We start from the raw sequence: 55,648 nt of genomic DNA, 5'->3' as shown, positions 1-55,648 counted from the left end.
TCAGCCAGGCGGGCAACGCGGTCCTGGACCCCTATGTCGCCCGGACGATCCGCGACCTGCCCGCCGATCTGATCAGCCTCAAGACCGGCATCAACATCGTGAGCCTGGCTGCCTTCCGGCGGCGGACCTTCGGCCCGGCGGTCCACGGCTTCCTCGACACGATCCGGGACGGACACCCCGACACCCCGCTGCTGATGGTGTCCCCGGTGAGCTGCCCGGCACTCGAAGAGACTCCCGGCCCGACCACGATGGGCACGGACGGCAAGGTCAGAGCTCTGGGCACACCGGCCGATGTGGCCGATGGCGCCCTGTCGCTGACGGTGATCCGCGCCGAGCTGGCCCGCATCGTCGCGGACCGGCAGACCCACGATCCGCACCTCCACTACCTCGACGGGCGCGACCTGCTCGGTCCGGACGAGGTCGACGACCTGCCCGACGGCCTCCACCCCACCGCCGCCGCATACCGCCGGATGGGCCGGCGCTTCGCGGACCACGCCTTCGCGGACGGCGGTCCTTTCCGCTGAAGGAGCCGGGCGTCTCACGACGGTTCCCTCATCGGACCCCGCACCGTGAGACGCCCGCGCTCAGCGCACCGAAGACCGAAGTGCCCCGCTGCCGCTCAGCGTCCGCGGCCCGCCCGGAACGCCTGCCGTACCCGGGGGCGGTCGACCCACATCGTCAGCAGCGTGGTCACCAGGGCGATCCAGAAGACCGTCCGCGGGATCTCCCGGCCGGTCCACGGAACCATCACCGTGACCAGCGCGCACGCCGTCACCGTCACGGCCTGGCCGAAGGCCAGCCGCGCCCAGCCGTCGCGGCGCAGGAGCGACCGCACATTCAGCCGGACCCCCTTGCGCCGCTTGCGGTATCGCAGCAGTGCCCCCAAGGCCCATACCGCGGCGAGCAACAGCACGTCCCACAGCCGCTGTCCGAGGGGCAGTGGCAGCGGTCGCGGGGCCTCGTCCGGCCACAGGTCGAGGCCGACCGCGGTGACGAGCAGGCACAGCAGGGCGAGCCAGCGGGTGCCGCGGAGCAGCCGGTAGGTGGCGGCATCCAGGTCCGCCGCCATCGCCGCCGAGTCCGGGGTGACACCGAGGGCGTCGGCGAGCGCGTCCGCGGCCTCGGACGCCCGTACCCCAGGGGCCTTCGCGGCTTCCCGGGTGTGGCTGCTCAGCGCCTCGCTGTGCGTGGGGTCGATGCGCAGGATGGCGCGGTTCATCTCCTGGAGCGCCGCGTCGTCCCCGGACAGCTCGGCGATGAACCGGCGGACCTCGTACGGACGCACCTCTTCGGGCGCGAGCCGTATCGCCTCCTCCACCAGTTCGACGGCCTCGTCGGCCACGGCGGCGACGTCCTCATGGGTGAGGTCGCTCTGCCCGTTGGTCCGCACCCGGCGGATGATGGCCTGCCGCAGAACGAAGTCGGCGAGCATCGACCAGCAGCCCCAGAACTGCGGTCGCACCCGCACCGCCTCGCGCAGCGTCTCCACCGCCTTGTCGATGCCCTCGCCGCCGGCGATCAGCAACTGCGCGTGCAGCAGCAGCGCGTTGACGTTCTCGGGGTCCCGGCGCAGGGCCTCCCCGGTCGCCGCGAGGCCTTCCTGGGGACGGTCCGACCTATGGCAGCAGCGGGCGAGTTCGGTCCATGCCGTCACGTCGTCGGGTGCCTCGGCGACGCGGCGTGCGAGGAGTTCGCGTGCCTCCTCGTACCGCTGGAACGACGCGAGCGCTTCGGCGCGCTCGACCGCCTGGTCCGTACTCACAGCTTGCGTTTCCTCTTCAGATGGGCGACGAGGTCGTCGTACTGGCCGCCGTCGTTCGCGTACATCGCCACGTTGCGGGCGGAGGCGAACCACGGCTCGGTGGACGGCACGATCTGCCGGGCCGCACCGAGCAGGTCGGGCATCCCGATCATGCGCACGGTTCCGGTACGAGCCGAGTCGAGGAGCGCCGTCTCGGCGGCGCTCTCGCAGACATGGGCGAGGTCGGCGCCGGAGAAGCCGTCGGTCAGCTTCACCAGCTTGCCCAACTCGACCTTCTCGATCGGGCGGTCACGCAGGTGATAGCGGAGGATGGCCTCCCGGGCCGCGGCGTCGGGCGGCAGCACGAGCAGGGTGCGGTCGAAGCGGCCCGGGCGGCGCAGGGCGAGGTCGACGTCCCAGGGCACATTGGTGGCGGCGAGCACGAACACACCCTCGTTGGCGGCGGCGTCGACGCCGTCCAGCTCGGTGAGGAGCTGGTTCACGGTGTTGCGCATACCGCTGGACTGTGTGCGGGAGCGCTTGCCGCCGAGCGCGTCCAGCTCGTCGAGGAACACGACGCACGGGGCCTGCCGCCGGGCCTCCTCGAAGACCTCGTGCATGTTGCGCTCGGAGTTGCCGATCCACATGTCGAGCACGTCGTTGACGGACACGGAGAGGAATCCCGCCCCGAGTTCACCGGCGACCGCCCGCGCCACGAACGTCTTGCCGCAGCCCGGGGGACCGTAGAGGAGGAGTCCGCCGCGCAGACTCTTTCCGTAGAGCCTGCGCAGTTCCGGGTTGCGCAGTGGGGCGAGGAACGCGGCTTCGAGACGGTCCTTGACCTCCCGCATCCCACCGACGTCCGCGAGGCGTACGGCGCCGGGCACCTCCACGTCCCAGGCAGCGGCGTCACCGGGGTCGCCCCTGCCGTCCTCCGCCAGCGGTGCCTCCACGTGTGGTGTCTCCACGTGTGGTGTCTCCACACGTGCTGTCTCCACACGTGCTGTCTCCACGAAGCGCGGCGGCACGGCGTCACCGATCTCGTCCTCGGCGGCCTTCCAGTCGAAACCCTGTCGTGGCGACGGAGCTGCCGGAACTCCCATCGCCCGTGACATCAACCGGCGCGCCTGCGCGTCGCCCGGCGCGTGCTGGAGCGCGACGGCGACCTCGGCGACGGCGGTGTCAGCGGCCCCCGCGTCCAGGAGCAGTTCGGCGAGGTGCAGTCGCAGCGGCACGTCCTGGGGCGCGGCGGCGACGGCGGTCCTCAGACTCTGGATCAAGGGGGAATCGGCCGACATGGCGCCCACTCTACGAAGCGGGCGCCGGGGCCCGGCACATGGGCCCCGCCTGACAGGACAGCCTTCCTGTGGGTGCCGACGGCTCCTGCCGCGTGCTGCCGTACACGAGACCGGCCCCGACGCACCGAGCGGCGGGGTGCTGCCGGGGCGTACCGGTGCGCTCAGCACGTCCGCTGTACCCGTCGTGAAGAAGCCGCCGCGTCAACCGGTGAAGAGGATATAGGTCGCCACTGTCGCCACGGAGAAACCGGCGAGTTGAACGGGAAGCAGGGCCCAGAAGCACAGATGCATGGTCATGCCGAGGGCAAGGGCGTAGGGACGCGTTGCCGGGATGAGGAGTCCGGCCGGCAGAAGCGCCTCTGTGGCAATGACGAGGCCGGCCATCGGACGGCCGATGCGGAGGGCGCACGGTGAGGAACTTCCCAGCGTTCGCACGATCGGGGCAGGGTAGAAATACTCCCGGCGTGGCAGCAAGGGACGGATCACGGCGCCTGCCTCGAGCCACTGCGCAACGCGCAGTCCGGAACGAAAGTGCGGCGAACGGGCCTTGAGCCAGGCGCTGTTGAGGTACATGTGCGAGGTGATGAGAACGATCAGAACCTGCGCGAAGGTGTTCGAGGCCGTGTGGGCATGCGAGAGCGCCACACCGGTGCCCGGTGCGCCGGCGAACACCAGACAGGCAGTGCACAGCATCAGGTAGACGGTGTTGAACCGGAACAGGTAGGACAGCTCGAAGGCGAGCCCGAGCGATACCACTGCGGCGGCCGTATGCGGAAGGAAGCCGGCCGTCAGGGCGAGCGCCCCCGCGAGACGCGCCACGGTCACGGGGCGGTGCAGAGCAGAGATGAGATTCTCGGCATCGGCACCCCGGTGCTGACGCAGTTCGAAGCGGGAGTAGGTGCCGGACGCGAGGAAGCTCCACATGCCCTGCAACAGGGCGCCGGCGAATTTCGCGATGCAGGCGATGCCGAGGAGTATGCGAAAGAGTTGGAGATGGGATTCGTCGGTGGTCTTTTGAAAGAGGGAAGTGAGCGACTCATACAACCACATGACCGTTCACCACCTTCAGCGGCACATTTCCCTCCGCGAACATCATGCGTCCCTCTCCGTCCACGCTGTCGTACGTGGTCATGAGGTAGTCGCAGACGGACTGGAGGTCGGTGGTGGTCAGGCCGAGGGTGTCTCCCGTCGGAAAGAGGTCGAAGATGTTGATGGGTTCCCTCTCTCCGTCCCGCGTGCCGTGCAATTCGATGACGATGGAGCATCCATTGCTGAACATGGGCCAGCTGAAGATCTTCCCGGGGTGTCGGAAGTATCCGGCCGTGATCATGCGTGCGACGAGGGCCACCACGACGAGGAGTTCGGACCACCCCCTCCAGTCCATCAGCGGACCGTCCGCTCGTGGGGCACGTGGGGATGTTCGGCGGCGCCGTGGGCGGAGTGGGCCCAGTCGGTCAGGGTGACCTCATCGAGCCGGACGACGGCCTGTGTGGCGAGGACGGAGCCGATGCGGGGGTCGTCGTAAGGGATGTGGCGGGCCGCACCGCCGCGTGGACGGACACCTCGCCAGGTGCGGGTGAACCGGATGCCACGGACGCCGTACGGGGTGACCTTGCCGACGGAGAGGACCGCGAAGCCCTTGCGCAGGACGGGGCATCGTTCCACCGCCAGTTCAAGGCACGGTGTGCAGACGGGCGGATAGCTGGTGGTGGTCCAGGACCGGCTGTAGCGGACGACGTCCGCGGATTCGGCCAGTTCCACCAGCCACGTCCACCGGCCGGACGGTGTGCGTTGTGCGGTGTTTCCGCAGACCTGGCATTCGAGAGCCGCCATGGCCGTGCGCTGGCGGCCCGAGTGGACGCGGCCGAAGGCGGGGCGCCCTGCACCCGGGGCGTCGGTGTGCCGGGCCCAGAGGACGCCGTACTCATCACGGTCGCCGGGCTCTTCGTCGCTGAGGCGCAGGACGCCCCGGCTCCACCGCATCTCCAGGCGCGGTGCTGCTTCGCCGTCCCACGCCGTCATGAAGGGGACGGAGAGAACGGACCGAGGGTCCTGCTGGGTCATGGTCCTCCTTGGTACGAGCAGCGGATCGGGACAGCAGGCAGGCCGGCCCGGAGGGGCGGGCGCACGGGGCGCGGCTAGAGGAGAGTGAGCTCCGCGGAGTAGCCGCCGTCGCCCTCTTGGACACGGGTCAGCTGCCAGCCCGTGCCGGCGATCAGGCCTTCGATCTCGTCGGGGGCGAGCGACAGGTAGTCGAACCAGGGGGAGGCCGTCCTCTGGTAGCGCAGCCGGATGCGATCCTGTCCGGGCATGCGGCCTGAGGCGACGTTCAGACGCGCGTACTCGTGGTGCACGGGATTGGCCGTGTCGAGCGGGTCGCTGCTGACGCCGAGCAGCCGGGCGCCGGGATTGGCGACTCGCCGCAGACGCCTCAGCAGTTCCCGCCCGCGCTCGCGTGACCCGAGGATGCCCAGGTTGGCACCGCCCATGAGGAAGGTGTCGAACGGCTGGTCCGGGCAGTCGTCGATGTAGTCGAAGACGTCCGCACACCGCGCACGGGCGCCGCGCCGTCGCGCGATGTCCGCGACGGTCGGGGAGACGTCGATGCCGGTGACGTCCGAACCCCGTCGTGCCAGTTCCAGGACGTGACGCCCCGCTCCGCAGCCGATGTCCAGGACACGGCCCTTCGCCCAGTCGGCGAGGAGACGCTCGGGCAGCTCCCAGTCATCGTACGAGGCGAAGTAGCGGCTGGGGTCGGACCAGCCGATGAAGCCGTCCTCGCGTTCGACGATCTCCGCGGCGGTGCCGCGGGCGCCGTGTGCACGCCAGCAGCGCAACAGGATGGCCCCGAAGGCGTCGTCACTCGTGGGTGCGGAAACTTCGAATCTCTCATCGGTCATGGCGGGCCCTGCCTTGGCTGAGAGGGAGGAGTCGGACGTCGAGGCGGACCAGTTCGCGGTGTCGGTACGTGCCCTGCCAGACGGGCCCCCTGTCGTTCACGAGGTGGATGTCGGCGAACCGGCGGACGAGTTCATCGAGCGTGACAGCGATCTGCGTGCGAGCCAGAGCGGCACCGAGGCAGAAGTGCGCGCCCTTGCCGAAAGACAGGTGATCGGGGGCATTCCGACGCGGCGCCACCCACGCGGGGTCCGGGTAGCGCCGTTCGTCGTGGTTGGCGGCGCCGAAGGCGAACATCACCCTTTCCCCGGTCCGGATGACATGGTCGCCGACCTGCACGGGCCGTGCGGCGACGCGGACGGAGGAGAGCGGTTCGGGAAGGCTCACGCGGATCAGGTCTTCCAGCAGAACGTGACGTTCGGCAGGGTCCGTCGTGGCGTAGCGGGAGAACTCGCCGGGATGCCGCACGAACCGGTGCACCGCGTTGGCGATCGTCCGGCCGGTGTTCTCGAAGCTCGCGATCACGAGCATGCCGCACAAGGAGACGATGTCGTTCTCGGTGACGTCGTCCGGGCATTCAGCCGAACTGATGGCGGACAGCACATCGTCCTGGGGAAGCTCGCGACGCTTCCGGACGAGATCGCGCAGGTAGGGCTCGAGGGCTTCGAGTGCTGTCTCGACGTGCATGGTCCCCTGCCGCGGGGACAGCAGGGCGCGGACCCATCCTTCGACCGCGGGCCAGTCGGCTTCCGGCAAGCCCAGGACGGTGCAGGTCGAAGCGAGCGTGGCCGGACGGATGAACGCGGTGATGAGCTCAATGGGCTCGGCTACGGGCAGGCGTTCGGCGTGCGTTGCGATGATGCGGGTGATGAGGTCGCGATGCCGGCTGACGGCGCGTGCCGACAGCGCCCCCGCCGCCAGTCTGCGGACCGCCGTGTGCTCGGCTCCGTCCAGATCGAGGAGATTGCGGTCCAGCGCGTTGCGCGTGCCCGACGCCCCGGCCCCGTAGGCCCCGGTCATGATCAGACGCTCATCGCCCAGAAGCGCGCGGACATCCTCATCGCGGCTGATGAGCCAGACCTGCCTGCCGCTGCTCGTGCGCACGGGGCACACGGGGTGGTGGGTCCGCAGCGGGGCGAAGAGCGACTCCGGGTCGTCGATGAACTGCTGCGAGTGCAGGATCCTGTTGGCCTCGCGCGGGGCGTCGTCGATGGGCATACCGGCCTTTCCGTTCGGGGGTGGACAGGCCTTCAAGCCGAGACCCCTTCCCAGCTGTCGGTGGGCTGAACAGGCGTCTTCCAGGGCAGGCCGAACATGAGGATCAGCGGGGGCAGGAGCAGACCTGCGACGGCCAGCAGCATGGTCTGGTACACGCCGATCGCGGAGCCGACGAGCCCGCCTGCGAAGGCCCCGACCGGCCGCCCGCCCCAGGACAGCCACCGGCTGGTCATCATGACGCGGCCGAGCATGCCCGAAGGGCACGACAGCTGACGGTAGGAGCGTGCGGCCGTCGTGTAGAGGAAGACGAAGAACATGACCACCATGAAGGAGGCCAGTACCGCGATCTGACCCGCCGGTCCCGGGTTCACGAGCAGTGTGACGGCTTCGCAGGGGGCTGTGGCGAACGCGCTGACCAGGAGTACGCGGCTCATGCCGAAGCGGCGCGTGGCACGCTGCGCCACCAGGGAACCGAGGATGCCGCCCGCCGCGCTGATTCCGAGGACGAGTCCGGCGGCTTGGGGTGTCCAGTGCAGGTGCCGGACCACGTACAGGAGCCAAAGGGTGTTCCATGCGGCAAGGAAGAACGAGTCGACTCCGTTGGCCAAGGCGATGGAGCGGAACTCCGCATGTGTGAAGACGTACTTCAGCCCTTCCTTCTGAGTGGTGAGGAAGCCTGCCTTGCTGCTTCCCTGCCGGGTCTTCTGCCGCACCTGCGTCTCCGGCCGCTTGACCGTGATGCGCAGCAGCAGGAGGAAGCTGAAGGCGTACGAGACGGCGTCGCCCACCATGGCCGTGGAGGCGTCGGAGACCGCGATGAAAAGACCTGCCAGTGACGGTCCCACGAGCAGGGCTGTGCTGTATGAGGCGTTCAGCTTTCCGAGGGCCTCTTCGAGCCGCGGCCCCTTGCCGAAGAGCTGGGGCGGGAAGCTGGAGTAGGCGGCGTCGAAGAACAGGGTGATCGACGCCTCCAGCAGGGCCACCAGGAAAAGGTGCGCCAGGGTGAGGACGTGCGCCGCCGAGGCCAGCGGGATCGAGACGACCAGCAGGCAGCGTACGGCGTCGGCGCACACCATCATCCTGCGCTTGTCCCCGCGGTCGGCCACGGCGCCGGCCCAGAGACTCATCAGCAGTTGAGGAAGGGTCGAGGCGGCACCCAATAAGCCAAGTGTGAAAGGTGAGGCGTGCAGAGTGTCGAGTGCTATCAGGGGGAGGGCCAGCGCAGTGACCGCAGTTCCGGTGTCACTGATGAACTGGGCGGCGATCAGCCGGCTGAAGTTCCTGTCGCGAAAGATCGACGCGGATTTCCCCGAAGGCACGAGAGATGTTTCCTTGTGTGAGTTCTCAGTGAGGCTGCTGAGACGACCGCTGCCGGGCCGGGGATCAAGGCCCCGACCCGGCGCAGAATCAGGACTTGTACTGGAACGCGTGCGACGCGAGCTTCTGCGGGTCGACCTTCGCCGTTCCCGAGAACGCGCCGATCACCATTCGAACGATGCGCTGCATAGTGTGTCTCCCCTGTTCGTGCGACTGGCTGCCGCTGACTGGGTGAATGTCATCACTAATGGCGGAAATCAGCAATGTACCGAAATGAAGTTGGCCGGTTAGTGATGACATATCAAGCGGAATGCGCAGGCGGCGGAGGGCGTTGTGGTCCTCAGCGCACCGTCCAGGCGGGAAATCTCCTGTCTGAATGCGTCGTTCCGTCTGCGGGCCGGTTGAAGCGGCGTCCCAGGGCGCCCGACGGGCGTGGCTCCGGCGGGTCATGGACCGCCTGAGCCGCGCCCACAGGGTTTCCCGCGTTCCGCAGGAGGCTGAGGTCACCTGCGGGCTGCGGTGTCGGAGGGGAGTTCGGCGAAGCGGTCGCGATACGCGCTCGCGAAGCGGCCGAGGTGGGAGACGCCCCACCGGTAGGCGATCGTGCCGACGGGGTCGGTGGAGGCGAGGATGTCCGCACGGATCCGGTCGAGCCGCAGGTTGCGGACGTAGGACAGGGGCGAGAGGCCCAGCCGGTCGCGGAACACCGAGCCGATGGTGCGAGGGCTGCAGTGGGCGGCCTGAGCGATGTCACTGAGGCTGATGCGTTCGGTGAGGTTCGCCTCGATGAACGCGAGGGCTGCGCGCACAGCACGCGGGTGGCCGGGTGGAGGCCCCTCGCGCAGCTCGGCCGTGTGCGAGTGCGGCTGGGCCAGGAGCAAAGCGGTGACGATGGACCGCAGCTGGCCGCGCTGTACGTCCGAGCGCCGGAAGAGGGGGTCTCCCGAGTCCAGCTGTTCGAGGAGGGAACGGACCAGTAGCCGCACCGCCCGGCCCTTGGAAGTGGCCAGGTCCAGGGCGAAGTCGAAGCGTATGGGGGACAGCGGCGGCTGCCCGGTCAACGCACCGAACTCCTGGTCGACCAGGGCGGCGTCGATGCGCAGTCCCAGGAACCGCGTCCCCCGGGCGTGCAGGGGCCGCAACTCCTGGGAGTCTCCAGGGTTGACGACTCCCGCGGTCGACGTGTCCAAGGTCGCCCGCAGGCCGCCTCGCGCTGCCGAGATCGCGCCGGAGACACCGATGTTGACGAAGTAGGACCTGCGGCCCTCGGCCGAGGCGACGCGCACATCGAGCGGCGAGGCGAAGTAGCCCACGGCGAAGTCGTGGGCGGCCACGCCGCGCAGTTCGTGATCGCCGCCGCACAGGCCGTCCAGCGGCGATGTGGCGATGGAGCCGCCGAAGAGCAGGGTGGCGGCGTTCAGCAGGTCGACGGGGTTCCGGGATTTGCTGATGAGGTAGGTGCGCAGCGGCTCCGGCACGGCGTTCCCTCCTTTGGTGCGCCCGCCGCGGTCTTGGGGAGCGTATGGGGGCGGGCGGCCCGAGTCCGGCGTCAGTGTCTCAGCCGTGGTGGCCTGCCTGTGCCTGTGCCCATGCCCCATGCCCCATGCCCCGTGCCCCGTGCCCCGTGCCCCGTGCCCCGTGCCCCGTGACCTGTGTCTGTGCCTGCCTGTGTCCGTGCTCGTGACCCGTGCCCGGCCGGCGGTCCGGCGTCCAGCAGGACGAACGCGACGTGCGGGGCGCATCGGACCGAGGGGTGGATCTTCTGCAGCGGATTCCTCTGTGAGGTGTTCTGCGGGCGTGCTCACATCGGCGGGGCGACGAACAGCCCCGGATCCACGTCGTTGTGGGACTTGGCGGCGATGAACTCGTCCATCTCGTCCGCCGTGCCCCACTGATCCGCGGTGGCGGGATCACGCAGGTCGTAGAGGTGGGGGTGCCAGGTGTCCTCGTCCAGGATCTCCAGCTCGGTGGTGTACTCGACGGTGTTGCCGGCCCGGTCGAGGAAGTAGCTGAAGGTGTTGTCACCGGCACGGTGCCGTCCCGGCCCCCACAGCCGCTCGATGCCCAGGCGCCGCATCCGGCCGGTGCCGCGCATGAACGCGTCGACCCCGCGCATCTCGAAGGAGGCGTGGTGGAAGGCCGCGTGCGGCCCGCGCACGATACCGAAGCTGTGGTGGAAGGTGTTGCACCGCAGAAACCACATGATCTCGCCGTGGCCGCCCAGGCACATGGTGTCCGAGAGACGGAACCCCAGGTGCCTGATGTACCAGGCAACCGTCGCCTCGGGGGTGGGAGAGTTCATCAGGACGTGGGAGAGGCGCACGGGGATCGGCTCGCGGGCCTCGATTCTGCGGTGCCGGCGCGCGCCGACGTCGGCGGAGACCTCCACCACGCGGCCCTCGTTGTCGAAGAAGCGCACCGCGTAGCCGCCCCCGGGTGTGTCCAACGGCTTCGGTTCGTGGACCAGCCGCACGCCCTGCGCGATCAGCTGTGCGGCCAGGGTGTCGACATCGCCGGCGCCCGCGGCGCCGAAGGCGATCAGGTCGGTGCGCTTGTGGGCGCCCTCGCGCAGCCGCACCACGTACTGCTCCGGGGAGCCTTCGGCGGCCAGGAACGAGACACCGGTGTCACCGGCGGTCTCCGTCAGCCCCCACAGCTCGGTGTAGAACTGACGCTGCTCGGCGAAGTTCGGCATGGCGACATCGATGTGCCGCAGATGGGTGATCGGACTGCTGCTGTTGCCCACGGTGAACTCCGGTTCTTCTGCTCGAGGTGGCTCGCGCGGCCAGCGTTGTGCCACAGGAGGGCCCGGGAAGCGGCGGCGGGCATGTGGTCTCTCTCCTGGTCCATCGCGGGTCTGTCCATGTCCGACGCGCGAAGGCGGACCTCCGGAACTCCCTTGTCCCGTCGGTCATTTCGCGCCCGGCGGTCACGCGGGCTCGGCCATGAGCCGGTGACCGGCATCCGTCAGCGGGTCCGTTTCGCGATGGCGCTGCGCATGTTCCAGGCGGGCGATCGCCACCGAGGTCGCCACGAGCGTTCGGCACCGCTGCCTGCGCCTCCGCACGAACGCCTCGAGCCCCGCCCCGACCGATCCGTGCCGCCCGAGCTCTTCGGCCAGCACGACCCCGTCCTCGATGGCCAGAGCCGCGCCGCCGGCCATCTGCGGTGCGGGCGCGTGCGCGGCGTCACCGATGACGACGCAGCTGCCCCGGTTCCAGGCGCCCTCCAGGAACGCGGTCAGCACCGGGCGGCGCACCACCGACTCCGACACGGACACCAGAGGGCGGATCTCCGCCACCCGGCCCGGGAAGGCCTCCAGTATCTGCCGCAGGCGCGGGGCGAGTTCGGCCTCGGGCAGGACGCTCCGCTCCACTCCGTTCTCCGTCAGGAACACGTACGCCTGGCTGACCGAGATGGGCACGAGGCCCGCCGTGTCGGTCTTCCCGGCGAACCGGTGGATCCCGGTGGCCCACTGCGGGCGGGGCACCAGGGCCCGCCAGACCATCTGCCCGTGGTAGTCGAGCGAGGTCTCAAGGCCCAGCAGACTCCGCGCCGATGAGCGGATCCCGTCCGCGCCCACCAACAGCGCGACCTGCCGGACCGTCCCGTCCGACAACTGCACGCGGACCAGATCCCCCTCCTGGTGCACCGCCGTGACGGTCAGTCCCTGATGTACGACTGCGCCGCGCTGTTCGGCTTCCGCATGCAGGATGCGGTGCAGCACGGGGCGCGCCATGCCGGCCATCGCCGGTCGCCGCGCACCGATCAGGCGCGGCAGCCGGATCCGGCGCGCGGGTGTGCCGTCCACGTCCACGTGCGTGATCACGTTCATGCCGTAGCCCTCGGCCAGACAGTCCTCCGCGAGACCCAGCCCGGCCAGTGCGCGTAGCGCGGGACCGGCCAGGCACAACCCCCAGCCGGAAGTCGCTCCTGACGGGTTGACCTCGGCGATCTCCACTTGCCATCCCGCGCCTGCCAGGGCAGTGGCCGCTGACAGACCGGCGACGCCCGCACCCACGATCATGGCCGTACGTGCACCGCGACAGCTGTTCATGTACGCCTCCGAAGCACCTGATTTCTTCTCGACCGTAGGCTCCGTCGGCGCTGCGCCTTATCCGAATCAGGCGGCGACCATCCGCTGTCCGCAATCGACCATCTGACCGGCGACTGCATCGGTGTGGAGGTGTCGGTGTCCAGCCGGTCCCGGCTGGGCGATCCGCCGCCATGCTCGGGCAAGCCCTGGCCGAACGCGCCGCGGCGTGGACATCGGCGTGGACATCACCGAGCCGGATGGCACTCCTCGGCGTAGCGGGCGAGTCCATCCGCCATGCCCTGCATGAACTTCTGGAGGTAGCGCGGCATGATCCAGCCCAACAGTCGGCTCGTCTCGTACTCGCCGTACCAGTGGATGACCGTGCCTGAGCTCGCTGTGGGCTTCAGTTCGATGCGCGCGCGATAGTTGTGCATCGACGCGATGAACGCGTCCTCGTAGGCCAGGAGGCGTTGCTCGACCTTCTCGGTCAGCCGCTCCCCGGTCACGGTACGTCCCGTTCGGAACGCCCGGACGGCGCCGACGCCGTCGTCGCCGCCGGGGTCGAGGCCGACCGACCGGGTCGTGTCCAGACTGTCCACCTTGGACCACAGCGGCCAGCTTGCGGCGTCGACCAGCAACTTCCAGACGATGTCCGGCGAGGCGCCGGTGGTCACGGTGACGTCGTATCGGTGCATGGTGGAGGGCTCCTGTGAGTGGATGCTGGGGCGGGGTCCCGGATATCGGCGAACTCGTGTTTCGGACGGCGTTCTCGAACCGGGGATCGTCCTGGGCGGATCAGCGGCCGGTCGTGCCGTCGATGAGTTCGCGGAGGACGTCCGCGTGGCCCGCGTGCCGGCCGGTCTCCTCGATCATGTGGGTGAGTGCCCAGCGGATGCTGGGAGCGGGGCGGTCCGGGTCCGGTCGGGGGACCGGTGCGCCGAGATCGGTGCACCCGTCGAGAACGTCGTTCGCGCGCTCGACCGCCTCTCGGTAGCGGGCGACGACATCGGCCACGCTGTCCGCCGGTGCGGCCCGGAACGTCGCCTGCCAGTCGGTGACGTCGTCCCCGAGGAACATCGAGCGCTCGACGGACGTCAGGTGGTTGAGCAGGCCGAGCAGGTTCGTGCCCGACGGCACTGCGGCTGTCCGCACCTGCGGTTCGGGGGCGCCGTCGACCTTCTCGGCGATCGACGTCCGGAGGTAGTCGAGGAATCCGCGCAGGACTTCGGTCTCGTCGTTTCCGGTCCGGGGCGGCGGGGTGTCGCGGCGGCGGCCGTTGTGGCGCGTGGTGCTGGGCACCGTGGTCTCCCTTCCTTTGTCGGGGGCAGATCCGTCGGGGCAGGTCCTTCGCCGGGGGCGGGCGTCGGCCGCCGTGTCAGGCGGTGCGGCGGATGAGGAGGACGTGGTCGGTGACCTCGGCGGTGCGCCCGTCCGGTCCGGTCGCGATCCGGCGGGGTGCGTAGGCCCGCTCGACCGTCCATGTCCGCGGCGCCAGGCCGATCTCCGCGGCGACTTCCAGCGGGCTCGGGTAGCGGATGCCGGGATCCTGGTTCCACGACCACGGCGCGGCCGAGCCGTGGTCGACGACCAGCAGCCGCCCGTCCGGGCGCAGTGCGTGCGCGGCCGAGCGCAGCACGGTTGCCCGGTCCAGGCCGAAGGGGGTGTGGAGGTAGTGGGCGCAGACCAGGTCGAATCCGCCGGGCGGGAACGACGTGTGCAAGTCGGCCCGCACGGTGGTGACGCGCTCGCCCAGGCCGTGTGAGCGGACGAGGGCGGCGAGCCGCTCCACCGCCACGGCCGAGATGTCGACCGCGGTGACCTGCCATCCCAGGCGGGCGAGCCACAGTGCGTCGCCGCCGTTGCCGCATCCGAGGTCCAGCGCGTCACCGGGCGGCAGGCCCGTCCCCGTCTCGGTGAGGCGGACATTCGGCTGCGGGCCGTCGGCTGCCGGCCGGGCCGCGTAGACGCTGTCCCAGAACGCGACCGCATCGGTGGTGCTCATGAAGGCTCCTTGTGTCGGGATGTGGGCAGTCTTGCCAGCCACCTCACGACCTGGCACGGAATCTTGCGGTTACGGCAAGATGGCCCGATGGACCGCACAACGGACGACGACGTGCTGGACGCCGTGGGGCCGCGCCTTCGTGCGCTGCGTCGTGACCGCGGCATCACCCTCGCCGGCCTCGCGGCGACGACCGGCGTGTCGGAGAGCACGCTGTCCCGGCTGGAGAGCGGGCTGCGCCGGCCGAGCCTGGAACTGCTGCTGCCGCTGGCCCGTACCTATGACGTTCCGTTGGACGACCTCGTCGGTGCCCCGCGCACGGGCGACCCCCGCATCCACCTCAAGCCGGTCAGGCGGTTCGGGATGACCTTCGTGCCCCTGTCCCGGCGGCCGGGCGGGGTGCACGCGTTCAAGATGATCATCCCCGAACGGCCGGAACCACTCGAACCGACCCCGCAGACCCATGAAGGCTTCGAATGGCTCTACGTGCTGGGCGGACGCCTGCGGCTCGTGATCGGCGAGCGCGACCTGACACTGCCGCCCGGTGAGGCAGCCGAGTTCGACACGTCCTTGCCCCACTGGCTGGGCAGCGCCGACGGCGGCGCGGTGGAACTTCTCATCCTGTTCGGCCTGCAAGGGGTGCGTGCGCACGTACGCACCGGCCCTCATCGGTCCGATCGGGCCGGGGGACGGCGGTGAACGCGGCGGGAGATTCTGTATGCGCGTCGGCCTGTCGGCCGTCGACGGGCTGCTCGAAGGGGGAGCGGCGTGTCAGTCGAAACTCCCCGGATTCTCCCCGGGACTGATCGACGCGGTCCCTGGGGTGCACCTCAATGATGTTGACCGTGAACTATAAGGCAAAAGAGTTGTGGAGCCTTGGATAATGCTGAATGAAGTCGTGGCGACCCGCTATGTCACGCCCTTGCGTGAGGGCGGTTCGCTCCCGGGGATCGTCGAGGCCGACGACCTCGGCACCTACGTCATGAAGTTCACCGGTGCCGGTCAGGGCCGCAAGACCCTGGTCGCCGAGGTGATCTGCGGCCTGATCGGGCAGCGGCTCGGGCTGCGGGTCCCCGAGCTCGTGCAGATCCGGCTCGACCCGGTCATCGGGCTGGGCGAGCCGGACCAGGAGGTGCAGGAGCTGCTGAAGGCCAGCGGCGGCCTCAACCTCGGGATGGACTATCTGCCCGGCTCGCTCGGTTTCGATCCGCTCGCCTTCGCGGTGGACCCGGTGGAGGCCGGGCGGGTGGTCTGGTTCGACGCGCTGATCAACAATGTCGACCGCTCGTGGCGCAACCCCAATCTGCTGGTGTGGCACGGTGGGATGTGGCTCATCGACCACGGCGCCACGATGATCTGGCACCACAACTGGCCGTCCGCCCGGACCGCGGCCGCCAAGCCGTACGACGCCTCCGACCACGTCCTGGCCTCCTTCGGTCCGGACCTGGACGCCGCCGCTGCCGAGCTGGCTCCGCTGGTGACGGAGGAGCTGCTCACCGGTGCCGCGGCCGAAGTCCCCGACGTCTGGCTGGCCGACGAGCCCGGCTTCGACTCCCCGGACGCGGTGCGCCGGGCCTACGTCGAGGCGCTGGCGGAACGGGCCGCGGGCCTGCGCGACCGGATCACCCTCGGCCCCCGGACGGGCGAGCAGCCCTCGCGGGCTCCGGAGTGGCTGCGGGTCCGGATCGATGGAAAGGCCGCACGGTGAACGGGCTCCACAACGGACGCGATGTCTTCGAGTACGCCCTGCTCCGGGTCGTCCCCCGGGTGGAGCGCGGTGAGCTGATCAACGCCGGTGTGGTGGTGTACTGCCGCGCCCGGTCCTGTGTCATCGCCCGCACGCATCTGGACGAGGACCGGCTGCGGGCGCTGGACCCCACGGCCGACGTGTCCGCCGTCCGCGCCGCGCTGCACGCCGTCGAGGGTCTGTGCCGGGGCGGTGAACACGCGGGCCAGGCGGGCGGGGACGACGCGGGGCGGAGGTTCCGCTGGCTCGTGGCGCCGCGCAGTACGGTCGTCCAGCCGGGCCCGGTGCACACCGGTCTGACCACCGATCCGGAGGCGGAGGCCGAACGGCTCCTGGACGTCCTGGTCCGCTGAAGCCTCGGTCGGGCGGATCCTTCGGTCCGCCCGACCGGTGGTCCGGGCCTGTGACATGGGGCGCGACCGGTCATGGCCCGTTGACACCGGGTGCCGCGGCTTCTAGCGTTTTGGCCGACCTACCTACTAAGCGGTTGCTCATTCGGCAGCCGCTCCCGGACGGATCCGCATCCCAAGCGGCCCGAACGCGAGGAGAATCCGCATGTCCACCACCGAGCAGCGTGTCGCCGTCGTGACGGGCGGCGCCCGGGGCATCGGCCAGGCCACCGCCGTGCGCCTGGCCGAGGAAGGCCGCGCCGTCGCCGTACTGGACCTGGACGAGGCCGCCTGCAAGGACACCGTGGAGAAGATCACCGCGGCGGGCGGCAAGGCCCTCGCCGTCGGCTGCGACGTCTCCGACTCCGCCCAGGTCGAGGCCGCGGTCGCGCGGGTCGCGGAGGAGCTCGGCGCGCCCACCATCGTCGTCAACAACGCGGGGGTCCTCCGGGACAACCTGCTGTTCAAGATGAGCGACGCCGACTGGGACACGGTCATCAGCGTGCATCTGCGCGGCGCCTTCCTGGTCACCCGCGCCTGCCAGAAGCACATGGTGGACGCGGGGTTCGGCCGGGTCGTCAACCTGTCCAGCAGCTCGGCCCTCGGCAACCGCGGCCAGGTCAACTACTCGGCGGCCAAGGCCGGTCTGCAGGGCTTCACCAAGACCCTCGCGATCGAGCTGGGCAAGTTCGGGATCACCGCCAACGCCGTCGCCCCCGGCTTCATCGCCACCGACATGACCGCCGCCACCGCCGCCCGTGTCGGCATGGGCTTCGAGGACTTCCAGGCCGCCGCCGCGAGCCAGATCCCGGTCCAGCGCGTCGGCACCCCCGACGACATCGCGAACGCCATCGCCTTCTTCACCGGCGAGCAGGCCGGCTTCGTCTCCGGCCAGGTCCTGTACGTGGCCGGCGGCCCGCTCGACTGACGCCCGGACGCGCGGAGACACAGGAGACATCATGACTGCACCGCAGGACAGCGGGCGCGTCGCGCTCGTCACCGGAGCGAGCCGGGGCATCGGCTACGGCATCGCCGAGGCGCTGGTCGCCCGCGGCGACCGGGTCGCGATCACCGGCCGCAACGAGGAGAGCCTCAAGGAGGCCGTCGAACGGCTCGGCGCGGACCGGGTGATCGGCATCGCCGGAAAAGCCCACGACGAGGCGCACCAGGCGGCTGCCGTGGAGCGCACCGTCGAGGCGTTCGGCCGGCTCGACTACCTCGCCAACAACGCCGGGACCAACCCGGTCTTCGGGCCGATCGCGGATCTCGACCTCGGGGTGGCCCGCAAGGTCTTCGAGACCAATGTGATCTCGGCGCTCGGCTTCGCCCAGCAGGCCTGGAAGGCCTGGCAGAAGGAGAACGGCGGCGCGATCGTCAACATCGCGTCGGTGGCCGGCCTCTCGGCCTCCCCGTTCGTCGGCGCCTACGGCATCAGCAAGGCCGCGATGATCAACCTCACCCTGCAGCTGGCGCACGAGCTGTCGCCGGGCGTCCGGGTCAACGCCATCGCCCCGGCCGTGGTGAAGACGAAGTTCGCCCAGGCGCTCTACGAGGGCCGTGAGGAGGAGGTCACCGGGGCCTATCCGCTGGGCCGGCTCGGGCAGCCCGAGGACGTCGGGGGCGCCGCGGAGTTCCTGCTCTCCGAGCGCTCCGGCTGGGTCACCGGCCAGACGCTCGTCGTCGACGGCGGAATCTTCCTCAACGCCGGGGTCGGCTGAGCCGGAGCCGTCCGCCGAGGTTCCCCGACGACGCCCCTTCCTCCCCGGGAGGGGCGTCGCCTCCCCGGGAGGGGCGCCGTCAGTGGTCGCCGGTAGGTTCTCCGGAGAAGAACGGATCACACCCCGGAGGTTGTTGACGTGACCGACATGCTGCCCGAGTCCTGGCGCGGCGTCCTCGGCGAGGAGCTGGACCGGCCCTACTTCACCGAGCTCCTCGACTTCGTCGAGAAGGAGCGGGCGAACGGTCCGGTCTACCCGCCGCGCGCCGAGGTCTTCGCGGCGCTGGAGGCCACCCCGTTCGACCGGGTGAAGGTCCTCGTCCTCGGGCAGGACCCGTACCACGGCGAGGGCCAGGGGCACGGTCTGTGCTTCTCGGTCCGGCCCGGGGTGAAGACCCCGCCCTCCCTGCGGAACATCTACAAGGAGATGCAGCAGGACCTCGGCCACCCGGTCCCCGACAACGGCTGTCTGATGCCCTGGGCCGAGCAGGGCGTCCTGCTGCTCAACGCCGTGCTGACGGTCCGCGCCGGAGAGGCGAACTCGCACAAGGGCAAGGGCTGGGAGAAGTTCACGGACGCGGTGATCCGCGCCGTCTCGTCCCGGCCGGACCCGGCGGTCTTCGTCCTCTGGGGGAACTACGCCAAGAAGAAGCTCCCGCTGATCGACACCGACCGGCACACCGTCGTGGAAGGGGCCCACCCCTCCCCGCTCTCGGCGAAGAAGTTCTTCGGCAGCCGCCCGTTCTCGCAGATCGACGCGGCGATCGCCGCGCAGGGCCACGCGCCGGTGGACTGGCGGATCCCGGACCTCGGCTGACGCCTCGCCTCGCCGGAGCGGGCGTCGGCGCCTGACCGGGCGGGCCCGTCCGAACGGGCCTGCCCGCCCCCGCCCCGGGCGGCCGGTCACCGGCCTGGCAGCGCTCCACGGGCGTGCGGGGCCCGGCCCTGAGAGTCTGGGGGCGGCTGCCGGGTGCGGCGGCCGGCGCCGTCCCGCCGCGGCTGCCGCCGGAGCGCGGGAGGTCAGATGGTCCGTGAGCAGCAGGGGGAGGCGTCCGAGGACGCCGTCATGACGAGGATCGGACAGACGGTCATGCTCCACCGCGCGGGCGACCGCGAGGAGGCGAGAAACCGCTTCGCCCAGCTGTGGGCGGAGATCGGTGAAGCCGGCGATCCGCTGCACCGCTGCACGCTGGCCCACTACATGGCCGACACCCAGGACGATCCCGCGGACGAGCTGGTCTGGGATGTCCGGGCGCTGCGCGCGGCCGACAGCCACGCCGGCTCCCGGTCCCCGTCCGCCTCCCGCACCGCCGTCGCCGTCCGTGCCTTCTACCCGTCCATCCACCTGAACCTGGCCGCGGACTATGTGAAGCTGCGCCGGCCCGAGGCCGCCCGCCGGGCGCTGCGCCGGGCCCGGGAGAGCGCCCGGGTGCTCGGCGACGACGAGTACGGCGACGGCGTCCGGGCGGCCATCGCACGGCTGGAGCTACGGCTCGGCGGCTCCACCGGCGACCCGGAGCCGCCCGGCGGTCATTTGCCGTAGACCCTGCGGCAGATCCGGGCCTCCGGGCTGCCCGGCCGCCACTTGCCGTACGTCTCGCCGAGGTCGCACACATTGGCGGTGCGCGCCGGAGCGGGGATGCGGGTGTACCGGGGCGGCCTGGCGGGTGCCACGGGACCGGCGTCCCGCTGCCGGGGAACCGCGGGCCGCGGCCGGACGCCGGGACCCGGCCGCTCGGCACGCGGCACCGGGGCGGGCGGCTGCGTGCGCGGCGGGGGAGTGCGGAGCTTGCCGGTGGTGTGCCGGGTGGCCTCGGGCCGGATGCGCTCGATGCGGTCGACCGAGCGGTCCTCGGCGATCTGTGGCGCGGCGGACTGCGAGGCGGGCGACGGAACGGGCGGTTCCTTCACCGGATGCTGGCGGGGGACGGTGACGCAGCCCGCGAGGGCCGGGGAGGCGAGCAGGACCACTGCTGCGGTGAATCGGTGCACCCGGGGCATTTTGCTGCTCCCGGGTGCCGTTGGACAGCGATTCGCCCTCCGGCTGGTCCGTTGGGGTGACGGGATCACGTTCCGGTGGAACCGCCGGACGGGATCACGCTCCGGTGGAACCGTCGATCCGCTCGCGGATGAGGTCGGCGTGGCCGTTGTGGCGGGCGTACTCCTCGATCATGTGGACGTAGATCCAGCGCAGGGAGAAGCGCTTCCCGCTGTGGTGCTCCCCGGCCCCGATGTCGTCCAGCCCGCGCCCTGCGGCGGCCTCGCGGGCGCGCCCCGTCTCCCGCTGCCAGATCTCCTGGGCCTCCTCCCAGCTGTCGTCCGGGGTGAGCCGGAGGTCGCGGTCCTGCTCCTCGTCGGTCCAGAACAGCGGCTGCGCCGCGCCGGCCTCGCCGGCCAGGATGTTGCGGAACCAGTGCCGTTCGACGTCCGCCATGTGCCGGACCAGGCCCATCAGGGAGAGGATCGACGGCGGTGCGGAGGCCTCGCGCAGCTGCTTCTCGTCCAGGCCCGCACACTTGGCGGCGAGTGTCTCGCGGTGGAACTCCAACCAGCTCTCCAGCATGGTGCGTTCGTCGGCAACGGTGGGGGGCACGGTGCGTTCAGCAGTCGTCATGCGGGTCATCATGTCCGGGCGCCGGGGAGCGTGCCAGGGAGTTTCCCGCCGGTGTGCCCGGCGTCGCCGAGCATGCCGCGCAGCAGTTCCCCGCAGCCGGCCCGGAGTTGCTCCGGGGTGACGCCCGCCGCGTGGTACGGCCCCGCCGCGCAGGCGAACATGACGCCGTCCGCCCAGGCGACCAACGACAGGGCGTGCCGCTCCGGTTCGGCGGACCCCCAGCGTGCCAGGAGCGCCGTCAGCACGTCCCGGAACGGCTTTCCCGCCGCGTCGTAGATGGGGCGCAGCTCCGGCCGCCGGGTGGCCTCCAGGGCCAGTTCGTACCGGGCCAGCAGGAGATCCGGGTGCTCGGTCAGGTAGCGGTGGACGGTGCGCGCCACGGCCCGGGCCAGGTCCTCCGGACCGTCGGGTGTCACGATCTCCGCCCCGAACACCCGGGTGTCGCGGAGTGCCAGCTGCCGTACGGCCGCCTCCAGCAGGGCGGCCCGGGTCCGGGCGTGGTTGGACGTGGAGCCCGCGGGAAGCCCGGCGGCCTCGTCGACCGCCCGGTGCGTGAGCCCGCGCAGGCCGCGCTCGGCGAGCAGGCGGATCGCAGTGTCCGCGATGAGCGCGGGGCGCGAGCCGGTACGAGCCGGGCCGGACGGCCCGGCGGAGGCGCGGACGGTACGTGACGTCATGACCTCAACCTACCGGGCTCACTACGTCTGTAGTAGCGTGAAGCGAAACGGAACTACAGGTGTAGTAAGTCGAGGGGGAGACATGGACGCAGCAGCACCGCACAGGGACACGGCACATGCCGTCGTCATCGGCGCCGGCGTCGGGGGCCTGGCCGCCGCGGCCGGCCTCCACCAGCGGGGATGGTCGGTCACCGTGCTGGAACGGGCGGCGCAACTCGGCGACGTCGGCGCCGGGATCGGCCTCGCCCCCAACGCCCTGCGGGCGCTCGACGCCCTCGGGGCGGGCGAGGCGGTCCGTTCCCTGTCGGCCCACGGCGCGGTGGGAGGCATCCGGCACCCCAGCGGTCGTTGGCTCTCCCGGGCCGGTGCCGACGCCGCGGCCGAGCGCTTCGGCGGCCCGACGGTGCTCGTCCACCGCGCCGTCCTGATCGACCTGCTCGCCTCCCTGCTGCCGGCCGGTGCCCTCCGGACCGGGACCGCGGCGCGCCTCGCCGACCCCGGCGGCCCCGGCACCGCCGCCCGGGTCACCACCGCCCGCGGCGAGTCGATCGAGGCCGGCCTCGTCGTGGGCGCCGACGGCATCCACTCCGCGGTGCGGCGGACCCTCTTCCCCGGCCACCCCGCCCCCCGCTACAGCGGACTGACCGCCTGGCGCCTCGTCGTCCCCGCGCTCGACGAGCCCTTCGAGCCGCACGAGACCTGGGGCCGCGGCCGGCTCTGGGGCACCCAGCCGCTGCACGACGGCCGGGTCTACGCCTACGCCGCGGCCACCGCCCCGCCCGGCGGGCGGGCGCCCGGAGCCGAACGCGCCGAACTGTTCCGCCGCTTCGGGGACTGGCACCACCCGGTGCCCGATGTCCTCGCCGCCGCCGAGGAAGACGCCGTCCTCCGCCACGACCTGTACGAGAGTGCCCGTCCGCTCCCCGCACACCACCGCGGCCGGACCGCCCTGCTCGGCGATGCGGCGCATCCCATGGCCCCGACCCTCGGCCAGGGTGGCTGCCAGGCCCTGGAGGACGCGGTGGTGCTCGCCGGTCTCGCCCCGCCGGGCGCCGACACCGTACGGGCCCTCGCCGACTACACCGCCCGGCGCAGGCCCCGCACCCTGGAGGTGGTGCGCCGCTCGGCACGGCTGCGCCGCGCCGTCAGCCTCTCCGCGCCGCCCGCCGTGGCGCTGCGGAGCGCGTTCGTCGCCACCGCCGACCGCCTGGGCGCCCGGTTGGCCCTGCGGGCCTTCGACGGCATCGCCGACTGGCGGCCCCCGGCGCCCACGTATGCTGCCGTCGGCGGGACGACACCGCCGGCGGGGCCCCGTACGGAACCGAGGTGAGCACGGTGAAGGTCGGCTGCATCGGACTCGGCGACATCGCCCGGAAGGCGTATCTGCCGGTCCTCGGAGCCCAGCCGGGCCTGGAGCTCCATCTGCAGAGCCGCACCCCGGCCACGCTGGAGCGGCTCGGAGCCGCCCACCGCATCCCCGGGGACCGGCTCCACCGCGACCTCGACGGGCTCCTCGCGGCCCGCCCCGACGCCGCGTTCGTGCACGCCCCGACCGCCGTCCACGCGGAGATCGTCGGCAGGCTGCTGGAGGCCGGGGTGCCCACCTACGTGGACAAGCCCATCGCCTACCACTACGCCGACACCGAGCGGATCGTCCGGCTCGCCCAGGAGCGCGGCGTCGGCCTGGCCGTCGGCTTCAACCGCCGCTACGCCCCCGGCTACGCCCAGTGCCGGGACCACCCGCGGGATCTCATCCTCATGCAGAAGAACCGGGTGGGGCTCGCCGAGGACCCGCGCACCGCGGTCCTCGACGACTTCATCCATGTCGTCGACACCCTGCGCTTCCTGCTGCCCGCCCCCGCGGAACACATCGACGTGCGCGCCCGGGTGCGGGACGGCCTGCTGCACCACGTCGTGCTCCAGATGTCCGGCGCGGACTGCACCGCCATCGGCACCATGAACCGGATGAGCGGATCGGCCGAGGAGATCCTGGAGGTCTCCGGGCAGGACACCAAGCGGGAGGTGCGCAACCTCGCCGAGGTCATCGACCACAAGGGCCAGCCGAGCATCCGCCGCCGCGGCGACTGGGTGCCGGTGGCCCGGCAGCGCGGCATCGAACAGACCGTCCTGGCCTTCCTCGACGCCGTCCGCACCGGTGCGCCGCTCACCGCCGAGGACGCGCTGCGGACCCATGAGCTGTGCGAGCGGGTGGTGACCCTGGCCCTGGAGCAGGCCTCCTGACCGAGCGTGCCACCTCGGCGGCGCCGTACAGCACGAGCGCCGCCACCGAGCCGTAGACCACCCAGTCACCGAACCGGACGTACGGACTCCAGCCGGTGGCCAGCGGCACGTCGTACACCGCCGCGGTGCTGCTGTCCGTGCCCAGCCGGCCGCCCACCGGCTCACCGCGCGGGCCGTGCACCGCGCTCACCCCGGTCAGCGTCGCGTGCATCATCGGGCGCCAGGTCTCCGCCGCCCGCAGCGCGGCCAGGGAGGCGTGCTGTTCCGGTGCCCAGCTGTGCTGGAAGGTGGAGGTCGAGGACTGGGCCGTCAGCACCGCCGCACCCTCCTTCACCAGGTGCCGGCTCATGTCGGGGAACGCCGTCTCGAAGCAGATCAGCGGCCCGATCCGCAGCCCCTGGGCACCGGGCACCGTCATCACCACCGGAGCGGTGCCCCGGCGGCGGTCCTCGTCCGCGGCCTTGCCGACCGAGGTGGCCCAGCCCAGCAGGGACCGGGCGGGTATGTACTCGCCGAACGGCACCAGGCGCATCTTGTCGTACCGCCCGGCGTCCGGACCGTCCGGACCGACCAGCACCGAGCTCTTGTAGATGCCCGGCCGGTCCGAGCGGGGCGCGTCCACGTTCACCAGCAGCGCGGCCCCGGTCTCGCGCGCGAGGGCCGTGAGCCGTCGTTGCAGGTCGGGGCGGTCGGCCAGGTCGGTGCCGACACTGCTCTCGCCCCACACGATCAGATCCGCGTCACGGCCGGCCAGTTTCCGGGTCAGCGCCTCCTCCCGGTCGAAGCGGGCGTCCGGGCTGCCGACCCCGTCCACCACCCCGGGCTGCACCAGCGCGATCCGCACACTGCCCGTGCGGTCCGGCAGCGGTGCCCAGGCCCACGCCGCACCGGCGGCCGCCGCGCAGACCGCCACCCCGGCCACCGCGGCCCGCCGGGCGGCGGGCAGCGCGATCAGCAGGGCGAGGGCCGTGTTCACCGCCACGATCAGGAAGCTCACCAGCCACACCCCGCCCAGCGAGGCGAGCCGCAGCGCGACGGGCACCTGCCACTGGCTGGCGCCGAGCAGACCCCACGGCCCGCCCAGGTTCTCCCAGGAGCGGACCAGCTCCACCATCAGCCAGCCGGACGGCACCAGTACCAGCGCCGCGGTCGCCCGCCACCGCCCGGGCGCGCCGCCCAGCAGCCGCCGGACGAGCAGCCCCCAGGGCAGCCACAGCGCGCCGAGGAGCAGCGCCACCACCAGGGTGAAGACATGCAGGCTCGGGAGCAGCCAGTGGTGCACCGCCAGCATGAAGCCGGCGCCGCCCAGCCAGCCGTCGAACGCCGCACGGCGGCCGGTCGGAGCGGAGCGGATCAGCAGCAGCCACGGCACCAGGGCGACCGGGGCGAGCCACCACAGGGACGGCTCGGGGAAGGCCAGCGCGGGCAGGGCGCCCGTCACGGCCGCGACCGCGCCGCGCTGCCACGGCGAGGCCGGAGCCCGCCGCCACCGGTCGACCGACACGCGCATGTCGTGACTCCCTCGTGCTGGCCGTCAGTCCTGCGGCCCTGTGTTCGACCAGTGTGCGCGAGTACGACGATCAGCGACAGACGGCAGGGTCGCGGCGGGGCTCCGCGGGATCCCGGCCGTGATCCTCGTGGTCCCCGGAGCCGGGCAGCGGACGCGAGCAGCGGCCCGGCTGCCCGGCCGGTGCCGCTCGCCGGCCGGGGCGCGCCGTGCCGCCGAACCACCCGCGGTGCGGCGGCCGTACCGGGCGCTCCGTGCCCGTACGGACCGCGGCCGGGGCCCGGTCGGGTGCCCGCCCCCGTACGGCCCGTGGCCCGCGGATCGCAGCCGTGCCCCGCCAGGTCCCTACCGGCCGCGGGGGAGAACGGTGGAGAGGACCCCGGGCAGCGGATACCAGTCGCTGGTGGCGAAGCTGGCGTGGTCGGCGGCGAGCTCCGCGACGCGGGCCCGCGCCTGGGCCTCCGTGGGCCGCACCGCGTCGATCGCGGGCGCGACACCGTGCGCCCCGGACATGGTCACCAGGTAGTGGTTCCGGTCGTACCAGGCGGTGTCGATGCCGGAGTCCGTCACGTACGACGAGGCGTCACCGTCGAAGGTGACGAACCACGGGCGGATCGTCGTGTCCTTGTACCGGGTCCGCGGGTCACCGGCGGCGGCGTGGTGGACGGCCGGGAACGCGGTGGCGCGGGAGAAGGTCCCGGCAGCGGCCAGGTCCCGCAGGTGCTCCCCGTATTCGCGGTCGGTCCACAGCGAGTCGAACGGATTCTTCTCCTCGACGGTGCCGGGGATCAGCTCGATGAGGAACTTGCCCGCCAGCTGGGACCGGGACGGCCAGCCCTCGGCCCGCACCGCCTCGTCGAGGGTGGCGTGCCGGCCGAGCAGACCGGCGGGCCGGTACAGCGCGTCCCCGAGCTTCGCGGAGACCAGCGCGTCGAACTCGGCGGGGCCCTTGCCGCGTTTGCTGTTGAAACCGTCCTTCATCTCGATCTTCAGCATGACCGGCCGGTGGCCGGGGTGCGCGTCGTGCCAGGCCTTCATGTCGGCCAGGCAGCCGTCCAGGCTCTGGTCGCGTGCCTTGGTACGCAGTTCGGCCGCGGACCCGGCGTTCTCGCAGTTGTTGTTGTTGGCCACCGGGTTCTGGTGCGAGACCCGCCACTTCTTGCTCAGCCCGTTCGTCCACACGTCGAACTCCAGCAATCCGGCTCCGGAGTCCAACGCGTCGGCGAGATAGGGGTACTTGTCCTTCTCGTAGGCGTTGTGCACGCCCACCGCGGTGCCGGCGGAGTACGCCAGGTCACCGGTGCCGGACGGCCCGGCGGCGGCCGGACCGGCCGAGGCGAGGAGACCCGCGGCCACCAGGGACGCGGTGGTGCCGGCCGTGCGAAGTGTGCGCATGCGATGCCACCTTCGGTGTGAGGGGGGTGGTGAAAGTGGCAGCAGCGTAAAGGAGTTGAGCGGCTGTCAGGAACCGTCGCGGTGCGGCCGGGAGTGCGCGGTGCCGGTGATGGTGCGAAAAATCCCTTGCTGTCCGGACCTGTTGTGACGATCATGAGCCGGTGCAAGCCGTTCACTGGACCGAAGGAGCCGAGCCCCGGTCCGCCTGCTGGCGGTCGGCGGCCGGAGCACCCCCGCCGCGGCGGGTGACCGTCGCGGACGACCGGATGCGGGCCGCGCTCGCCCACCGGCTGGCCTGCGAGGGCACCGCCCTGCTGTGGAGCGGGGACTTCCACAACGCCCGGCAGCTGCTGCGGGCGATGGGGCGCCGCATGGAGTCCCGGGGGCGCCGCGCCGCGGCTCTCCCGCCGGACCTCCCCTCGGCCGAGGCCTTCCGCCGGTACCGGCAGGAGCAGTCCCGGCGGGCGCGCGTCCTCGGCATGCTCCTGGTGCCGCTGGACCCCGGCTACGACATCCCGCTGCGCCGGGCGCCCGATGTGCGGCGGGCGTGTGCCGAGGCGTACGGGGAGCCGGGCACCGGCCCGTCGGTGGTGCCGCTGCGCGAGCTGCTCGGGCTGATCGGGGCCCACGAGTGGCGCCGCCGGGGCGTCGACGTCCCGGCGCTGGGCGACCGCATCCACCCGCACCACGGGGTCTTCTCGCCGGTGCGCGGCGAATACGTGCGGCTGGTGGCCGAAGCACCGTTACCCGCGCGCACCCGGGCCTTCGACATCGGCACCGGGACGGGCGTGCTGGCCGCGGTGCTCGCCCGCCGCGGGGTGGAGCGGGTCGTCGCGACGGACCGGGACCCGCGCGCCCTGGACTGCGCGCGCGAGAACCTGGCCCGGCTGGGCTGCGCGGACCGCACCGAGGTGCTGGAGGCGGACCTCTTCCCGCCCGGCCGGGCCCCGCTCGTCGTCTGCAACCCGCCGTGGCTGCCCGCCCGGCCCGCCACCCCGCTCGAACACGCCGTCTACGACCCCGGAAGCCGGATGCTGCGCGGCTTTCTGAACGGGCTGACGGCGCACCTGGAGCCGGGCGGCGAGGGCTGGCTGATCATCTCGGACCTCGCCGAGCACCTGGGGCTGCGGAGCCGCGCCGAACTGCTCGACGCGATCGGCGGCGCGGGCCTCGCGGTGGTGGGCCGCCTGGACACCCGCCCCGTGCACCGGCGGGCGACCGACCCCACGGACCCGCTGCACGCGGCGCGCGCGGCGGAGGTGACGTCGCTCTGGCGGCTGGGGCTTGCCCGGCCGATCATGTGACTGTGCCGTGTCCGGGTCGTTGTCGTGGGCATGGGCGGGGTGATCTGAGTGATGCGGAGTGGGAACGGCTGCGGCCGTTCCTGCCGGTGAGCAACAGGCGTTGTGGCCGGCGGCGGGGTCACCGGCAGGTCATCGACGGGATTCCGCATCGGGCGCGGACCGGTGTGCAGTGGCGTGACCTGCCCGAACGGTTCGGCCCTCGGAAGACCGTCTGGGAAGACCGTCTATGAACGGCACCGGTTGTGGTCGGCGATCAGCTGCCTGCGGAGAGGTCCCCGGCAAGGAGCTGTGCCGTGAGTTCCAAGCACCGCGTCCGGGCCGCGGAGAAGCCGTAGGGCATCTTGGTGACCGCTTCGAAGGCGCTCATCCGGGCGTCCTCCTCGCCGCTCGCCCCGGCGTCGTAGATCTCGAAGAGCTTCTCCTCGGCCGCGTCCAGTCCGGCCGCTTCAATGGCCTGGAGCAGGGCCTTGTGGTGGGCGCAGTGCTGCGCGGCGAGTTCCTCGACCTGCGGGTCGTGGGGGTCGACGGTGTCATCGAGGGCGGCGTCGGCCGCGTCGAGGCGGTCTGCCTCGGCCCGTAGGCGGGGGTGGGTGGCCAGGGTGATGAACACGCCGGCCTGAAGTGCGGCTCCCAGCGGCCCGAAGATCCGTTCCGTGACCAGCAGGGCTTCCAGGTCGGAGGAGCGCAGTGCGCCGGAAGGCAGGTGGCTGAGCCGGTCCGTGACCAAGGGGGAGAGCAAGCCCAGTGGGCTGCCCACGACCCGCAGGCGCTGGACTGCCGCGCGCTGACGCTTGATGGCGGCCTCCTGGGCGGCCAGGGTCTCCTCCAGCCGGCCCAGGACGTCCTCAATGTCCCGGGCTTCGTCGAAGGCGGCCCGCATGTCGTCCAGGCTGATGCCGGCCTCGGACATCTTGCGGATCCACAGCAGGCGGATCATGTCGTCGTAGCCGTAGCGGCGGCGTCCGTCTCCGCCTCGCTCGGGCTCCGGCAGCAGACCGATCTGGTGGTAGTGGCGAATGGCGCGCGGGGTGGTTCCGGCGAAGGCGGCGGCATCGCCGATCTTGACCTCGCGGGGAGGCGTGACGGAGGGGTACATCGCAGACAGGGCCTTTCGTGCTGTGGTGCCCCCGACGACACCACATGCCGCTACGGCATGTGCAACTACACACCCCCCGGATCCTGACGGGCTGTCGGGCGGTCCCTCGCCATGGGTGTCCCGTCCCAGGACGGGCCCGGAACGGGTGAGGGCGAGTTCCTCGGGTGCCGGCCTATTCGGTGAGGTGCTTGACGTCGCTTACCACGAACTCCCCGTAGTGGAACGCTCTTCCCAGGGCTTCCAGCCTTGCGTACTGGGCCTCGGACACGTTCACGGCGTCCGGGAACATCGCTGCGCTCTTGATGGGCAGGGCTTGGAGCAGCAGGCGGAAGGCGAGGTCGGGAGTACAGCCGCGGACGCACTCGGTCAGTGCGGCGGTCACCTTCTGGTCGAGGATGCCGTTGAACTCCGTCACCGCGGACAGGACCTCATCGGCCAGTGCACGGCCCTCGTCCAGGTCAGGGCCGGTGAGTGTCGGTGTGTCCGGGCGGCGGGAGAGCCAGGCCTCGCATACGTGGATCACCTGTCGCATCCACTCGGCGCCGTCCGGGACCCTGTCGGGCCGGAAGAAATACTCGCCGTTCTGCGCGCATGCTTCCCACAGCACGGTGATGTGCTTGGCGGGAACTCCCTTGAGCAGGGATCGAGCGTCCCGGCGGACCAGGAGCACCGATGCCGGGTGCAGCTCCTCCACAAACTGGCTGCTCACGGCTTCTGGTTCCGAAGCCGCGTCCAGTCTCCAGTCCTGGTGGAAGAAGTTCATGATCCACGGGATGCCGAACGTGAAGTCGGTGGACCGTTCCATCACCCTCGTCCCGATCGGCGGTCTTGGTGGTCAGCGCACTACTTGGCCACGATCACGGCCACGAATCCGATGCAGGGGACCATACCCACGACGGCGAGCACCAGCGTACGGAAGACGAAGCCGATGGTCCGGCTCCGAACATGATCGCCCGGACAAGCCCTGGCCGCCCGGTGGCCCGGGCCGGGCCCGCCCGTCCGTTACGGCCGCGGGTCCTCCCGCGGCGGGCTGTCGTCGTTGGCCCGCCGGAGGGTGCGCAGCGGAGCGCCGGGCCGCCACACCTGTACGACCAGCTCCTCTCCGTCGACGAAGGTCCGCACCACTTCGGTGAGGTCCGCCCGGAAGAGGTGGAACGGCCCGGGCGGCACCTCCACCTCCTCGGTGAAGCGGACCTTCACCTCGGGGTCCGTCACCTCGACGGCGCGGCCCCCGACCCGTACGTCGCCGCCGCCCATCGAGGTGTCCGGCCCGGGGTTCGCCATCACGGCGAACCGTGGATCGCGCCGCAGGTCGAGGGCCTTGCGCGAGTCCGGCATCATGCCGAGCCACATCCCGCCGAAGCGGAATTCCACTTCGCTCCCGGAGGTGCGGGGGGATCCGTCCCGGCGCACGGTGGCCAGGACATGGTGCTTGTGCTGCTGGAAGCGGGTGCGGACGGTCTCGGCGAAGCCGGGCTCCGCCGCCTGGAAGTCGGTCCAATCGGTTGCCATGGCTCCAGGATTGCCGGGATACCGGACATCCTCTGTCGTTGATTCCCGGCGAGTCCTCCGGGGCTCGGGGCGAGCGCTCCCGCGGGGCCGGAGGCTCCCGGGCCGGGCGGACGGGCCGTCGTGCCGCGGCAGGCGCACCGGCCTCGTATCGCGGAAGGTGTACCGGAACGCCCGCACGCTCGGGGAGTGCCGGAAAGCAGTCGCTTTCCTGCACGTGAGCGACCATGCTGGGCCCCATGCTGATCAGAGAAGCGACACCGGAGGACTGGCCCGCGATCTGGGCGTTCCTCCGGCCCATCGTCGCCGCCGGGGACACCTACACCTGGCCCCGGGACGTGAGCGAGGAGCGGGCCCGGGAGATGTGGTGCCTGGCCCCGCCGAGCCGCACGGTGGTCGCCATCGACCCCGACGGCACCGTCCTCGGCTCGGCCAAGATGAACCCCAACCACATGGGCCCCGCCTCGCACGTCGCGAGCGCGAGTTTCATGGTCGCCCCGGGGCACGCCGGACGGGGCGTGGGGCGGGCGCTGGGGGAGTACGTCCTGGACTGGGCGCGGGCGGAGGGCTACCGCTCGATGCAGTTCAACGCGGTCGTGGAGACCAACACCCGGGCGGTCGCGCTGTGGCGCTCCCTCGGCTTCGAGGTGGTGGGCACCCTGCCGGAGGCCTTCCGGCACCCGGAGAAGGGCTACGTGGGCCTGCACATCATGTACCGCATGCTCTGACCTGCTGTACTGCCATGTGCCACTTCTGATCACCCGGCGCGGGGCCGGACGTTCCCCGCCGGATGGCTCTCCGGCGCCCGTCCCGGCGGTCGCGCCGCAGGGCCGGGTGACGGCGGGGAGCCGCAGGGCCGGGTGACGGCGGGAACAGGAAGGGGCCGAGGCCCCGTACGGACGCCGGACGAGGGCCCGTGCCGCGGGGCAGGGGGCCCGGGCGGCGCCATCGGTTGACACGGTTCCGCGGGTGAGCACACGATCGGGAGAGACCCGGGAGCAGGGCCGCCGGGCCGCGGCAAGCCCGTGCGAGAACCCCTCGCCCGCAGCAGGGGAGTGGGCGTCCGCGGATCCGGGCCCGAGGCGTTCCGCCACGGCGGGGCGGGCCTTCCAGAGGAGTGATGGCGATGACCACCCTGCAGCATTCCGCCCACGTCAGCGTCCACCTCACCGACTGCGCTCCCGAGGACGCGGACCTGGTGTTCGACGCCCTGCGGGCGGCCTTCCCGGCGCCCATGGACCGGAAGGCCGAGGAGCACTGCGTGAAGAGCCACACGCGGGCCAACCCGATGGTGTGGATCGGCACCTTCGACGTACGCCGCCACGGAGAGCCAGGTCCCCCGCCGGCGCTGCACGGCGCGGTCACCGCCGACCTCTTCGGCAGCGAACGGGCCATGCACGACATCCGGGAGTCCCTGGGCAGGGCGTTCGGAGTGACCGAGGAAGGCCACACCGTCCCCGGCGACCAGGAGGTGCAGCTGCGGCTCGAACTGCGCGGCACCACCCGGCCGGAACCGCACACGGTCGCCGGCTGAGCGGACAGCGGCTCCGGTACCGGGACGGCGGCACGCTTCGCACACCCGGGTGACCGGGAGAGCGGGGACGGACCTCATCCTTCCGGGAGGCCACCGTCTGTCGTGAGCGCTGAGTCCACGGCTGCTCGGCGATGTGTCCACAGGTGCCCGCCGCCGTTCGGCGGCTGCCACCGGGCGCCGCCGCAGGTGCCGTGGCAGTTTGACGGCATGAAGGTGCTGCAGCCATGCCGTCGTTCCCCCGGCAGACGCGGCCGGAGCTCCGCAGTGGCGAGGGGTGCGCTGACCGTCTGCCTCTGCGGCGCTCTCCTCGTGGCATGCACGTCGGGGGAGAAGAAGCCGCCGACGCCGGAGTCCGCCCGAGAGGCGCTCGAAGACAGTCTGCGCGCCACCGAGCAGCGCCTCCCGGACGACGAGGTGCTCCCCGCCTTCCAGAAGCTCGCCGACGCCATGGCCACCGCCCGGGACACCGGGGTGGACCAGGACGCCATCCTCGGCGAGGTGCTCGCTTCGCACGTCCGGCAGTGGAAGCGGCCCGGCGGCATGGCGGAGTCACAGGCGAACGACCGGGCGCTGGGCGAGCGGGCGCGGGCCGGCCAGGTGGTGACCGTCCCCGCCCCCTCCGGGCAGAACGACAAGGCGCCCGGTGGGGCCGACGGTGCCGGGGCGCGGCACCCGGGGCGGGTGGCCCAGCCGAGTCCGGGCGCCTCGCGGGAGGTCACGGCGATCTTCGGCAACGGGGTTCTCAACACGGGGCAGGAGGCCCAGGACGCCGCCACCGCACTCGGTGGTGCCTTCGGGCAGCAGGTCGACCAGGCGTACAACGTCAGCGCGATGGACGCCGCACTGCGCTTCGCCAACGGTCAGGCGATGGGCCGGGTGGTCAGGGATCAGCAGACGATTCCGGAGGTCAAGAGCTACGTCGACATGCTGGTCCGGAGACAGGGCGTCCCCGCGGGCGGGACCGCCGAGGCGATGGGTGCGGATGTCTTCCTCAGGAAACTGCCCGGACTGCTGTACCAGTACGGCGGAAACGAGGAGAAGGCCCAGGAGAACACGGCCTATCCCGCCCTCATGAAACAAGGGCGGGAGGCACTGCAGGCCGGGAAGCCGGTCATCCTCGTCAGCCACAGCGAGGGCGGCTTCCCGGTCCGCCAGGCCAAACAGGATCTGGACAAGGAAATCGTGGCGGCGCGTGAGCGGGAAGGTCTGCCTCCCGGGCCCTCCCCGGTCGGGGTGCTCTACATCGCACCTCCTTTCGGGGACGAGACCCGATCCTCGCTGGAAGGTGACGACAGCAAGTACGTGCTGCTCCGCGGCGACGCCATCAACATCATCAGCCCGCTGCTCAGGTCCACCGTGGACTCCACCGGGACGCAGCCCTCGGCGGATTCACTGGACCCCCGGGACGCCATCACCCTCCACCTGCTCAACACCTACCTGCAGAACGGCACCGAGTCACGAGCGCAGATCATCAAGGCCTTCAACGAGCTCAAGGCCCATGTCTGCAAGCAGCCGGCCGTGACCGGTCTGAAGAGCCGGCCGGCCCGCCGGGCCGAGTGCCCGGCCTCCCCGGCGTCGCGCGCGCCGTCCGAGAGCACCCCGGGCGGGCCGTCGGGGAAGCCCTCCGCATCCGCTCCCGGCGACACGCCCGAGAGCACCCCGGGGCGTTCGCAGGAGGAGACCGGGAAGCCGCCGACGGCCGAGGAGACCGGGACCCGACAGCCGCAGACTCCGGGCACACCCGAGGAGCCCACCGGCGGGACACCCGAGCAGCCGCAGCACCCCCAGACCCACACGTCGTAGCCGGCCCGCCCGGCTCCCGGCGCCCCGCGCCCGGCCACCCCCGGTGGAGGCGGGAGTTCCGCTGCCGCGCCGACGGGGCACGGGACCGCGGGGCCCCACGGTCGGGCAGCGCGGCCCCGGCTCGGTGACTGAGGCCGACCGACACCGGGATATCGGCTGGACAGTCCGCGGGCGACCCCGACCCCGACCCCGACCCCGACCCCGGCTCCGGCGGGGCGCGGTGACGGGCCGGGTCCGTCACCGCGTCCGGCCGGAGCCGGCAGCTCAGGGCGTCACCGTGTAGGTGTTCAGCCGGTCCACGGCCGACTGGGCGGAACCCCGGTCGTAGTGGTCCACGGCCAGGAAGTTCGGCTTCTTCCGGGCGGCCGGGGCGCAGAAGTTCTCGGCCCGGTTCAGCAGCCGGCTGTTGTCCAGTGACGCGGTGGCGGTGATGGGAACGTCCCGGAAGTGGTTCATCACGAAGAGCGGCCGGAACGCCCCGTCCTCCCGGGTGAGCGGAACGTTGAGGTCACCGCCGTACCAGCGGCTGTAGCAGGCCCAGTTGGACGAGCCCACCCCGGGCCCCATCGACCAGTGGTTCTCGACCGTCCACTCCTGCTGGTAGAGCACCCCGAAGTCGCCGCGGGCCGGGCCTCCGGCGTCCTGCGCGCGGGTCCGGTCGGTGAAGATCAGCAACTGCTTGCCGCGCCGGGCGAGATCAGCCATCCGCGGCCAGCCCTGCTGGTGCACGCCTTCCCGGTCCGGCCGGTAGAGCACGTCCGACAGGCCGTCGACCCGCTCCAGTTCGCCGCGCAGCACCTCCGCGGAGACGTAGTCCTCCAGGAACACCGTGGCGAACTGACCCGGGTTGCGGCGCAGGAAGTTCACGATGCGCTGCAGGTCGACCCAGAGGGCGACCGGACGGGAGACCAGCGTGCAGCTGTTGTGGCACAGGATCGCGCCGTCCGGCGTCTGATGGATGTCCAGCATGAACCCCCGGACCCCGTCCGCGAGTTGCTGTTCGATGCCCCGCTTCTGGTTGGGGAAGGCGTTGACGATGGGCGGCGCGAACCCGCCGTCCACACCGTTCGCGTAGGCGTTGTGCGCGGTGAGGAAGGTGACCTGGTCGAGGGTGCGCCGGTCGGCCGGCGGCATCGCGGCCGTGGGGAGCGGCGCCGGGGTGAGGAACCAGTGGGCGAGCTCCCCGTCGCCGCCGATGCGCGGCTGGTCCGGGTAGCTGCCGCCGCCGGCCCGCTCGCCGAGCGCGAGCCGGTTCCCGGTGCCGGGCACGGCGAGGGAGAACCGGCCGTTCCCGGCCGGTGCGATCTCCCAGCCGGCGTCCGCCCCACCGCAGGCGACGGTCACGGCCCGGTCGCCGCTCCGCCCGAGGCAGCGGGCCGGGTCGTCCGCGCTGCGCAGCTCATGGCGTCCGGCGCTCACGGGGGCGGCGTTCCACTGCTGGCGGTCCTCGTTGCCCTGCGGCCGGTGCAGGGCGATCGTGTCCCCGCTGTCGGAGGCGTTGAGGCCGTTGACCGCGCTCTGGACGTACACCGTCCCGGCCGGCGGGCCCGCCGGCCGGGCTGCCGCCCCCGGCGCCGTCATCAACGACGCGGCGGATACGGCCGCCACCGCCCCGCACACCGCTCGCAGTAAGCGCACACCGACTCCTTCGGCTAGTTCGACGGGAACATGACACTCGATCGGGGGCCGGAGCGCCAGAGACCGGCACCGAAAACCCGGGAACGGGGACCGGTTGCCGGCTGCCGGCTGTCGGAGACGGGGTTCAGCCGATGCCGAACAGCCGGCCGGCGTTGTCGTGACACACCGCCCGCAGCCAGTCGTCGCCGAGGTCCAGCCGGGCGAGGGCGTCCAGGGCGTGGCCGTACGGGTAGGGGATGTTCGGGAAGTCGGTGCCGAGCAGGATGCGGTCCTGCAGTTCCCGCAGCCGCGGCAGCAGCCCGGCCGGGAACGGTGCGCTCTCCTCGCTGAAGTCCGTGAAGGCCATCGTGGTGTCCAGACGCACGGACGGATGGCGGGCGGCCAGGTCCAGGAAGTCCCCGTACTCGGGCATGCCCATATGGGCCACCACGATCCGCAGCCGCGGGAAGCGGGCGAGCAGGGCGCCGACCGGGCCCGGCCCGGTGTGCGGGCCGGGAACGGGCCCCGAGCCGCAGTGCGTGACCACCGGGACGCCCGCGTCCTGGAGCAGCCCCCAGACCCCGTCCAGCAGCCGGTCGTTGGGGTCGTACGCCCCGACCTGGAGGTGGGACTTGAACACCCGGGCGCCCGCCTCGACCGCCTCGGCGGTGTAGCGGGCGGCGTCCGGCTCGGGGAAGAAGGTGGCGGTGTGCAGGCAGTCGGGGGTGCGGGCGGCGAAGCCGGCGGCCCAGCCGTTGAGCCACTCCGCCATCCCCGGTTTGTGCGGGTAGACCATCGACGTGAACGCACGGACGCCGAACGACCGCAGCCGGGCGAGGCGTTCGTCCTCGTCGCCGCGGTAGGTGATCGGCCAGGGGCGGCCGGTCAGCGGCCCGGCCGCGTCGAAGTAGGCCCAGACCTTGGCCAGGACGCGCTCCGGCATGAAGTGCGTATGGACGTCGATCAGGCCGGGGAGCCCCAGCGCGTGGCGGAACGCCGTCACCCGCTCGGCCTCCGGGTCCGGAGCCCCGCCGTCCGCCGCCCCGCGGCCGGGAACGCCATCGCTCCGATGGCTGTCACGGGCCGCCGCGCGACCGCTGCCGCACTCCTGCGCTGACTCTCCGGGACGACACACGTCCAGCCCCCCCTCGCGTCGGGTCGGTCCCCAAGCCCGACCCCCTGGACCGGTCCGGAAGCCCGACCTTGGATCGGTCCGAAAGAGCCGACCCTGGATCGGTCCGAAAAGCCGACCCTAGAGGAGCCGTCGCGCCGGGCAGCGGCCCGGGGCCCCGGTCCGAGGGGCCTCGCACCGCGCCCGCCCGGGGGCGCGCGGTCCGGCACCGCACATCTCTCCGGCGCCTTGCGATGCACAACGCGACCTCATCGGACGCTCTTCGTGCAGGGGCCCCTCAGCGGTCGCGGCGCCGCAGCCTGCCCAGCAGCCGCGGTCCCTCCTCGTACAGCAGCCGGCCGACGAGCGACCCGCCGAAGACGACGACCCCCACCCCGACCAGCCAGGACTGGATCACCAGCACCGTGCCGATCGGCCCGTAGCTGACCGCGTTGGACGCGATCAGCGGGGAGAAGACCAGCCGGGAGAACACCCGCAGCCCGAGCAGGCCGATCACGGTCGCCACCGCGCCCGGCAGCAGCGCGCCCCAGCCCACCCGGCCGCCGAGCAGCAGCCGCTGGGACCACCAGAAGAAGAGCACCGCGCTCGTGACGGCGACGAGGAACCGCCAGAACGTCTCCGCCACCCGGCCGGACGACTGGGGCTCCAGCGTGAAGTGGGCGGACAGGAAGAGATAGCCGATCAGCATGGCGACCCACACCAGGTGCCGCCACATGGTGTGCCAGCGGGCCGGCGGCAGCTCCCACACCCGCTCGTACCCGGTCTGCACCGCCGACCCGAAGGTCAGACCGAACACGGCGAGGGCCGCGAGGCCGAACGCCGTGGTGGACTCCAGGGCCTGACGCGGCTTCGTGAACAGCTGCTCGACCTCCTGCTGCGCCCCCTTCGACACCCCCAGACCGTCGCCCAGCCACTCCGCGAACCCCCGCCCGTTCGCCGGGTCCGCCGCGGCGACCACGATCAGCAGCGGCACCAGGGTGAGGAAGCCGAGAGCGGCGAACCCCATCGAACGCTGCATCAGTTCCAGCTCACCCGCGTGCCGCCAGCCCCGCCCGGCGGGCGAGAGATGGAATGCGCGGTACAGGCGTTCGGTGAACGACCCGCGACCCGCGTCGCCGGGAGTTCTCTCGGGCATGAGTGCCGCTCACCCCCTCACGGTTCTCGGGGAGCCGGGGGGCGTCCGGAGTCCCCGAACGCCGGCCGGGGGAGGGGCCGTGGGGGCGTCGCACCGGTACGGGCACACGGCGTTCAGGGCGTGGCCGTCTGCTGCTCCGCCTCGCCGAAGCGGGCGAGGGCGAGCGCGCTGCCGATCGAGAGCACGAAGCCGAGGGCGGCCAGCGGTGCGTACCCGTGCCGGGTCGAGTCCCCGAGCCAGGCGACCCCGAACACCGCCGGACCCACGCTCTCCCCGATCACCATGGCCGCCGTGGCCGCGGTCACCGACCCCGACTGCAGCGCGTCGACGAGGTACAGGAAGCCGGTGATCCCGGAGATGATCACGGTGTACGTCGAGGGCTCGGTGAGCAGTTCGACGACGCCGAACCCGGGCAGCATCCGCACCCCCAGGGCGACGAGCCCGAAGCTCAGTCCCGCGATCAGCCCGAGGACGGCGGCCCGGTTGTGCTGGAGGCGGCGCGACACCACCCAGCCCACCACCGCGAATCCGACCGACGCGCACAGGGTGGCCAGCCGGAGCGTCTCGTCGCCGTCGCCCTTGCCCTCCCGGCCCGCCGCGACGGCCAGCAGCGCCAGACCGCAGCACACGGTGACGACCGCGGTCCACTCGGTCGGGCGCAGCCTGATGTGCAGGACCCGCGACGCCACGACGGCGGTCACCGCGAGGGACGAGGCGAGCGCCGCTTCGACCACGAAGATCGGCAGCGTGCGCAGGGACACCAGCTCCGCGGCGAAACCCAGCATGTCGAGTCCGATGCCGGCGATGAACGGCAGCCGCCGCACGGCCAGCAGCAGCGTGCTCACGCCGCTGCCGGAGGACTCGTCGGCCGCCATGCGCGCGCCCATGGCCTGCATCACCGTCGCGGTGCCCATGCAGACGGAGGCGCAGAGCGCGAACACCACTCCGACTCCCATGTGCCGACCGTAGAGCCATTGCCCCGGCGCGCGGCGGAGGCGGGGCGGTCGGCCCCGGCGCGCCACCCCGGCTGCGCGCCCCACCACCGCGGACCGCCCCGCTCCCACGAACTCCCACCATCACGGACCGCCCGCCCTCGGGGAATGCGGCGGCATCCGGCGGTCGGGCCCAGGTGCACGGGGATTCGCCGGGGATTGCGTCGCCGAAGGGGGGTGCGCTCCGGGTGCGAAGGTGTTAAAGTCCAAAAGTGTTAGAGATTATAACGCAAGTAATGATGCGTAACTCGCGGTGGGGTCACCGCGAACCGCAGGCGATCACGGGACGGACCGTCATGTCCGCCCCGCACGCGGTCCGCCGGACGTGCCCGCCCGCCCCGATGAAGGAGACCCATGTCCGCTGCCCGTGAAGAACTGCACGTCGTCCTCGGTTCGGGGCCGGCCGGAACCGCCCTGGCCGGGGAACTCGTCCGCCGGGGCCGTCCGGTCCGTCTGGTCGACCGCCGGGCCGAAGGCCCAGCCCTGCCGGGTGTCGAGCGGCACGCCGCCGATGTCCGGGATCCCGGGCAGGCCCGGGCCGCCGTCGCGGGCGCCGCCGTCGTCCACCACTGCGTCAATGTCGCCTATCACCTGCAGACGGAACTGCTGCCCGGCATCCAGCAGGCGATCCTGGCCGCGGTCGAGGCCGAGGGCGCCAAGCTCGTGGTGCTCGACACCCTCTACCCGTACGGCAACACCGGGGGAGCGGTCATGACCGAGGACACCCCGTGGCGGGCCACCACCCGCAAGGGCCGGATGCGGGCCCGGCTGGACGAGAACTACCTCGCCGCGCACCGGGAGGGCCGGGCCCGCGTCGTGCTCGGCCGGGCGGCGGACTTCGTCGGTCCCGGGGTCCTCAACTCCACGCTCGGCGGCGCGGTGTTCCCCGGCGCGCTCTCCGGCGGGGACGTCCTCGCCCTCGGCGACATCGACCTGCCGCACAGCCACACCTACATCGGTGACGTCGCGAGAGGCATGGCCACCCTGGGCGAACGCGACGACGCCGACGGCCGGGTCTGGCACCTGCCCACCGCCCCCGCCCGCACGACCCGGGAGATCCACGCTCTCATCGAACAGTGGACCGGCCGCCCGCTGCAGACCGTGGTGCTGCCCGAGGCGCGGCCGTTCGGGCCGTTCGACGAGGTGTTCATGAACGAGTACGCCGAGCTCTTCTACCAGCACACCGAGCCGCAGATCATGGACTCCTCCGCCTTCGAGGCCGCCTTCGACGCGCGCCCGGTGCCGCTGGAGGACGCCCTCGACACGACCCTCACCTGGTACCGCAGCCTGCTCGCCGAGGCCTGACAGGTGGCCGGCGTCTGACGGGTGGCCGGTGCCTGACGGGTGGTCGGGCGTCCGGGCCCGGCCCGCGCGGCATCCGCGTCCGGCCACGGCCCGGCTGCCACCATGGTCCGGTCCGGACACCCCACGGACCGCCGGGGCCCGGTGGACGGCCGGTGTCCGCCCACCGCGCGAGGCCACCGGCCGCACGAGAGGAGAGCACCATGGCGGGCAACCGACCGGTCGCCGAGCTGGACGCCCGGTACAGCATCCCCGGCGCGGCCCCGACCCCCTGGGCCGAGGCCCTGGAGGGCCTGGAGGGCGCGGAGCTGTTCTGGCTGTCGACGGTGCGCCCGGACGGACGCCCCCACGTCACCCCGCTGCTGGCCGTCTGGCTCGACGACGCGCTGTACTTCTGCACCGGCACCGAGGAGCGCAAGGCGCGGAACCTCGCCCGGAACACCCGCTGTGCGCTCACCACCGGGCGCAACGCGCTGAACGAAGGCGTCGACCTGGTGGTCGAGGGCGAGGCCGTGCAGCTGGGCGACGACACCCGGCTGCGGCGCGTCGCCGACGCCTACGAGGCGAAGTACGGCAGCGAGTGGCACTTCGTCGTGCGGGACGGGGCGTTCGTCGGTCAGGGCGGCCGGGCCCTGGTCTACGAGGTCGCGCCCGCGACAGTGTTCGCCTTCCGCAAGGGCGAGTACAGCCAGACCCGGTGGCGTTTCGAACGAAACTGAGGAACCGGGGCGGATCCGGTCCGTGCCCCGCCGGGGCGCCGCAGCCCTGGGGGTGGTCGGCCGTCCCCGGTGTGCGATGCGGGCCGTACGGCATCGCCCGGGGACGGGCGGGAGGCCGGGTCGCCGGACGGGAGCGGCGGAGCGCCGGCCCCCCGACCGCATCCGCCGTCCGACCGCCAACCGCGATCGGATGAGCATTTCCATGCACATACCGATGAACACAAGAGCATCGCCATATCGGCGCGGTTCACTCAAATCTTGACATTTTCGACATTACTCTTTCGCCGTTGATCAGCGACGTCGAAAGGAATGTTGTGCCCCCCATGCCCAACCATGGCCGTCGGTCGGCCGCGAAGTCCGCGCTCCCGCGCTCGAAGTCCCGCGCCGGCAGGCGCCGGGGACGGCTCCGGGCCGTCGTCGTGGCCGGTGCCCTGCTCGCCGGGCTCGGTCCGGTGGCGGCCGCTGCGCCGCAGGCCGCCGCCGGGCCGGAGCGCAAGGGCGATCCGACGCAGTACTGGAACCAGGTTCTGCTGCAGACGTTCCGCAATGCGCGGGACTGGGACGCCTCGCCCGGGAAACTCTCCCGATCCGGGGCCATGGTCTTCGCGGCGATCTACAACGCCGAGAGCGCCTACCGGAACACGTACGGAACCATGAAGTACGAGCCGTACCTCAACCAGCCGCTCAAGTACGCCCCGGACTGGTCGAAGCCGCGCGCGGACGAAGAGGAGCGGCTGATCGACCGCACGGCGTACCGGATGCTCTCCGAGCTGTACCCGGGCGACCGGGCCTTCATCGACGCCCGGTACGAGGCCCGGACCGGTCGCTCCCCCCACGCCCCCGACCCCCTCGACCGCCTCGTGGTCGACCGCGTGATGAAGCAGATCAACAAGGCCCGGGCGAACGACGGTTCGGACAATCCGGACCTCTACGACGGCGACACCACCACACCCGGCGCCTGGCGGCCGACGGGCGAAGAGGCGACGGCTGACGAAGGGGCCTGCCAGGAGCCTGGCGACGCGGTGACCCCGAACTGGGGCAAGGTGAAGCCGTTCGTGCTCCGCTCCGGTTCGCAGTTCCGGCCTCCCAGCCTGCGCGGCTTCACTTCCTACGAGGAGATGGTGAACAGCCCGGAGTACGCGCGCCAGGTCGACGAGGTGCGACGCGTGGGTGCCGTCGACTCCACCGAGCGCACCCGCGAACAGACCGTCATCGGCTGGTTCTGGGACCACGACCTGAACGGCACCTACCACCCCCCGGGGCAGCTGCTCCAGCTGACCGGGACGGTCGCCAAGAAGTTCAAGCTCGACACGTACGAGACAACCCGCTTGTTCGCACTGTCGGCGCTGACCCTGGCGGATGCCGGGATCGCGGCCTGGGACAGCAAGTTCGACGGCCCGATCAACGAATGGCGTCCGGTGTCCGCGATCCAGGCGCTGGGCGGAGAGAATGCGAACTGGCAGCCCCTCAGCGCGGACCGGGCGGGAAGGCCGTGGACCCCGTGCTTCATCGCCTGGACCTCCGGGCACGCCAACTTCACCGGTGCGTGGGCAGCCGCGATGCAGAACTTCTTCGGCCGTGACGACGCCTCGTTCACCGCGCAGTCCGAGGACCCGCACACCCTCGAGCGGTTCCGCCGGATGAACAGCTTCAGCCAGGTCGCCGAGGAGGGCGAGTTCAGCCGACTGTGGCTGGGCATGCACTTCCGCTGGGACGCCGAGGACGGGAGGGAGATCGGCACCAACGTCGGCGAGTACGTGTTCGCCAACGCGCTCCAGCCGACGCGATCGGGCCGTCCGCATCAGCAGTGAACCGACGCCCTGGCCCGCGCCGGCGGAGAGGCTGCTAGTACCGACGCCGTTCAGTCGGGGCGGGGCTGGGTGAGTCAAGGGTCGGTTGTGAACATGCTGATGGTGGCCTTGTAGGTGGTCCGGTCGATGGCGGGTCCACGTGCGTTGTACTTGGAGATCGCTCGATTGCCGAAGCGGTCTTTGGTGCGGACCCGCCGTTCCGGCAGGAGCTGGGCCGCCATCGACGCGATCTTCGCGTAGTTGCGGCCGGTCGGCAGAGCCTGTGGAGCGTGGCTCGTAGCCCGCCGAAGGCTCAAAGTCCCAGAGAAGTCCCAGGGATGCCGCCGTACCACTCTCTGCCCCGCTGAGTAGCAGGCCAGACGGGGTGCGGCGGCATCTGCACATCACATGTTGATCATGTGCCCCGCCAGCCCGTGCACGGCCTCCTTCACCGCCTCGCCGAGAGTCGGGTGCCCGTGCACATTGCGGGCCACCTCATGGACGGTCAGGTCCCACTGCTGGGCCAGCGTCAGCTCCGGGAGCAGCTCCGTCACCTCGGGCCCGATGAGATGGGCGCCGAGGAGCTCCCCGTACCGGGCGTCGCTGAGGATCTTCACAAAGCCCGCGGTGTCGCCGAGACCGTGCGACTTGCCGTTCGCGGTGAAGGGGAACTTGGCCACCCGTACGTCGAACCCCTGCTCACGCGCCTGCACCTCCGTCCAGCCGAAGCTGGCGATCTGCGGCTGGCAGTAGGTGGCGCGCGGAATCATCACGTAGTCGAGCTCCATGGTCTCGGCGCCCGCGATGGTCTCCGCCGCGACGATGCCCATGGCCTCCGCCGCGTGCGCGAGCATCAGCTTCGCCGTGACGTCACCGATGGCGAAGATGTGCGGCACATTCGTGCGGCAGCGGGCGTCGACGTCGATCGCACCCCGCTCGGTCAGCCGGACCCCGGTGTTCTTCAGGCCGTAGCCGCCGACCCGCGGCTGGAAGCCGATGGCCTGCAGCACCTTGTCGGCCTCCAGCGTCTGCCGCTGGCCGCCGGTGGTCACCATGACGCGGACCCGGTCCCCGGAGTCGTCGATCGCCTCCACCCGGGTGGAGGTCAGCACATTGACGCCCAGCTTGCGGAAGCGCTTCGCGAGCTCGGCCGAGACCTCCTCGTCCTCCAGCGGGACGATCCGGTCCAGGAACTCCACCAGCGTGACCTCGACCCCGTAGCTGCGCATCACATAGGCGAACTCGACGCCGATGGCGCCCGCGCCCGCGATCACGATGCTGCCGGGGAGCTCGGAGCTGAGGATCTGCTCCTCGTAGGTGACGACCCGTTCGCTCAGCGAGGTGCCGGGCAGCAGCTTCGTCGTGGCGCCTGCCGCGATGACGCAGTGGTCGAAGGTGACGGACTCGGTGCCGCCGCCTGCGAGCGCGACCTGGAGGGTGTGGTCGTCCGTGAAGCTGCCCACGCCCTCGTACTTGGTGATCCCGTTCTTCTTCATCAGGTAGTGCACGCCCTTGACGCGCCCGTCGGCCACCTTGCGGCTGCGGGTGTAGGCCGCCTCGTAGTCGAAGGTGACCGTGCCGTCGACGCGGATGCCGAACGTCTTCGCCTCCTGGGTGAAGAGGTGCGCCAGTTCGGCGTTGCGCAGCAGGGCCTTGGACGGGATGCAGCCCACGTTCAGGCAGACGCCGCCCCAGTACCGCTCCTCGACGATCGCCGTGCTCAGGCCGAGTTGGGCGGCCCTGATCGCTGCCACATATCCGCCGGGACCGGCGCCCAGAACCACCACGTCAAAGTGTGCGCTCATGACCGGCAGCCTATGCCGCGCCGGACATTTCACGCCGGATCAGCGCGCAATCGGCGCATGCGAGCCACGTCACGTCCGGTGTGCCGCCGGATCGGGTGATCGCGGCGTGGCTGTCGGTGGCTCCTCGTACGGTGGTCCCCGGGTGAGGGCGCGGGGGTGGCGCCCGGAGGAAGGGGACAGAGCGATGGAGCCGTTACGCAAGCCGACGGACAGGGTCCGGTTCGTGCCCGGCAGTCGGGCCGGACTGGACGCAGCGGTTCTCCAAGTGCTCGCCGCCGCCGGGGAGTGCCGGGAGACCGCACTCGGGACGGACGACATCCGCCGCGTGGCGGGCGGTGCGGACGGGCCGGGCACCGTAACGGAGCTGGACCTCGCGGCAGCGCTGGAGCGGCTCCGCGCGTGGGGGCTGCTGCAGCCGAACGGGGACGGAGGCGAGGCGCCACGCCCCGCAGAGGAGTACGAGCGCGGCGCCGTCCGGTACTCCCTGACCCGGCACGGGGAGGCGGTGATCGCCGGAGTCCGGCATGCCCTGGGCCTGCTGGACTCCTGCGGAGCCCCGCGGACCGCGGTGCTCGACGCGGTCGCCGAACGCCTCGACGAGCTGGACCGGCTGCTCGCCGGGCCCGCCACGGCCGACGGCCGGATGCTCGCCGCCCTCACCGAGCTGGAGGCGCACCTGGCGGAGCTGGACGCCAACACCGCGGCGCTCCACGGCGAACCGCGGAGCCCGGGCCGGGCCGGCGAGGCGGGGACGGCCGGCGTTCCCGCCGTGCGGACGGCGACGCCGGCCCGGCTCCAGGAGTTCCTGACCGGGCTGGAGCAACGGGGGCCCGCACTGGCGTCGGCCGTCGCCCGCATCGAGGAGCGCGGCGTGATGGTGCTGCATGAACGGGCCCTGCGCGGTGCGCAACCGCCACCCCACGGCGGCGGGGACGCCGAAGCCGCCTGGCTGGAGCGGCGCCGCGAGCAATGGGAGCTGCTGCGGGCCTGGTTCCGGCCCGCCGACGGCACACCGGCCCGTATCCAGCGGCTGCATGACACCGCCCGACAGGCGGTCCTTACCCTGCTGCATATGCTCGACCGCATCACGGATCCACGCCGCCCCTCCGCCACCACCGACCAGGACTTCCGGGAACTGGCCCGGTGGTTCGCCGCCGCGCCGGGCGAGGACGAACTGCACCGGCTCTGGGCGGCGGCCTTCGGCCTCACCTCCGCCCGCCACGCCCACCTCTGCCACCCCGACCCCGAGCTCATCTCCCCGGCCGAGAGCTGGGCCTTCGCCCAGCCCGTCGAAGTGTCCTCGCTGCTGCGCAGCAGCGGCCGGACCGAGCGGTTCACCCGGACCGCCCGGGTGCGCGACGTCGCCGGCCTCAAGGCGGCCCGCGCCGAACGCGCCCGGCACGAGCGGGCCGAACTCGAAGCGGCCTGGGACCTGCTGCGCACCGACGGGCCGGTCCGCCTCTCGGACTTCGGCGGGCTGGAGCACGGGGTGTTCGACCGGCTGCTCGACCTGCTCGGCCGCGCGCTCTCCACCCCTCCCGACAGCACCGGAGCCCGCCGCGGCAGCACCGGCGACGGGCGCGTCGAGGTGGTGCTGCGGGAGGCGGCCGACGGCCGGACCGCGGTGCTGCGCACTCCCCACGGCAGCCTGGAGGGCCCCGACTACCTCGTCGAGGTACGCCCGTCGGGCGGCGCCCCCGTGCCGTCCCCGCGCACCGCCGGCGCCCCGGAGGCAGCGGAATGAGCAACCTCAACAACCAACTCGTCGTCGCCGAGCGGGAGGACGTCGCCCGGGGCCTCAAGGCCCTGCTGCGCACCCCCCTCGTCACCGGCCGGACCGACCCGGACGCCTTCGACGTGATCCGGCGCCGCCGGGAACCCCTCACCAAGTGGTTCGACTACCACTGCGGCTGGGCCCTCTCGGTGGAACCCCGGCGGGGCTACGCGCGCCTGCTGAAGGTGCGGCCCGACGCCGACGCGACCCGCCCCGCCCGGCGGCAGCGGGCGGGCCGGGCGCCGTTCGACCGCCGTCGCTACGTCCTGCTGTGCCTGCTCGCCGCCGAGCTGCTGCCGGTACCGGTGATCACCATCGGCCTGCTCACCGAGCGGGTGGCGGAGGCGAGTTCCGCGGATCCGGCGCTTCCCGGCTTCGACCCCGCACACCGGGCCGAGCGCCTGGCCTGCGTGGACGCCCTGAGCCTGCTGGAGTCCACCGGGGCCCTGGAAGCCGTGGACGGCGTCACCGAGAGCTTCGTGGACGACCCCGGGGCGCAGGTGCTCTACCGGGTGGACGCGACCCTGCTGGAGCGGCTCCTCGCCGCCCCCAACAGCCCTTCCCGGGCCGCCGTCCCCGCCGACGAGGTGCCCCGCCGGTTCGACGAGCTGCTGGACGGGCTGGCAGGGGAGGGCCGCGGCTCCGCGGCGGAGCCCGGCAGCGGCCCGGCCGCCGGCGACGGGCCCCGGCGCACCGTGCGGCTGCGGCACGCCGTCCTCCGCCGGCTCTTCGACGACCCGGTGCTCTACCGCGACGAACTGACCCCGGACGAAGGCGCATTCCTCGCCTCACCGGCCGGCCGGCTCACCGTGCACCGGGCCGTGGAACAGGCCGGGTTCGTCCTGGAGGAGCGGGCCGAGGGCCTGCTGCTCATCGACCCGGACGCCATCGCCACCGACAGCACCTTCCCCGACGACTCCGGCACCGTCAACGTCGCGGCGCTGCTCCTGCTCGACCCCGTCGTGGCCTCCCCGCACGGTCGCAGCCGCGAGGAGCTCTACGGCGACACCGAGGAACTGCTGCGCCGCTTCCCGCGCTGGGCGAAGACCTTCTCGACGCCCGGGGGAGTGAACCGGCTCGTGGACGACGCCGTCCGCGTCCTGACCGACTTTGCACTGGTCCGCCGCACGGAGGACGATCGGGTGACGGCCCGTCCCGCCGCCGCCCGGTACCGCGGCACGGACCCCACCTCCACCACGACCCACACCCCGGAAGGGGACCTTCGGTGAGCATCACGGAACTCCCCCGACCGGCGGCCGAGCCCGCGGACGGTACGGCCCCCGGGGCCCCGGCCGGGTCCCGGTGGCAGCCGTCGCGCGCCGGCATCGTCAACGTCTGGCGCTACTACGACGAGACGTTCACCTTCCACGACGGGCGGTTGCTGCTGCGCGGGCCGAACGGCTCCGGCAAGTCCAAGGCCCTCGAGGTTCTGCTGCCCCACCTGTTCGACGCGAGCCTGCGCCCGCACCGGCTGTCCACCTTCGGCGGCTCCGAACGCACCATGCACTGGAACCTCATGGGTTCCGGAACCACCGGCAAGACCCGAGTCGGCTATGTGTGGCTGGAGTTCACCCGGGGGCGGGGCGAGGAGCGGTCCTGGTTCTGCTGCGGAGCGCGGCTGCAGGCCAGCGCGCACACCAGCGCGGTGCACGCCGACTACTTCACGACCACCCAGCGGATCGCCGTCGACGGCGGCCTGCCCCTGGTCAACGCGGCCGGGCAGCCGCTCACCCGGGCCGCACTGGCCGAAGCCCTCGCCGGACACGGCGAGGTCCACGCGAGTCCGGAGGGCTACCGCGACGCCGTCCGCGGCACCCTCTTCCCGCGCCTGAGCGAGCAGCGGTACGAAGCGCTCATCACCGCCCTGCTGCAACTGCGCACCCCCAAGCTCTCCGAACGCCTCGACCCCTCCCTGCTGTCGTCCCTGCTGTCCAAGGCCCTGCCGCCGCTCGGTACCGCCGAGGTCGCCGAACTGGCCGACGGGTTCGAACAGCTCGACCAGGAGCGCGAACAGCTGCGCCGGCTCGACGAGGAAGTGGCCGCGGCCGGCACCCTGGCCGCTCGGCAACGCGACTACGCCCGGCGGGTGCTCCGCGGCGCGGCGTCCGGGCTGATCTCCGCCGGCACCGAGCTGGAGACCCTCGCGCTGGTGGCCCGGCAGAGCGAGGAGAGCCACGACCGGGCGCGGGCCGAGCGGGACGCGGCGGAGCAGCGCAGAAAGGAGCTGACCGAGGCCGTCGAGCAGCTCGAAGCGGGCATCGACGGGCTGACGGACAGCGCGGAGTACCGCCGGGGCGGCGAGGCCGACCAGCTCCGCCGGCAGACGGAGGAGGCCCGTGCCGACGCCGTGTGGCAGCGGCGGGAGGCCGACGCCGGCCTCGGGGAGAGCGGGGGCGACGAGCGGCTGGCCGAGGAGACGCAGCGGAGTGCCGCGTCCCGGGCCGCGGAGGTCGCGGCGGCACTGGACGCCGTGCGGGAGGCGGCCCGGAGCGCCGGTCTGGAGCCGCTGTGCCCCGCGCTCGAAGCTGCCCTGGAGGCGCCCGGCTCGCCGGCCGCGCCGGAGGCCGGGGCATCGGACGGCGCGCCCGCGGAGCCCGGCGGAAGCGCCGGGTCCGTCCCGGAGGGGGCCTCGGCGGTGCCCGGGTCCGCTGCGGAGGGGGCCGCGGGGCTGTCCGGGGCCGTCCCGGAGGGAGCCGCAGCGCTGCCCGGGTCCGCTCCGGAGGGAGAAGTTCCGGACGGGTCCGCCGGGTCCGCCGAGGAGCGTGCCCGGACCGCCCGTCGGCTGCTGCGGGACGCGGTGCGGGAGCGGTCCGCGCGGATCGCGGCCGTACGGCGCGCCGTTGACCGGCTCGACCGCGCCGTCACCGAACGCGGCGCGGCCGAGGAGGAGTTGGAGGGTGCCCGGGAGCGGCTGGCCGAGGCGCACGGGGAGCGCGAGGAGTGCGACCGGGTCTACGACCGGGCGCTGGGCGAACAGGCCCAGCAGGTGCGGGAGTGGGCCGAGGGCTGCGCCGAGCTGCGCTTCGCCGACCTCGACGACCTGGTCGCCCACGCCGCGACCGAGAGCGCGGTGTCGGCCGGGACGGAGGAGGCCACCCGCACCGTCGAAGCGGAGCTGACCGCGAGCGAGACGGTGGCCCGGGCCGCCCTCCGGGACGCCCGGCAGGAGCGGGGCCGGCTGACCGCCGGTGTCGAACTCCTGGGCCGCCAGACGGATCTGCCGCCCACTGCGCCGGCCACCCGGACCGCCGTCCGGTCCACCATGGACGGCGCACCGCTGTGGCGGCTGGTCGCCTTCCACGACGAGGTGCCCGACGGGGTCCGGGCGGGCGTCGAGGCGGCGCTCCAGGCCTGCGGCCTGCTGGACGCCTGGGTGGGCACCCACGGGGAGGTCACGGCCCCCGGCCACGACGTCCTGGCCCACCCGGAGTCCGTCACCCCCGTCGACGGGCCGTCCCTGCTCGATGTGCTCCGGCCCGAGCCCGGCACCGCCGTCCCCACGGAGCGGGTCCGGCAACTGCTCGCCGCCATCGCCCATGGCCCGGCGCTCCCCGCCGGACACCCGCTGGCGGTCGGCGCGGACGGCAGTTGGCGGCTGGCCGGGATGACCGGCACCTGGAGCAAGGAGGAGGCCGCCCACATCGGCGCCTCCGCACGCGAGCGGACCCGCAGGCGGCGGATAGCGGAACTCCTCGAACGGCTCGACACGGTGACCGCGCTCATCGGCGAACTCGACGAGGAACTGCAGCAGCTTCAGCAGCGCCGGGAACGTCTCGCGGCGGACCGCAGGGCACGCCCGAACCCACGCCGGCTCCGGGCCGCCAAGCGCCGCTGGGACCGCGCGGAGTCCCTGCTCTCCTCCCGGGACGACGCGGTCCGCGCCGCCGTCACCCGGCTGGAGGCCCGCGAACAGGAGGTGGCCAGGGCCCTGCGCGCGCTCGGCTCGGCCGCCGAACCGTACGGCCTTCCTGCCGAGCACGGCGCGCTGGACACCCTGGAGTCCGCCGTCGCGGCGCTGCAGGAGTCCGGCGATCGCTGGCTGGACGCCCAGCTCCGGCTCCGGGACGGACTCCGGGCCGCCACGGACGCCCGCGACCGGGCCGGCCGGTCCCGGGCACGCGCCGGGGAACACCTCGCCCGGGCCGAGGCCGCCGAGTCCCGGGCCCGCTCCCTGGCCGCCACACTGGAGGCCGCGGAGAGCGCCGCCGGTGAGAGCCACGGCCGGGTCGCCGCGCGGATCGGCGAGTCGCGCGAAGCCCTGGCAGCGGCCCGGCGCGAGACGGAGGAGCTCTCCGCCCACCTGGTGAACCTGGCGGAGCGGATCGGTGCCCTGGGGGTCACCACGGCCGAGGACATCGGCCGCCGCGACGCCGCCGTCGCCGTACGCGACGGCGCGGCCGAGCACTTCCGGCAGCTGTGCCTCCTCGGCTTCGCGGAGGACGCCGACATCCCGCTGGCCTGCGCGGCCGACGACGGGATTCCCGCCCTCCTCTCGGCCGCCCAGGACACCGCGGAGGCCTGGCCCTCCCTGGCCCACGGACCGGAGGAGACCACCGAGGAGCTGGGCCGGCTGACCGAGGCGCTGCACACCTGCCGGCCCTCCCTCGGGGCCCGTGCGGAGCTCGGTCTGGAGACCCACGGCGCCACCGCGGTGCTCACCGCCTCGCTGGACGGGACACCGATCGGCGCGGCCCGGCTCCACGCCGCGCTCATCGCCGAGCGGGAACAGCGCCGGGAGCACATCGGCACGGCCGAGCGGACGCTGTTCGAGACGGCCCTCGAGGGCGACGTCCGGCGCCATCTGGCGGCCCGGATACGGCAGGCCAATGAGCTGGTCGACACGATGAACGCCCATCTGGGCCGGGTGCGCACCGCCTCGGACGTGGCCGTCCGGCTGGTGTGGCAGGTCCACCCCGACCTGCCGCCGGACATCCGGACCGCCCGCGACCTGCTGCTGGCGGACCCGGCCACGATCGGCGAGACCGGCCGCGCCACCCTGCACGCGTTCCTGCGCAGCCGCATCGAGGAGGCCAAGGCCCGCAACACCGCCGCCACCTGGGAGGAGCAGCTCTCCGAAGTCCTGAACTACCCCGCCTGGCACCAGTTCGTCGTGGAGCTCGACCGTTCGAACGGCTCCGGCAGGCAATTGCTGACCAAGAAGCTGCACGGCGCGCTGTCCGGCGGGGAGAAGGCGATCGCGCTGCATCTGCCGCTGTTCGCCGCGGTGGCCGCGCACTACCAGGCCGTGCCGGAGGCGCCCCGGCTCATCCTGCTGGACGAGGTCTTCGCGGGTGTCGACACCGCCAACCGGGGCCAGGTGTTCGGCCTCCTCGGAGCCCTCGACCTCGACCTGGTGCTCACCTCGGACCACGAGTGGTGCACCTACCGCGAGCTGGACGGCATCGCCGTCCACCAGCTGATCACCGGGGACGGCGACGACGCGGTGACCAGCGCCCGGTTCGTCTGGAGCGGCGGCGACCTCCGGCCCGAGGACCCCGCCGACGGGTGAGGCCCCTGCCGTGCGGCCCCGCCCCGGCGGCGAGCCGCACGGCGCCGGCGCCCCACCCGCCCTGTACACAGCGAAGGGCGCTCCCCCGAGGAGGGAGCGCCCGGGGCGTGTCCTTAACGGATCACTCCTCGCTCTTGCTGATCTCCCAGAAGCGCGGCACGGTCGAGGCGTCGAGGCTCCACTCGATGCCGTAGATGCCCTTCTGGGCCACCGCGTACTGCTTGCCCTGCCACAGCGGCAGCACCGGCAGGTCGTCCGCGACGATGGACTGTATCTCCGCGAACTTGTCCGCCGTGACCGGCCGGTTGGCCTCCAGCACGGTGTCCGGGATCAGGTCGTCGGTGATCCGCTTGGACTCGTAGCTGTTGGCGAGAATGCTCTTCTTGCTGAAGAACGGCGTGATGAAGATGTCCGGGTCCGGGTAGTCGGGCAGCCAGCCCCGCACGTAGACGCCGTACTTCCCGGCGCGCACGCCCTTGTCGTACTCGTCGAGCGGGACGCTCTTCACCTCGGCGTCGAAGAGGCCGCTCGCGTTGAGCTGCTGCGCGATCTCCTTGAAGGCCGGCACGGTGGCGGGCCCGAAGCGGACCGGCGTCGCCCACAGGGTCAGCTTGACCTTGCCGTTGATCCCCGCCCCGCGGAGCGCGGCCGCCGCCTTGTCGCGCTGCGGCCGGTCGCCGTACTTGTCGAAGAACGGCGTCTTGTGACCGGTGATGCCGGCCGGGATCACCGAGTACAGCGGCTCGGCGGTGCGCTGGTACACGTCACGGACCAGCGCGGTGCGGTCGACCAGGTGCGCGATGGCCTTGCGGACGCCCAGCTTCCCGACGACCGGGTCCTTCATGTTGAAGACCATGTGCATCACTTCGGCGCTGGCGCCGTCGACGACCCTGACGTTCCCCCGGTTCTGGGTGGTCTTGGTCTCGAGCTCGTAGATGTCCTTCGCCGCGAGTCCGCGGTAGGCGAGGTCCACGGTGCCGCGCTGCACGGCGTGCTTGAGCGCCTCCTGGTCGCCGTGGAAGGACTTCAGCGTCATGCCGGAGTTCTTGGGCTCGGCCGAGCCCTTGTACTGCGGGTTGACCGAGAAGTCGGCCTTCTTCCGGTTGAACGAGTCCAGCTTGTACACACCGGAACCGAAGATCTTGTTGTCCGTGCGCAGCCGGTCCGCGGGGTACTCCCGGTGGTCCACGATGGCCCCGGCGTTCGACGCGATCTTCATCGGGAACGTCGCGTCGGAGCTCCGGAGGCGGAAGATCACGGTCCTGTCGTCCGGGGTCTCGACGTTCTTGATCGACGACAGCAGGTACGCCGGACCTTTGTCGTCGTTGATCCGCAGGGTGCGCTCGAAGGAGTACGCCACGTCCTCGGCGGTCATGCTGTTGCCGTTGCTGAACTTCAGGCCGTCCTTCAGCACGCAGCGGTACACCCGGCTGGCGCTGTCCGTGAAGCCGCAGCTCTTGGCGGCCTCGGGCTCCGGCGTGGTGCTGCCCCGCGGGAAGCTGATGAGCGACTGGAAGACGTTGTTGAACACCAACCAGGAGCCCACGTTGTAGCCGGAGGCCGGGTCGAGGGACTGCACCTCGTCGGTCGTCCCCATGATCACCGGTTCACCCGTGCCCGCCGCGTCCCCCTCGTCCGAACCGCAGCCCGAGAGCAGGCCGGCGACGACACCCACTCCGAGCGAGCCGGCCAGCCACTGGTGACGTTTTCTCAACCGCACGTTCCTCACACTTTTCTCTGTCGGCCCACCAGGCGCCGCGGGGAGCCGGCCGCACCTGCCCCGGCCGGGCTCCCACAGCTGTCGCACCGGGGAGGAGTTGATCGCTCGCTCTTCGCCGCTGACGGCCGCCGCGCGCGACGGCCACTGCGTGCCCTTCCGCGGCGGGGACCCGGGGCGCGCCGTCGTCGGCCGAGCCCACGGTTGCCGGGGCCGCCGGCAGCGCCGTGGCCGGCAGCCCCCGGTGGGTCGGGGAGACCAGCACACTACGGATCCGCCGCTCCGGAAGAGGGGCGGGACAGGTGTCCTTGGTGAAGAACGGATCGATGAAGTTATCGGTGTGTCCGGGGTAACCAGCCATACCGTAGTCCGCATCCTGACACCTCGGGTAAGCGGGGCGGAACAGTTCACGGCCACCGACCTCACGGTTATGACCCGGGTGCGCACAATGTCCGCAAACTGCAGTTGCGGTGGAGTGGCGACGGGGTTCTCCGTCACGGGAAGATCATCGCCGCGGCGCCGTCCGGGCGGCCGTGTCCCTGGAGGAAGGCAGAACTGTTCCCATGCCCTCAACGAGGACCCAGGTCGCCGTCGTCGGCGCCGGACCGGCGGGCCTGACCTTGGCAAACGTCCTGCGGCGGAAGGGAGTCGACTGTGTCGTGATCGAGGCCGCGAGTCGTTCCTTCATCGAGCGGCGCCCCCGCGCGGGCTTCCTCGAGGAATGGGCGGTGCGCGCTCTGGAGCGGCACGGTCTGGCGGGCCGGCTGCTGCGGACTGCGGAGCGCCACGGAGCGTGTGAATTCCGTTACGACGGCGCCCGCCACGCCTTCGCTTATGCGGAACTCACCGGTCGGCACCATTTCGTGTATCCGCAGCAGGAGTTGGTCACCGATCTGGTGGGGCATTTCGCCGACGGCGGCGGTGATGTCCGCTTCGAGGTGCGGGACGTCGCATTGCACGACCTGCTCTCCGGGCAGCCCTCGGTCACCTACACCGGTGCCGACGGCGAACGGCACCGGATCTCCTGCGACTACATCGCCGGGTGCGACGGGGCCCGCGGGGTGTCCCGGAGCCATCTGCCCGCCGACAGCACCGTCTTCGCCCAGCACGACTACGGCGTCGGCTGGCTCGCCGTGCTCGCCGAGGCGCCGCCGTCCGCGGACGGCGTGGTGTTCGGCATCCACCCCCGCGGGTTCGCCGCGCACATGGCCCGCAGCCCGCAGGTCACCCGCTTCTACCTGGAGTGCCCGCCGGGGGACGACGAGGCCGCCTGGCCGGACGAGCGGGTCTGGGAGGAGCTGCAGGCCCGGCTCGCCGTCCCCGGCGGGGAGGTCACCGAGGGCCGCCTGATCGAGAAGCGGGTCCTCGACATGCACAACTACGTGGTGGCCCCGATGTCCCACGGCCGGCTGCACCTCGCCGGGGACGCCGCACACCTCGTCGCCCCCATCGGCGCCAAGGGCATGAACCTCGCGCTGCACGACGCGCTGCTGCTCGCCGAGGCCTTCACCGCCCACTACGGGACGGGTGACGACACCGGGCTGACCGGGTATTCGGCCGCCAGTCTGCGGCGGGTCTGGCAGTACCAGGAGTTCTCGCAGTGGTTCTCCGAACTGCTGCACGGGCCGACCGCAGGGGCCGGCGCGGCCGACCCGTTCCGGGCGGGCGTCGCCGGGGCGCGCCTGCGGCGCCTGCTGGACTCCCCGGCGGCGGCCGCCGCGTTCGCCGAGCTCTACATCGGGCAGTATCCGGAATCCTGAGCCGGGTGCCGGGTGCCGGGTGCCGGGTGCCGGGTGCCGGGTGCCGGGTGCCGGGCCGCCCCGGTACGGCCCCGCGCCCGGCCTGTACGCATGGCCCGGCCCGCTTCCGGTCCCCTGCCCGCGCGCTCGGTTCCTGGCGCTGCCGGCCCGGTTCGCCCCGACGGCACCGGGCCGCCGGACGCCCGGCCGCCGTACTTCCCTGCCCCGTCCGTTCCGTGCGCCATCCGCTCCGCACCCCGGTCCGTCCCGGCACCCCGCCGCTGGTCACCGCCCGACCCCCGTCCCGGCGGTGACCAGCGGCGGGGGGGGGGGGGGGGGGGGGGGGGGGGGGGGGGGGAGGGGGGGGGGGGGGGGGG

At 72.2% G+C, this 55,648-nt stretch carries 50 protein-coding genes and 1 pseudogene (1 of these 51 cut by a window edge); 22 read left to right on the top strand and 29 right to left on the bottom strand.

The annotated features are described in order from the left end of the window. Positions 1-524, top strand: partial view of a GDSL-type esterase/lipase family protein gene (locus AC3EQ1_RS20315; protein WP_432095756.1) — the 3' end only. It extends 628 nt beyond the left edge of the window; the window shows 524 of its 1,152 coding nt (coding positions 629-1,152); its start codon lies off the left edge, out of view; the stop codon is at positions 522-524. A 95-nt stretch (positions 525-619) separates the two neighbouring features. Here the strand turns inward: AC3EQ1_RS20315 and AC3EQ1_RS20310 are convergent, their stop codons facing one another. The 14 genes from AC3EQ1_RS20310 to AC3EQ1_RS20245 all read right to left on the bottom strand — a co-directional run bounded on the left by AC3EQ1_RS20310 (position 620) and on the right by AC3EQ1_RS20245 (position 14,510). Then, positions 620-1,762, bottom strand: a complete 1,143-nt coding sequence (locus AC3EQ1_RS20310) for a tetratricopeptide repeat protein (protein ID WP_432095755.1) — start codon at positions 1,760-1,762, stop codon at positions 620-622. Further along, positions 1,759-3,039, bottom strand: coding sequence for an ATP-binding protein (locus AC3EQ1_RS20305; protein ID WP_432095754.1), 1,281 nt, complete (start codon positions 3,037-3,039; stop codon positions 1,759-1,761). The genes AC3EQ1_RS20310 and AC3EQ1_RS20305 overlap by 4 nt, the downstream gene beginning before the upstream one ends. A 201-nt stretch (positions 3,040-3,240) precedes the next feature. Beyond that, the gene (locus AC3EQ1_RS20300; RefSeq protein WP_432095753.1) at positions 3,241-4,089 is read right to left on the bottom strand and encodes a hypothetical protein; all 849 of its coding nucleotides are present in this window, start codon (positions 4,087-4,089) and stop codon (positions 3,241-3,243) included. Further along, on the bottom strand, positions 4,076-4,423 hold the full coding sequence (locus tag AC3EQ1_RS20295) for a hypothetical protein (RefSeq protein WP_432095752.1): 348 nt from the start codon (positions 4,421-4,423) through the stop codon (positions 4,076-4,078). Before AC3EQ1_RS20295 ends, AC3EQ1_RS20300 begins: the two co-directional genes overlap by 14 nt. Next, positions 4,423-5,103 carry a hypothetical protein gene (locus AC3EQ1_RS20290; RefSeq protein ID WP_432095751.1) on the bottom strand — a complete coding sequence of 227 codons (681 nt, stop codon included), beginning with the start codon at positions 5,101-5,103 and terminating at the stop codon, positions 4,423-4,425. Before AC3EQ1_RS20290 ends, AC3EQ1_RS20295 begins: the two co-directional genes overlap by 1 nt. Positions 5,104-5,177: 74 nt before the next feature. Further along, complete coding sequence (locus AC3EQ1_RS20285) at positions 5,178-5,939, bottom strand: class I SAM-dependent methyltransferase (RefSeq protein ID WP_432095750.1); 762 nt, start codon at positions 5,937-5,939, stop codon at positions 5,178-5,180. Beyond that, the gene (locus tag AC3EQ1_RS20280; protein ID WP_432095749.1) at positions 5,929-7,155 is read right to left on the bottom strand and encodes a cytochrome P450; all 1,227 of its coding nucleotides are present in this window, start codon (positions 7,153-7,155) and stop codon (positions 5,929-5,931) included. Before AC3EQ1_RS20280 ends, AC3EQ1_RS20285 begins: the two co-directional genes overlap by 11 nt. A 32-nt stretch (positions 7,156-7,187) precedes the next feature. Beyond that, complete coding sequence (locus AC3EQ1_RS20275; protein ID WP_432095748.1) at positions 7,188-8,474, bottom strand: MFS transporter; 1,287 nt, start codon at positions 8,472-8,474, stop codon at positions 7,188-7,190. 501 nt (positions 8,475-8,975) lie between these two features. Beyond that, entirely contained in the window at positions 8,976-9,950 is a 975-nt protein-coding gene (locus AC3EQ1_RS20270; RefSeq protein WP_432095747.1) for a helix-turn-helix transcriptional regulator, read from the bottom strand. A gap of 323 nt (positions 9,951-10,273) precedes the next feature. Further along, positions 10,274-11,167 carry a VOC family protein gene (locus tag AC3EQ1_RS20265; RefSeq protein WP_432095791.1) on the bottom strand — a complete coding sequence of 298 codons (894 nt, stop codon included), beginning with the start codon at positions 11,165-11,167 and terminating at the stop codon, positions 10,274-10,276. A 234-nt stretch (positions 11,168-11,401) separates the two neighbouring features. After that, positions 11,402-12,529 (bottom strand): FAD-dependent monooxygenase, encoded by a 1,128-nt coding sequence (locus AC3EQ1_RS20260; protein ID WP_432095746.1) that lies wholly within the window; start codon positions 12,527-12,529, stop codon positions 11,402-11,404. Positions 12,530-12,753: 224 nt separating this feature from the next. After that, entirely contained in the window at positions 12,754-13,203 is a 450-nt protein-coding gene (locus tag AC3EQ1_RS20255) for an SRPBCC family protein (RefSeq protein ID WP_432095745.1), read from the bottom strand. Between the two features lie 100 nt (positions 13,204-13,303). Further along, the gene (locus tag AC3EQ1_RS20250) at positions 13,304-13,807 is read right to left on the bottom strand and encodes a DinB family protein (protein WP_432095744.1); all 504 of its coding nucleotides are present in this window, start codon (positions 13,805-13,807) and stop codon (positions 13,304-13,306) included. Positions 13,808-13,883: 76 nt separating this feature from the next. Beyond that, on the bottom strand, positions 13,884-14,510 hold the full coding sequence (locus AC3EQ1_RS20245; RefSeq protein ID WP_432095743.1) for a class I SAM-dependent methyltransferase: 627 nt from the start codon (positions 14,508-14,510) through the stop codon (positions 13,884-13,886). 87 nt (positions 14,511-14,597) lie between these two features. Here AC3EQ1_RS20245 and AC3EQ1_RS20240 point away from each other — a divergent pair, with 87 nt between their 5' ends. The 7 genes from AC3EQ1_RS20240 to AC3EQ1_RS20210 all read left to right on the top strand — a co-directional run bounded on the left by AC3EQ1_RS20240 (position 14,598) and on the right by AC3EQ1_RS20210 (position 19,903). Next, complete coding sequence (locus tag AC3EQ1_RS20240) at positions 14,598-15,206, top strand: helix-turn-helix domain-containing protein (RefSeq protein WP_432095742.1); 609 nt, start codon at positions 14,598-14,600, stop codon at positions 15,204-15,206. A 184-nt stretch (positions 15,207-15,390) separates the two neighbouring features. Beyond that, positions 15,391-16,215: a HipA family kinase gene (locus AC3EQ1_RS20235; protein ID WP_432095741.1), complete on the top strand. Its 825-nt coding sequence runs from the start codon at positions 15,391-15,393 to the stop codon at positions 16,213-16,215. Then, positions 16,212-16,607 (top strand): DUF3037 domain-containing protein, encoded by a 396-nt coding sequence (locus tag AC3EQ1_RS20230; RefSeq protein ID WP_432095740.1) that lies wholly within the window; start codon positions 16,212-16,214, stop codon positions 16,605-16,607. Before AC3EQ1_RS20235 ends, AC3EQ1_RS20230 begins: the two co-directional genes overlap by 4 nt. 202 nt (positions 16,608-16,809) lie before the next feature. Then, positions 16,810-17,571, top strand: a complete 762-nt coding sequence (fabG, locus tag AC3EQ1_RS20225) for a 3-oxoacyl-ACP reductase FabG (protein ID WP_432095739.1) — start codon at positions 16,810-16,812, stop codon at positions 17,569-17,571. A gap of 31 nt (positions 17,572-17,602) precedes the next feature. Beyond that, positions 17,603-18,361: an SDR family oxidoreductase gene (locus tag AC3EQ1_RS20220; RefSeq protein ID WP_432095738.1), complete on the top strand. Its 759-nt coding sequence runs from the start codon at positions 17,603-17,605 to the stop codon at positions 18,359-18,361. A gap of 147 nt (positions 18,362-18,508) precedes the next feature. Then, positions 18,509-19,177 (top strand): uracil-DNA glycosylase, encoded by a 669-nt coding sequence (gene ung, locus AC3EQ1_RS20215; protein WP_432095790.1) that lies wholly within the window; start codon positions 18,509-18,511, stop codon positions 19,175-19,177. 207 nt (positions 19,178-19,384) lie between these two features. Further along, positions 19,385-19,903, top strand: coding sequence for a hypothetical protein (locus AC3EQ1_RS20210; RefSeq protein ID WP_432095737.1), 519 nt, complete (start codon positions 19,385-19,387; stop codon positions 19,901-19,903). On the opposite strand, the gene AC3EQ1_RS20205 is transcribed toward AC3EQ1_RS20210, so the two are convergent. The 3 genes from AC3EQ1_RS20205 to AC3EQ1_RS20195 all read right to left on the bottom strand — a co-directional run bounded on the left by AC3EQ1_RS20205 (position 19,891) and on the right by AC3EQ1_RS20195 (position 21,651). Continuing rightward, positions 19,891-20,352 (bottom strand): hypothetical protein, encoded by a 462-nt coding sequence (locus AC3EQ1_RS20205; RefSeq protein ID WP_432095736.1) that lies wholly within the window; start codon positions 20,350-20,352, stop codon positions 19,891-19,893. The genes AC3EQ1_RS20210 and AC3EQ1_RS20205 overlap by 13 nt on opposite strands. Before the next feature lie 103 nt (positions 20,353-20,455). Further along, positions 20,456-20,983 (bottom strand): DinB family protein, encoded by a 528-nt coding sequence (locus AC3EQ1_RS20200; protein ID WP_432095789.1) that lies wholly within the window; start codon positions 20,981-20,983, stop codon positions 20,456-20,458. Next, positions 20,983-21,651: a TetR/AcrR family transcriptional regulator gene (locus tag AC3EQ1_RS20195; RefSeq protein WP_432095735.1), complete on the bottom strand. Its 669-nt coding sequence runs from the start codon at positions 21,649-21,651 to the stop codon at positions 20,983-20,985. Before AC3EQ1_RS20195 ends, AC3EQ1_RS20200 begins: the two co-directional genes overlap by 1 nt. 82 nt (positions 21,652-21,733) lie before the next feature. On the opposite strand from AC3EQ1_RS20195, the gene AC3EQ1_RS20190 reads away from it, so the two are divergent. Both AC3EQ1_RS20190 and AC3EQ1_RS20185 read left to right on the top strand, forming a co-directional pair. Then, on the top strand, positions 21,734-22,981 hold the full coding sequence (locus AC3EQ1_RS20190) for an FAD-dependent monooxygenase (RefSeq protein WP_432095734.1): 1,248 nt from the start codon (positions 21,734-21,736) through the stop codon (positions 22,979-22,981). A gap of 5 nt (positions 22,982-22,986) precedes the next feature. Next, positions 22,987-23,892, top strand: a complete 906-nt coding sequence (locus tag AC3EQ1_RS20185; protein ID WP_432095788.1) for a Gfo/Idh/MocA family protein — start codon at positions 22,987-22,989, stop codon at positions 23,890-23,892. Here the strand turns inward: AC3EQ1_RS20185 and lnt are convergent. Both lnt and AC3EQ1_RS20175 read right to left on the bottom strand, forming a co-directional pair. Next, positions 23,816-25,402, bottom strand: coding sequence for an apolipoprotein N-acyltransferase (gene lnt, locus AC3EQ1_RS20180; protein WP_432095733.1), 1,587 nt, complete (start codon positions 25,400-25,402; stop codon positions 23,816-23,818). The genes AC3EQ1_RS20185 and lnt overlap by 77 nt on opposite strands. A gap of 342 nt (positions 25,403-25,744) precedes the next feature. Beyond that, positions 25,745-26,794, bottom strand: a complete 1,050-nt coding sequence (locus AC3EQ1_RS20175; protein ID WP_432095732.1) for a phosphatidylinositol-specific phospholipase C domain-containing protein — start codon at positions 26,792-26,794, stop codon at positions 25,745-25,747. A gap of 161 nt (positions 26,795-26,955) precedes the next feature. On the opposite strand from AC3EQ1_RS20175, the gene AC3EQ1_RS20170 reads away from it, so the two are divergent. Both AC3EQ1_RS20170 and AC3EQ1_RS20165 read left to right on the top strand, forming a co-directional pair. Then, on the top strand, positions 26,956-28,098 hold the full coding sequence (locus tag AC3EQ1_RS20170) for a methyltransferase (RefSeq protein ID WP_432095731.1): 1,143 nt from the start codon (positions 26,956-26,958) through the stop codon (positions 28,096-28,098). Between the two features lie 2 nt (positions 28,099-28,100). Further along, positions 28,101-28,350, top strand: a pseudogene (locus AC3EQ1_RS20165) (transposase); the annotation flags it as partial. 1 nt (position 28,351) lies between these two features. On the opposite strand, the gene AC3EQ1_RS20160 reads toward AC3EQ1_RS20165, so the two are convergent. The 3 genes from AC3EQ1_RS20160 to AC3EQ1_RS20150 all read right to left on the bottom strand — a co-directional run bounded on the left by AC3EQ1_RS20160 (position 28,352) and on the right by AC3EQ1_RS20150 (position 30,706). Continuing rightward, complete coding sequence (locus AC3EQ1_RS20160) at positions 28,352-29,194, bottom strand: MerR family transcriptional regulator (protein ID WP_432095730.1); 843 nt, start codon at positions 29,192-29,194, stop codon at positions 28,352-28,354. 172 nt (positions 29,195-29,366) lie between these two features. Then, a complete protein-coding gene (locus AC3EQ1_RS20155; RefSeq protein WP_432095729.1) occupies positions 29,367-29,999 on the bottom strand; it encodes a hypothetical protein in 633 nt (210 codons plus the stop codon). A 197-nt stretch (positions 30,000-30,196) separates the two neighbouring features. Next, positions 30,197-30,706 (bottom strand): pyridoxamine 5'-phosphate oxidase family protein, encoded by a 510-nt coding sequence (locus AC3EQ1_RS20150; protein ID WP_432095728.1) that lies wholly within the window; start codon positions 30,704-30,706, stop codon positions 30,197-30,199. A 236-nt stretch (positions 30,707-30,942) separates the two neighbouring features. On the opposite strand from AC3EQ1_RS20150, the gene AC3EQ1_RS20145 reads away from it, so the two are divergent. From AC3EQ1_RS20145 to AC3EQ1_RS20135, 3 genes are all read left to right on the top strand, one after another. Then, positions 30,943-31,431: a GNAT family N-acetyltransferase gene (locus AC3EQ1_RS20145; protein ID WP_432095727.1), complete on the top strand. Its 489-nt coding sequence runs from the start codon at positions 30,943-30,945 to the stop codon at positions 31,429-31,431. Between the two features lie 398 nt (positions 31,432-31,829). Then, positions 31,830-32,237 (top strand): hypothetical protein, encoded by a 408-nt coding sequence (locus AC3EQ1_RS20140; protein WP_432095726.1) that lies wholly within the window; start codon positions 31,830-31,832, stop codon positions 32,235-32,237. 309 nt (positions 32,238-32,546) lie between these two features. Next, positions 32,547-34,040: a superantigen-like protein SSL4 gene (locus AC3EQ1_RS20135; protein ID WP_432095725.1), complete on the top strand. Its 1,494-nt coding sequence runs from the start codon at positions 32,547-32,549 to the stop codon at positions 34,038-34,040. A 264-nt stretch (positions 34,041-34,304) separates the two neighbouring features. Here the strand turns inward: AC3EQ1_RS20135 and AC3EQ1_RS20130 are convergent, their stop codons facing one another. The 4 genes from AC3EQ1_RS20130 to AC3EQ1_RS20115 form a co-directional block, all read right to left on the bottom strand. Then, complete coding sequence (locus AC3EQ1_RS20130; protein ID WP_488187163.1) at positions 34,305-35,621, bottom strand: phosphoinositide-specific phospholipase C-related protein; 1,317 nt, start codon at positions 35,619-35,621, stop codon at positions 34,305-34,307. A 181-nt stretch (positions 35,622-35,802) separates the two neighbouring features. Further along, entirely contained in the window at positions 35,803-36,660 is an 858-nt protein-coding gene (locus AC3EQ1_RS20125; protein ID WP_432095723.1) for an amidohydrolase family protein, read from the bottom strand. A 406-nt stretch (positions 36,661-37,066) separates the two neighbouring features. Next, a complete protein-coding gene (locus tag AC3EQ1_RS20120) occupies positions 37,067-37,924 on the bottom strand; it encodes a YhjD/YihY/BrkB family envelope integrity protein (protein ID WP_432095722.1) in 858 nt (285 codons plus the stop codon). 113 nt (positions 37,925-38,037) lie between these two features. After that, positions 38,038-38,880, bottom strand: a complete 843-nt coding sequence (locus AC3EQ1_RS20115; protein ID WP_432095721.1) for a DMT family transporter — start codon at positions 38,878-38,880, stop codon at positions 38,038-38,040. Positions 38,881-39,270: 390 nt separating this feature from the next. Between AC3EQ1_RS20115 and AC3EQ1_RS20110 the strand changes: the two genes are divergently transcribed. The 3 genes from AC3EQ1_RS20110 to AC3EQ1_RS20100 all read left to right on the top strand — a co-directional run bounded on the left by AC3EQ1_RS20110 (position 39,271) and on the right by AC3EQ1_RS20100 (position 42,748). Continuing rightward, complete coding sequence (locus AC3EQ1_RS20110; protein WP_432095720.1) at positions 39,271-40,221, top strand: NAD-dependent epimerase/dehydratase family protein; 951 nt, start codon at positions 39,271-39,273, stop codon at positions 40,219-40,221. Between the two features lie 200 nt (positions 40,222-40,421). After that, a complete protein-coding gene (locus AC3EQ1_RS20105; RefSeq protein ID WP_432095719.1) occupies positions 40,422-40,937 on the top strand; it encodes a pyridoxamine 5'-phosphate oxidase family protein in 516 nt (171 codons plus the stop codon). A 323-nt stretch (positions 40,938-41,260) separates the two neighbouring features. Further along, the gene (locus tag AC3EQ1_RS20100) at positions 41,261-42,748 is read left to right on the top strand and encodes a vanadium-dependent haloperoxidase (RefSeq protein ID WP_432095718.1); all 1,488 of its coding nucleotides are present in this window, start codon (positions 41,261-41,263) and stop codon (positions 42,746-42,748) included. A gap of 74 nt (positions 42,749-42,822) precedes the next feature. On the opposite strand, the gene AC3EQ1_RS20095 is transcribed toward AC3EQ1_RS20100, so the two are convergent. Both AC3EQ1_RS20095 and lpdA read right to left on the bottom strand, forming a co-directional pair. Then, positions 42,823-42,969: a hypothetical protein gene (locus tag AC3EQ1_RS20095; RefSeq protein WP_432095717.1), complete on the bottom strand. Its 147-nt coding sequence runs from the start codon at positions 42,967-42,969 to the stop codon at positions 42,823-42,825. Between the two features lie 162 nt (positions 42,970-43,131). Beyond that, positions 43,132-44,532, bottom strand: coding sequence for a dihydrolipoyl dehydrogenase (gene lpdA, locus AC3EQ1_RS20090; RefSeq protein ID WP_432095716.1), 1,401 nt, complete (start codon positions 44,530-44,532; stop codon positions 43,132-43,134). Positions 44,533-44,755: 223 nt separating this feature from the next. Between lpdA and AC3EQ1_RS20085 the strand changes: the two genes are divergently transcribed. From AC3EQ1_RS20085 to AC3EQ1_RS20075, 3 genes are read left to right on the top strand one after another with little or no spacing between them, the layout of a single operon-like run. Beyond that, entirely contained in the window at positions 44,756-46,276 is a 1,521-nt protein-coding gene (locus tag AC3EQ1_RS20085; RefSeq protein WP_488187162.1) for a TIGR02677 family protein, read from the top strand. After that, entirely contained in the window at positions 46,273-47,535 is a 1,263-nt protein-coding gene (locus AC3EQ1_RS20080) for a TIGR02678 family protein (RefSeq protein ID WP_432095714.1), read from the top strand. Before AC3EQ1_RS20085 ends, AC3EQ1_RS20080 begins: the two co-directional genes overlap by 4 nt. Then, positions 47,532-51,815, top strand: a complete 4,284-nt coding sequence (locus tag AC3EQ1_RS20075; RefSeq protein WP_432095713.1) for a TIGR02680 family protein — start codon at positions 47,532-47,534, stop codon at positions 51,813-51,815. Before AC3EQ1_RS20080 ends, AC3EQ1_RS20075 begins: the two co-directional genes overlap by 4 nt. A 121-nt stretch (positions 51,816-51,936) precedes the next feature. Here AC3EQ1_RS20075 and AC3EQ1_RS20070 read toward each other — a convergent pair whose 3' ends face one another. Next, positions 51,937-53,529, bottom strand: coding sequence for an ABC transporter substrate-binding protein (locus tag AC3EQ1_RS20070; protein WP_432095712.1), 1,593 nt, complete (start codon positions 53,527-53,529; stop codon positions 51,937-51,939). A gap of 566 nt (positions 53,530-54,095) precedes the next feature. Between AC3EQ1_RS20070 and AC3EQ1_RS20065 the strand changes: the two genes are divergently transcribed. Then, positions 54,096-55,292, top strand: coding sequence for a 4-hydroxybenzoate 3-monooxygenase (locus AC3EQ1_RS20065; protein WP_432095711.1), 1,197 nt, complete (start codon positions 54,096-54,098; stop codon positions 55,290-55,292). Positions 55,293-55,648: the final 356 nt, after the last annotated feature.

The sequence above is a fragment of the Streptomyces sp. bgisy100 genome, from assembly GCF_057709105.1.
Note: the sequence above shows the minus strand (reverse complement) of the source record. Positions and strands in the feature narration are given on the sequence as shown.

What these genes read in the sequence shown, in the direction of transcription:
- AC3EQ1_RS20305 (WP_432095754.1), bottom strand. Translation starts at nt 3,039, where the DNA reads ATGTCGGCCGATTCCCCCTTGATCCAGAGTCTGAGGACCGCCGTCGCC.
- AC3EQ1_RS20300 (WP_432095753.1), bottom strand. Translation starts at nt 4,089, where the DNA reads ATGTGGTTGTATGAGTCGCTCACTTCCCTCTTTCAAAAGACCACCGAC.
- AC3EQ1_RS20295 (WP_432095752.1), bottom strand. Translation starts at nt 4,423, where the DNA reads ATGGACTGGAGGGGGTGGTCCGAACTCCTCGTCGTGGTGGCCCTCGTC.
- AC3EQ1_RS20290 (WP_432095751.1), bottom strand. Translation starts at nt 5,103, where the DNA reads ATGACCCAGCAGGACCCTCGGTCCGTTCTCTCCGTCCCCTTCATGACG.
- AC3EQ1_RS20285 (WP_432095750.1), bottom strand. Translation starts at nt 5,939, where the DNA reads ATGACCGATGAGAGATTCGAAGTTTCCGCACCCACGAGTGACGACGCC.
- AC3EQ1_RS20280 (WP_432095749.1), bottom strand. Translation starts at nt 7,155, where the DNA reads ATGCCCATCGACGACGCCCCGCGCGAGGCCAACAGGATCCTGCACTCG.
- AC3EQ1_RS20265 (WP_432095791.1), bottom strand. Translation starts at nt 11,167, where the DNA reads ATGCCGAACTTCGCCGAGCAGCGTCAGTTCTACACCGAGCTGTGGGGG.
- AC3EQ1_RS20260 (WP_432095746.1), bottom strand. Translation starts at nt 12,529, where the DNA reads ATGAACAGCTGTCGCGGTGCACGTACGGCCATGATCGTGGGTGCGGGC.
- AC3EQ1_RS20255 (WP_432095745.1), bottom strand. Translation starts at nt 13,203, where the DNA reads ATGCACCGATACGACGTCACCGTGACCACCGGCGCCTCGCCGGACATC.
- AC3EQ1_RS20245 (WP_432095743.1), bottom strand. Translation starts at nt 14,510, where the DNA reads ATGAGCACCACCGATGCGGTCGCGTTCTGGGACAGCGTCTACGCGGCC.
- AC3EQ1_RS20240 (WP_432095742.1), top strand. Translation starts at nt 14,598, where the DNA reads ATGGACCGCACAACGGACGACGACGTGCTGGACGCCGTGGGGCCGCGC.
- AC3EQ1_RS20235 (WP_432095741.1), top strand. Translation starts at nt 15,391, where the DNA reads ATGCTGAATGAAGTCGTGGCGACCCGCTATGTCACGCCCTTGCGTGAG.
- fabG (WP_432095739.1), top strand. Translation starts at nt 16,810, where the DNA reads ATGTCCACCACCGAGCAGCGTGTCGCCGTCGTGACGGGCGGCGCCCGG.
- AC3EQ1_RS20220 (WP_432095738.1), top strand. Translation starts at nt 17,603, where the DNA reads ATGACTGCACCGCAGGACAGCGGGCGCGTCGCGCTCGTCACCGGAGCG.
- ung (WP_432095790.1), top strand. Translation starts at nt 18,509, where the DNA reads ATGCTGCCCGAGTCCTGGCGCGGCGTCCTCGGCGAGGAGCTGGACCGG.
- AC3EQ1_RS20210 (WP_432095737.1), top strand. Translation starts at nt 19,385, where the DNA reads ATGGTCCGTGAGCAGCAGGGGGAGGCGTCCGAGGACGCCGTCATGACG.
- AC3EQ1_RS20200 (WP_432095789.1), bottom strand. Translation starts at nt 20,983, where the DNA reads ATGACCCGCATGACGACTGCTGAACGCACCGTGCCCCCCACCGTTGCC.
- AC3EQ1_RS20195 (WP_432095735.1), bottom strand. Translation starts at nt 21,651, where the DNA reads ATGACGTCACGTACCGTCCGCGCCTCCGCCGGGCCGTCCGGCCCGGCT.
- AC3EQ1_RS20190 (WP_432095734.1), top strand. Translation starts at nt 21,734, where the DNA reads ATGGACGCAGCAGCACCGCACAGGGACACGGCACATGCCGTCGTCATC.
- lnt (WP_432095733.1), bottom strand. Translation starts at nt 25,402, where the DNA reads ATGCGCGTGTCGGTCGACCGGTGGCGGCGGGCTCCGGCCTCGCCGTGG.
- AC3EQ1_RS20175 (WP_432095732.1), bottom strand. Translation starts at nt 26,794, where the DNA reads ATGCGCACACTTCGCACGGCCGGCACCACCGCGTCCCTGGTGGCCGCG.
- AC3EQ1_RS20160 (WP_432095730.1), bottom strand. Translation starts at nt 29,194, where the DNA reads ATGTACCCCTCCGTCACGCCTCCCCGCGAGGTCAAGATCGGCGATGCC.
- AC3EQ1_RS20155 (WP_432095729.1), bottom strand. Translation starts at nt 29,999, where the DNA reads ATGGAACGGTCCACCGACTTCACGTTCGGCATCCCGTGGATCATGAAC.
- AC3EQ1_RS20150 (WP_432095728.1), bottom strand. Translation starts at nt 30,706, where the DNA reads ATGGCAACCGATTGGACCGACTTCCAGGCGGCGGAGCCCGGCTTCGCC.
- AC3EQ1_RS20145 (WP_432095727.1), top strand. Translation starts at nt 30,943, where the DNA reads ATGCTGATCAGAGAAGCGACACCGGAGGACTGGCCCGCGATCTGGGCG.
- AC3EQ1_RS20140 (WP_432095726.1), top strand. Translation starts at nt 31,830, where the DNA reads ATGACCACCCTGCAGCATTCCGCCCACGTCAGCGTCCACCTCACCGAC.
- AC3EQ1_RS20130 (WP_488187163.1), bottom strand. Translation starts at nt 35,621, where the DNA reads ATGACGGCGCCGGGGGCGGCAGCCCGGCCGGCGGGCCCGCCGGCCGGG.
- AC3EQ1_RS20120 (WP_432095722.1), bottom strand. Translation starts at nt 37,924, where the DNA reads ATGCCCGAGAGAACTCCCGGCGACGCGGGTCGCGGGTCGTTCACCGAA.
- AC3EQ1_RS20115 (WP_432095721.1), bottom strand. Translation starts at nt 38,880, where the DNA reads ATGGGAGTCGGAGTGGTGTTCGCGCTCTGCGCCTCCGTCTGCATGGGC.
- AC3EQ1_RS20110 (WP_432095720.1), top strand. Translation starts at nt 39,271, where the DNA reads ATGTCCGCTGCCCGTGAAGAACTGCACGTCGTCCTCGGTTCGGGGCCG.
- AC3EQ1_RS20105 (WP_432095719.1), top strand. Translation starts at nt 40,422, where the DNA reads ATGGCGGGCAACCGACCGGTCGCCGAGCTGGACGCCCGGTACAGCATC.
- AC3EQ1_RS20100 (WP_432095718.1), top strand. Translation starts at nt 41,261, where the DNA reads ATGCCCAACCATGGCCGTCGGTCGGCCGCGAAGTCCGCGCTCCCGCGC.
- AC3EQ1_RS20095 (WP_432095717.1), bottom strand. Translation starts at nt 42,969, where the DNA reads ATGGCGGCCCAGCTCCTGCCGGAACGGCGGGTCCGCACCAAAGACCGC.
- lpdA (WP_432095716.1), bottom strand. Translation starts at nt 44,532, where the DNA reads ATGAGCGCACACTTTGACGTGGTGGTTCTGGGCGCCGGTCCCGGCGGA.
- AC3EQ1_RS20080 (WP_432095714.1), top strand. Translation starts at nt 46,273, where the DNA reads ATGAGCAACCTCAACAACCAACTCGTCGTCGCCGAGCGGGAGGACGTC.
- AC3EQ1_RS20065 (WP_432095711.1), top strand. Translation starts at nt 54,096, where the DNA reads ATGCCCTCAACGAGGACCCAGGTCGCCGTCGTCGGCGCCGGACCGGCG.